The sequence below is a fragment of the Escherichia sp. MOD1-EC7003 genome (genome assembly GCF_002965065.1).
Taxonomy (GTDB): Bacteria; Pseudomonadota; Gammaproteobacteria; order Enterobacterales; family Enterobacteriaceae; genus Escherichia.
In genome coordinates this window covers 1-42,728 of sequence record NZ_PTRE01000018.1, presented here as the reverse complement: position 1 = coordinate 42,728, position 42,728 = coordinate 1, and the positions used below count along the sequence as shown (strand labels likewise).

Below are 42,728 nucleotides of genomic sequence, written 5' to 3'. Positions count from 1 at the left end.
ACTGTGGCTTATTGGCTATCATGCTGAAAACAAAGGATTACATCTGAGATATCAGGCCAACAGCATTAAAGCACGGCGGGTAATCTCGTATCTGACGTTAGCGAAGAATGTCTTACGACACTCCCCGCTAATTTTAAGACGAACAGTGCTAAGCACAGTTCTTAATCATCTCGCCAAAACCTACCAGAATATGGTGTTGGTTTATTAGCGCTGATTTATGGGGATCCCTCAGCGCTTTATGCGGGTTTTTTTACAAAGCTGATAACAAGCGGGCGATTAAGCCAGTTTGTTGATCTGTGCAGTCAGGTTAGCCTTATGACGTGCCGCTTTGTTTTTGTGGATCAGACCTTTAGCAGCCTGACGGTCCACGATCGGTTGCATTTCGTTAAATGCTTTCTGTGCAGCAGCTTTGTCGCCAGCTTCGATAGCTGCGTATACTTTCTTGATGAAAGTACGCATCATAGAGCGACGGCTTGCGTTGTGCTTACGAGCCTTTTCAGACTGAATGGCGCGCTTCTTAGCTGATTTGATATTAGCCAAGGTCCAACTCCCAAATGTGTTCTATATGGACAATTCAAAGGCCGAGGAATATGCCCTTTTAGCCTTCTTTTGTCAATGGATTTGTGCAAATAAGCGCCGTTAATGTGCCGGCACTCGTTACGTAGTGATGGCGCAGGATTCTACCAGCTTGCGGGGTGTGAATACAGCTTTTCCGCGATAAAAATTGCAGCACGCGGTCAGTTTCTTCCCATGATTTGCGCCATGGCAATGAAAAGCCACTTCTTTCTGATTTCGGTACTCAATCGCCGGTTAACCTTGACCGCTGTACAAGGTATACTCGGACGATTTTCACTGTTTTGAGCCAAACATGAAGCTGATACGCGGCATACATAATCTCAGCCAGGCCCCGCAAGAAGGGTGTGTGCTGACTATTGGTAATTTCGACGGCGTGCACCGCGGTCATCGCGCACTATTACAGGGCTTGCAGGAAGAAGGGCGCAAGCGCAACTTACCGGTGATGGTGATGCTTTTTGAACCTCAACCACTGGAACTGTTTGCTACCGATAAAGTCCCGGCACGACTGACCCGGCTGCGGGAAAAACTGCGTTACCTTGCAGAGTGTGGCGTTGATTACGTGCTGTGTGTGCGTTTTGACAGGCGTTTCGCGGCGTTAACCGCGCAAAATTTCATCAGCGATCTTCTGGTGAGGCATTTGCGGGTAAAATTTCTTGCCGTAGGTGATGATTTCCGCTTTGGCGCTGGTCGTGAAGGCGATTTCTTGTTATTACAGAAAGCGGGTATGGAATACGGCTTTGACATTACCAGTACGCAAACTTTTTGTGAAGGTGGCGTGCGTATCAGCAGTACTGCTGTGCGTCAGGCGCTGGCAGATGACAATCTGGCTCTGGCAGAGAGTTTACTGGGGCACCCCTTTGCCATCTCCGGGCGTGTGGTCCACGGTGATGAATTAGGGCGCACTATAGGTTTCCCGACGGCGAATGTACCGCTACGCCGTCAGGTTTCCCCGGTGAAAGGGGTTTATGCGGTGGAAGTGCTGGGCCTCGGTGAAACGCCGTTACCCGGCGTTGCAAACATCGGAACACGCCCAACGGTTGCTGGTATTCGCCAGCAGCTGGAAGTGCATTTGTTAGATGTTGCAATGGACCTGTACGGTCGCCATATACAAGTAGTGCTGCGTAAAAAAATACGCAATGAGCAGCGATTTGCGTCGCTGGACGAACTGAAAGCGCAGATTGCGCGTGATGAATTAACCGCCCGCGAATTTTTTGGGCTAACAAAACCGGCTTAAGCCTGTTATGTAATCAAACCGAAATACGGAACTGAGAATCTGATGAGTGACTATAAATCAACCCTGAATTTGCCGGAAACAGGGTTCCCGATGCGTGGCGATCTCGCCAAGCGTGAACCGGGAATGCTGGCGCGTTGGACTGATGATGATCTGTACGGCATCATCCGTGCGGCTAAAAAAGGTAAAAAAACCTTCATTCTGCATGATGGCCCTCCTTATGCGAATGGCAGCATTCATATTGGTCACTCGGTTAACAAGATTCTGAAAGATATAATCGTGAAGTCCAAAGGGCTTTCCGGTTATGACTCGCCGTATGTGCCTGGTTGGGACTGCCACGGTCTGCCGATCGAGCTGAAAGTAGAGCAGGAATTTGGCAAGCCGGGTGAGAAATTCACTGCCGCCGAGTTCCGTGCCAAGTGCCGCGAATACGCTGCGACCCAGGTTGACGGTCAGCGCAAAGACTTTATCCGTCTGGGCGTGCTGGGCGACTGGTCGCACCCGTATCTGACCATGGATTTCAAAACTGAAGCCAATATCATCCGCGCACTGGGCAAAATTATCGGCAACGGCCACCTGCACAAAGGCGCGAAGCCAGTTCACTGGTGCGTTGACTGCCGTTCTGCTCTGGCAGAAGCGGAAGTTGAATATTACGACAAAACCTCTCCGTCCATCGACGTTGCTTTCCAGGCGGTCGATCAGGATGCGCTGAAAGCAAAATTTGGCGTAAGCAACGTTAACGGCCCAATCTCGCTGGTGATCTGGACCACTACGCCGTGGACTCTGCCTGCCAACCGCGCAATCTCTCTGGCGCCGGATTTCGACTATGCGCTGGTGCAGATCGACGGTCAGGCCGTGATTCTGGCGAAAGATCTGGTGGAAAGCGTAATGCAGCGTATCGGCGTGACCGATTACACCATTCTCGGCACGGTAAAAGGTGCGGAGCTTGAGCTGCTGCGCTTTACCCATCCGTTTATGGGCTTCGACGTTCCGGCAATCCTCGGCGATCACGTTACCCTGGATGCCGGTACCGGTGCCGTTCACACTGCGCCTGGCCACGGCCCGGACGACTATGTGATCGGTCAGAAATACGGTCTGGAAACCGCTAACCCGGTTGGCCCGGACGGCACTTATCTGCCGGGCACTTACCCGTCGCTGGATGGCGTGAACGTCTTCAAAGCGAACGACATCGTCGTTGCGCTGCTACAGGAAAAAGGCGCGCTGCTGCACGTTGAGAAAATGCAGCACAGCTATCCGTGCTGCTGGCGTCACAAAACGCCGATCATCTTCCGCGCAACGCCGCAGTGGTTCGTCAGCATGGATCAGAAAGGTCTGCGTGCACAGTCGCTGAAAGAGATCAAAGGTGTGCAGTGGATCCCTGACTGGGGCCAGGCGCGTATCGAGTCGATGGTCGCTAACCGTCCTGACTGGTGTATCTCCCGTCAGCGCACCTGGGGCGTACCGATGTCACTGTTCGTGCACAAAGACACTGAAGAGCTGCATCCGCGTACCCTCGAACTGATGGAAGAAGTGGCCAAACGTGTTGAAGTTGATGGCATCCAGGCGTGGTGGGATCTCGATGCGCGTGACATCCTCGGCGATGAAGCAGATCAGTACGTGAAAGTGCCGGATACGCTCGACGTATGGTTTGACTCCGGTTCTACCCATTCCTCCGTCGTTGACGTGCGTCCGGAATTTGCCGGTCACGCTGCAGACATGTATCTGGAAGGTTCTGACCAACACCGCGGCTGGTTCATGTCTTCTTTGATGATCTCTACCGCGATGAAGGGCAAAGCACCGTATCGTCAGGTGCTGACTCACGGCTTTACCGTGGATGGTCAGGGCCGCAAGATGTCCAAATCTATCGGCAACACCGTTTCGCCGCAGGACGTGATGAACAAACTGGGCGCGGATATTCTGCGTCTGTGGGTGGCATCGACCGATTACACTGGTGAAATGGCCGTTTCTGACGAGATCCTGAAACGTGCTGCCGACAGCTATCGTCGTATCCGTAACACTGCACGCTTCCTGCTGGCAAACCTGAACGGTTTTGATCCGGCAAAAGATATGGTGAAACCGGAAGAGATGGTCGTGCTGGATCGCTGGGCCGTAGGTTGTGCGAAAGCGGCACAGGAAGACATCCTTAAGGCGTACGAAGCATACGATTTCCACGAAGTGGTACAGCGTCTGATGCGTTTCTGCTCCGTTGAGATGGGGTCCTTCTACCTCGACATCATCAAAGACCGTCAGTACACCGCCAAAGCGGACAGTGTGGCGCGTCGTAGCTGCCAGACTGCGCTGTATCACATCGCAGAAGCGCTGGTTCGCTGGATGGCACCAATCCTCTCCTTCACCGCTGATGAAGTGTGGGGCTACCTGCCGGGCGAACGTGAAAAATACGTCTTCACCGGTGAGTGGTACGAAGACCTGTTTGGTCTGGCAGACAGCGAAGCGATGAATGATGCGTTCTGGGATGAGCTGTTGAAAGTGCGTGGCGAAGTGAACAAAGTCATTGAGCAAGCACGTGCCGACAAGAAAGTGGGTGGCTCGCTGGAAGCAGCAGTGACGCTGTATGCAGAACCGGAACTGGCGGCGAAACTGACCGCGCTGGGCGATGAATTACGATTTGTCCTGTTGACCTCCGGCGCTACCGTTGCAGACTATAACGACGCACCTGCTGATGCTCAGCAGAGCGAAGTGCTCAAAGGGCTGAAAGTCGCGTTGAGTAAAGCCGAAGGTGAGAAGTGCCCGCGCTGCTGGCACTACACCCAGGATGTCGGCAAGGTGGTGGAACACGCAGAAATCTGCGGCCGCTGTGTCAGCAACGTCGCCGGTGACGGTGAAAAACGTAAGTTTGCCTGATGAGTCAATCGATCTGTTCAACAGGGCTACGCTGGCTGTGGCTGCTGGTAGTCGTGCTGATTATCGATCTGGGCAGCAAATACCTGATCCTCCAGAACTTTGCTCTGGGGGATACGGTCCCGCTGTTCCCGTCGCTTAATCTGCATTATGCGCGTAACTATGGCGCAGCGTTTAGTTTCCTTGCCGATAGCGGCGGCTGGCAGCGTTGGTTCTTTGCCGGTATTGCGATTGGTATTAGCGTAATCCTGGCGGTGATGATGTATCGCTCGAAGGCCACGCAGAAGCTAAACAATATCGCTTACGCGCTGATTATTGGCGGCGCGCTGGGTAACCTGTTCGACCGCCTGTGGCACGGCTTCGTTGTCGATATGATCGACTTCTACGTCGGCGACTGGCACTTCGCCACCTTCAACCTTGCCGATACAGCTATCTGTGTCGGTGCGGCACTGATTGTGCTGGAAGGTTTTTTGCCTTCTAAAGCGAAAAAACAATAATAAACCCTGCCGGATGCGATGCCGTCGCATCTTATCCGGCCTACCGATTGCTGTAACATCGTAGGCCGGATAAGGCGTTTACGCCGCATCCGGCAAAAAATCCTCAAAATATAAGAGCAAACCTGCATGTCTGAATCTGTACAGAGCAATAGCGCCGTCCTGGTGCACTTCACGCTAAAACTCGACGATGGCACTACCGCCGAGTCTACCCGCAACAACGGTAAACCGGCGCTATTTCGCCTGGGCGATGCTTCTCTTTCCGAAGGGCTGGAGCAACACCTGCTGGGGCTGAAAGTGGGCGATAAAACCACCTTCTCGCTGGAACCAGAGGCGGCGTTTGGCGTGCCGTCACCGGACCTGATTCAGTACTTCTCCCGCCGTGAGTTTATGGATGCAGGCGAGCCAGAAATTGGCGCAATAATGCTTTTTACCGTAATGGATGGCAGTGAGATGCCTGGCGTGATCCGCGAAATTAACGGCGACTCTATTACCGTGGATTTCAACCATCCGCTGGCCGGGCAGACCGTTCATTTTGATATTGAAGTGCTGGAAATCGATCCGGCACTGGAGGCGTAACATGCAGATCCTGTTGGCCAACCCGCGTGGTTTTTGTGCCGGGGTAGACCGCGCTATCAGCATTGTTGAGAACGCGCTGGCCATTTACGGCGCACCGATTTATGTCCGTCACGAAGTGGTGCATAACCGCTACGTGGTCGATAGCCTGCGTGAGCGTGGGGCTATCTTTATTGAGCAGATTAGCGAAGTGCCGGACGGCGCGATCCTGATCTTCTCCGCACACGGTGTTTCTCAGGCGGTACGTAACGAAGCGAAAAGCCGTGATTTGACGGTGTTCGACGCGACCTGTCCACTGGTGACCAAAGTGCATATGGAAGTCGCCCGCGCCAGCCGTCGTGGCGAAGAGTCTATTCTTATCGGTCACGCCGGGCACCCGGAAGTGGAAGGTACGATGGGCCAGTACAGCAACCCGCAAGGGGGAATGTATCTGGTCGAATCGCCGGATGATGTGTGGAAGCTGACGGTTAAAAACGACGGGAAACTCTCCTTTATGACCCAAACTACGCTGTCGGTGGATGACACGTCTGATGTGATCGACGCGCTGCGTAAACGCTTCCCGAAAATTGTTGGGCCGCGCAAAGATGATATCTGCTACGCCACCACCAATCGTCAGGAAGCAGTACGCGCCCTGGCAGAGCAGGCAGAAGTGGTGCTGGTGGTCGGTTCGAAAAACTCCTCCAACTCCAACCGTCTGGCGGAGCTGGCCCAGCGTATGGGCAAACGCGCGTTTTTGATTGACGATGCGAAAGACATCCAGGAAGAGTGGGTGAAAGACGTGAACTGCGTCGGCGTGACTGCGGGCGCCTCGGCTCCGGATATTCTGGTGCAGAATGTAGTTGCTCGTTTGCAACAGCTTGGTGGTGGCGAAGCCATCCCGCTGGAAGGCCGCGAAGAAAATATTGTTTTCGAAGTGCCGAAAGAGCTGCGTGTGGATATTCGTGAGGTCGATTAAGTCATTAGCAGCCTAAGTTATGCGAAAATGCCGGTCTTGTTACCGGCATTTTTTATGGAGAAAACATGCGCTTACCGATCTTCCTCGATACAGACCCCGGCATTGACGATGCCGTTGCCATTGCCGCTGCGATTTTTGCCCCCGAACTCGACCTGCAACTGATGACCACCGTCGCAGGTAATGTCTCGGTAGAGAAAACCACCCGCAACGCCCTGCAACTGCTGCATTTCTGGAATGCCGATATTCCGCTTGCTCAGGGAGCTGCTGTACCACTGGTTCGCGCACCGCGTAATGCGGCATCTGTGCACGGTGAATCGGGAATGGCAGGGTACGACTTTGTCGAGCACAACAGAAGCCCACTGGATAAACCGGCATTTCTGGCTATTCGGGATGCTCTGATGCGTGCGCCAGAGCCCGTTACTCTGGTAGCCATCGGCCCGTTAACCAATATTGCGTTATTACTTTCACAATGTCCGGAATGCAAGCCGCATATTCGCCGTCTGGTGATCATGGGCGGTTCTGCCGGGCGCGGCAACTGCACGCCAAACGCCGAGTTTAATATCGCTGCCGATCCAGAAGCGGCAGCATGTGTTTTCCGCAGCGGCATCGAAATCGTCATGTGCGGTCTGGATGTCACCAATCAGGCGGTGTTAACTCCTGATTATCTTGCCACGTTGCCGGAGTTGAATCGTACCGGAAAAATGCTGCACGCCTTGTTTAGCCACTACCGCAGCGGCAGTATGCAAAGTGGATTGCGTATGCACGATCTTTGCGCTATCGCCTGGCTGGTGCGACCGGACTTGTTCACTCTCAAACCGTGTTTTGTCGCGGTGGAAACTCAGGGCGAATTTACCTCAGGTGCTACGGTAGTCGATATTGATGGTTGCCTGGGTAAACCCGCCAATGTACAGGTGGCATTGGATCTGGATGTAAAAGGCTTCCAGCAGTGGGTGGCTGAGGTGCTGGCCCTGGCGTTCTAATAATAAAACAAGGAAGTGTTCAATGACGTATGGAGAAGCGTATCTGGAAGGGTGGAAAAACATCTTTAATTATGAAGGTGTTTCCAACCGTTTAGAGTTCTGGTCGTTTATTAGCGGAAGTGCAGTTATCTGCCTGCTACCGCTTATATGCTGGTGGTTGGCGACAACAATTAACAATGACTATGGTGCTTTCATTTTTTTTGCGCTGCCCGCATCATTTATTTTAACGTTGATTTTTGCCGTACCGGGAATGGCGTTAGGCTTCAGAAGGATGCAGGATATCGGGTGTCCTGGGTGGTGGTTTGCTATCGGCGTTTTGATCCCCTATGGGGGCATAATTCTGTTAATACTGTGCTGCCTGCCATCAAAATCACAAAAGCAGGCATAATGACAGACGGCGTGACGTGGCTGTTTGCACCTCATGCCTTTCACTGATATCCCTCCCTGTTTATCATTAATTTCTAATTATTAGCGTTTTTGGCTGGCAGCGTCGCGATACGCTGGGTACTCTGAAACGGTTTACGCAAAATTAACAAGAGAGAATAGCTATGCATAATGCAAACATTCGCGTGGCCATCGCGGGAGCGGGTGGTCGCATGGGGCGGCAGTTGATTCAGGCGGCGCTGGCGCTGGAAGGCGTAGAGCTTGGCGCGGCGCTGGAGCGCGAGGGATCTTCTTTACTGGGCAGCGACGCCGGTGAACTGGCCGGAGTCGGAAAAACGGGCGTTACCGTGCAAAGCAGTCTCGATGCGATAAAAGATGATTTTGACGTATTTATCGATTTTACTCGTCCGGAAGGCACGCTGAATCATCTGGCATTTTGTCGCCAGCATGGCAAAGGGATGGTGATTGGCACTACGGGGTTTGACGAAGCAGGCAAACAAGCTATTCGTGATGCCGCCGAGGATATTGCGATTGTCTTTGCCGCTAACTTTAGCGTCGGTGTCAATGTCATGCTTAAGCTGCTGGAGAAAGCCGCTCAGGTAATGGGTGACTACACTGACATCGAAATTATCGAAGCACATCATCGACATAAAGTTGATGCACCGTCAGGCACAGCGCTGGCGATGGGCGAAGCAATTGCTCATGCTCTGGACAAAGATCTGAAAGATTGTGCGGTCTACAGTCGTGAAGGCCATACCGGTGAACGTGTGCCCGGCACCATTGGTTTTGCCACAGTACGTGCGGGTGACATCGTTGGCGAACATACCGCTATGTTTGCCGATATCGGCGAACGGCTGGAGATCACCCATAAGGCGTCCAGCCGCATGACATTTGCTAACGGTGCAGTAAGGTCGGCACTGTGGCTGAATGGCAAGCATAATGGTTTTTTTGATATGCGAGATGTGCTAAATCTCACTAATTTGTAGCAATTAAACATTGCTATTGATGCAAAAATAATCAATTTAATTTTATGATTTTACAGGCCTTTATTTTTAAGGCCTTTTATTTTGATTGTCTTAATCATATTTTAATGAGAGATGGTGGAAAATTGATGTTTTTGTCGTTTGTTTTTGTTGTTTTAATGTAAATTTTGACCATTTGGTCCACTTTTTATCGTGCCGCATCTGTTGAATGCATTCTTCTCACTGCGCAAGCGTTTTCCAGACAGAGTTAGCTGATCTTTTTGTCGCTTAATGCCTGCAAAACATGCATGAGCCACAAAATAATATAAAAATCCTGCCATTAAGTTGACATTTAGCTCCCATATCTCCAGAATGCCGCCGTTTGCCAGAAATTCGTCGGTAAGCAGATTTGCATTGATTTACGTCATCATTGTGAATTAATATGCAAATAAAGTGAGTGAATATTCTCTGGAGGGTGTTTTGATTAAGTCAGCGCTATTGGTTCTGGAAGACGGAACCCAGTTTTACGGTCGGGCCATAGGGGCAACAGGTTCGGCGGTTGGGGAAGTCGTTTTCAATACTTCAATGACCGGTTATCAAGAAATCCTCACTGATCCTTCCTATTCTCGTCAAATCGTTACTCTTACTTATCCTCATATTGGCAATGTCGGCACGAATGACGCCGATGAAGAATCTTCTCAGGTACATGCACAAGGTCTGGTGATTCGCGACCTGCCGCTGATTGCCAGCAACTTCCGTAATACCGAAGACCTCTCTTCTTACCTGAAACGCCATAACATCGTGGCGATTGCCGATATCGATACCCGTAAGCTGACGCGTTTACTGCGCGAGAAAGGCGCACAGAATGGCTGCATTATTGCAGGCGATAACCCGGATGCGGCGCTGGCGTTAGAAAAAGCCCGCGCGTTCCCAGGTCTGAACGGCATGGATCTGGCAAAAGAAGTGACTACTGCGGAAGCCTATAGCTGGACACAAGGGAGCTGGACGTTGACCGGCGGCCTGCCAGAAGCGAAGAAAGAAGACGAGCTGCCGTTCCACGTCGTGGCTTATGATTTTGGCGCCAAGCGCAACATCCTGCGTATGCTGGTGGACAGAGGCTGCCGCCTGACCATCGTTCCGGCGCAAACCTCTGCTGAAGATGTGCTGAAAATGAACCCGGACGGCATCTTCCTCTCCAACGGTCCTGGCGACCCGGCCCCGTGCGATTACGCCATTACCGCCATCCAGAAATTCCTCGAAACCGACATCCCGGTATTTGGCATTTGCCTCGGTCATCAACTGCTGGCGCTGGCGAGTGGTGCGAAGACTGTCAAAATGAAATTTGGTCACCACGGCGGCAACCATCCGGTGAAGGATGTTGAGAAAAACGTGGTGATGATCACTGCCCAGAACCATGGTTTTGCGGTGGACGAAGCAACATTACCTGCAAACCTGCGTGTTACGCATAAATCCCTGTTCGACGGTACGTTACAGGGGATTCATCGCACCGATAAACCGGCGTTCAGCTTCCAGGGACACCCTGAAGCCAGCCCCGGTCCGCACGATGCCGCACCGTTGTTCGACCACTTTATCGAGTTAATTGAGCAGTACCGTAAAACCGCTAAGTAATCAGGAGTAAAAGAGCCATGCCAAAACGTACAGATATAAAAAGTATCCTGATTCTGGGGGCGGGTCCGATTGTTATCGGTCAGGCGTGTGAGTTTGACTACTCTGGTGCGCAAGCATGTAAAGCCCTGCGCGAAGAGGGTTACCGCGTCATTCTGGTGAATTCCAACCCGGCGACCATCATGACAGACCCGGAAATGGCTGATGCGACCTACATCGAGCCGATTCACTGGGAAGTTGTACGCAAGATTATTGAAAAAGAGCGTCCGGATGCGGTGCTGCCAACCATGGGCGGCCAGACGGCGCTGAACTGTGCGCTGGAACTTGAGCGTCAGGGGGTGCTGGAAGAGTTCGGGGTCACCATGATTGGTGCTACCGCTGATGCGATTGATAAAGCTGAGGACCGCCGCCGTTTCGACGTAGCGATGAAGAAAATCGGTCTGGAAACTGCGCGTTCCGGTATCGCACATACCATGGAAGAAGCGCTGGCGGTTGCCGCTGACGTGGGCTTCCCATGCATTATTCGCCCATCCTTTACCATGGGCGGTAGCGGCGGTGGTATCGCTTATAACCGGGAAGAGTTTGAAGAAATTTGCGCCCGCGGTCTGGATCTCTCTCCGACCAAAGAACTGCTGATTGATGAGTCGCTGATCGGCTGGAAAGAGTACGAGATGGAAGTGGTGCGTGATAAAAACGACAACTGCATCATCGTCTGCTCTATCGAAAACTTTGATGCGATGGGCATCCACACCGGTGACTCCATCACTGTCGCACCAGCACAAACGCTGACCGACAAAGAATATCAAATCATGCGTAACGCCTCGATGGCAGTGCTGCGTGAGATCGGTGTTGAAACCGGCGGTTCCAACGTCCAGTTTGCGGTTAACCCGAAAACCGGTCGCCTGATTGTTATCGAAATGAACCCGCGCGTGTCTCGCTCCTCCGCACTGGCGTCGAAAGCCACCGGCTTCCCGATTGCCAAAGTAGCGGCGAAACTGGCGGTGGGTTACACCCTCGACGAACTGATGAACGACATCACTGGCGGGCGTACTCCGGCCTCCTTCGAGCCGTCCATCGACTACGTGGTCACCAAAATCCCGCGCTTTAACTTTGAGAAATTCGTCGGTGCTAACGACCGTCTGACTACTCAGATGAAATCGGTTGGTGAAGTGATGGCGATTGGTCGCACGCAGCAGGAATCCCTGCAAAAAGCGCTGCGCGGCCTGGAAGTCGGTGCGACCGGCTTCGACCCGAAAGTCAGCCTCGACGATCCGGAAGCGCTGACCAAAATCCGTCGCGAGCTGAAAGACGCAGGTGCAGAGCGTATCTGGTATATCGCCGATGCCTTCCGTGCGGGCCTGTCTGTAGACGGTGTGTTTAACCTGACCAACATTGACCGCTGGTTTCTGGTACAGATTGAAGAGCTGGTGCGTCTGGAAGAGAAAGTGGCAGAAGTGGGCATCACTGGCCTGAACGCTGACTTCCTGCGCCAACTGAAACGCAAAGGCTTTGCCGATGCGCGTCTGGCAAAACTGGCGGGCGTACGCGAAGCGGAAATCCGTAAGCTGCGTGACCAGTATGACCTGCATCCGGTTTACAAACGCGTGGATACCTGTGCGGCAGAGTTCGCCACCGACACCGCTTACATGTACTCCACTTATGAAGAAGAGTGCGAAGCGAATCCGTCCACCGACCGTGAAAAAATCATGGTGCTCGGCGGCGGCCCGAACCGTATCGGTCAGGGTATCGAATTCGACTATTGCTGCGTACACGCCTCACTGGCGCTGCGTGAAGACGGTTTTGAGACCATTATGGTTAACTGTAACCCGGAAACCGTCTCCACCGACTACGACACTTCCGACCGCCTCTACTTCGAGCCGGTAACGCTGGAAGATGTGCTGGAAATCGTGCGTATTGAGAAGCCGAAAGGTGTTATCGTTCAGTACGGCGGTCAGACCCCGCTAAAACTGGCACGTGCGCTGGAAGCCGCTGGCGTGCCGGTTATCGGCACCAGCCCGGATGCTATCGACCGTGCGGAAGACCGTGAACGCTTCCAGCACGCGGTTGATCGTCTGAAACTGAAACAACCGGCGAACGCCACCGTTACCACCATCGAAATGGCGGTTGAGAAGGCGAAAGAGATTGGCTACCCGCTGGTGGTGCGCCCGTCTTACGTTCTCGGCGGTCGGGCGATGGAAATCGTCTATGACGAAGCTGACCTGCGTCGCTACTTCCAGACGGCGGTCAGCGTGTCTAACGATGCGCCAGTGTTGCTGGATCACTTCCTTGATGACGCGGTAGAAGTTGACGTGGACGCCATCTGCGACGGCGAAATGGTGCTGATTGGCGGCATCATGGAGCACATTGAGCAGGCGGGCGTGCACTCCGGTGACTCCGCATGTTCTCTGCCAGCTTACACTTTAAGTCAGGACATTCAGGATGTGATGCGCCAGCAGGTGCAGAAACTGGCCTTCGAATTGCAGGTACGCGGCCTGATGAACGTGCAGTTTGCAGTGAAAAACAACGAAGTCTACCTGATTGAAGTTAACCCGCGTGCGGCGCGTACCGTTCCGTTCGTCTCCAAAGCCACTGGCGTACCGCTGGCAAAAGTGGCGGCGCGCGTCATGGCTGGTAAAACGCTGGCTGAGCAGGGCGTAACCAAAGAAGTTATCCCGCCGTATTACTCAGTGAAAGAAGTGGTGCTGCCGTTCAATAAATTCCCGGGCGTTGACCCGCTGTTAGGGCCAGAAATGCGCTCTACCGGGGAAGTGATGGGCGTGGGCCGCACCTTCGCTGAAGCGTTTGCCAAAGCGCAGCTGGGCAGCAACTCCACCATGAAGAAACACGGTCGTGCGTTGCTCTCCGTGCGCGAAGGCGACAAAGAACGCGTGGTGGACCTGGCGGCAAAACTGCTGAAACAGGGCTTCGAGCTGGATGCGACCCACGGCACGGCGATTGTGCTGGGCGAAGCGGGCATTAATCCGCGTCTGGTGAACAAGGTGCATGAAGGTCGTCCGCACATTCAGGACCGTATCAAGAATGGCGAATATACCTACATCATCAATACCACCTCAGGTCGTCGTGCGATTGAGGACTCCCGTGTGATCCGTCGCAGTGCGCTGCAATATAAAGTGCATTATGACACCACGCTTAACGGCGGGTTTGCCACCGCGATGGCGCTGAATGCCGATGCGACCGAAAAAGTAATTTCGGTGCAGGAAATGCACGCACAGATCAAATAATAGCGTGTCATGGTGGATATTTTTCATCCACTAATTTGATCGAATAACTAATACGGTTCTCTGATGAGGACCGTTTTTTTTGCCTATAAAGTAAATCTTTTGGGGAATCGATATTTTTGATGGTATAAGCAGGATTTAGCTCACACTTATCGACGGTGAAGTTGCATACTATCGATATATCCACAATTTTAATATGGCCTTGTTTAATTGCTTCAAAACGAGTCATAGCCAGACTTTTAATTTGTGAAACTGGAGTTCATATGTGTGAAGGATATGTTGAAAAACCACTCTACTTGTTAATAGCTGAATGGATGATGGCTGAAAATCGGTGGGTGATAGCAAGAGAGGTCTCTATTCATTTCGATATTGAACACAGCAAGGCGATTAATACCCTGACTTATATTCTGTCGGAAGTCGCAGAAATAAGCTGCGAAGTTAAGATGATCCCTAATAAGCTGGAAGGGCGGGGATGCCAGTGTCAGCGACTGGTTAAAGTGGTCGATATCGATGAGCAAATTTACGCGCGCCTGCGCAATAATAGTCGGGAAAAATTAATCGGTGTCAAAAAGACGCCGCGTATTCCTGCCGTTCCGCTCACGGAACTTAACCGCGAACAGAAGTGGCAGATGATGTTGTCGAAGAGTATGCGTCGTTAATTGGCGTTTATTAATATCGTGCAGCCTGGTTGCCGGATGCGATGCTGTGCATCTTATCCGGCCTACGGGTGTCATCCGGCGAGATTATCGCTTTGGCGTCACATTTGTCGTCCCCTGCAAACGGGGGCGATTTTCCTCCATCTGCCTCAACGGCTGCGTTTCATGTAACGATGCGCGGCAGCGCCCGACCAGATCCTGATACTCTTTGGTATTCAATCGTTTCCAGTGTAACTCGTCGTCACTAATGCTCCGTACAGCGCGGGCTGGCGTGCCCATCAACAACTGGCGTTTCTCGCCGCTAAAGCCCGCTTTAACAAAGCTCATGGCGGCCACAATGCTCTCTTCACCAATGACCGCGCGATCCATAATCACGCTGTTCATCCCGACCAGTGCATCGCGACCAATCACACAACCATGGAGGATCGCGCCGTGCCCGATATGGCCGTTTTCCCCTACAATGGTGTCAGTATCACAGTAGCCGTGCATGATGCAGCCATCCTGAATATTGGCTCCCGCTTGCACGATCAATCTCCCGTAATCACCACGCAGTGAGGCGAGGGGGCCGACGTAGACACCGGCTCCCACAATCACATCGCCAATCAATACTGCACTGGGATGGACAAACGCCGTCGGGTGAACCACCGGAATTAACCCCTCAAAGGCGTAATAGCTCACGGCTGTTAACGTCCTTTCCACACTGGGCTGCGCTTCTCGGCAAACGCCAGAGGCCCTTCAATGGCATCTTCCGAATGTAGAACCGATGGATAGTGTTTCAACACGCCGCTGCGAATATAGCGATACGCTTCTTCTACCGGCATTTCGCTGGTGGTGCGGTAGATCTCTTTCAGCGCCGCGATCGCCAGCGGGGCGCTGTCAACCAGTTGCTGCGCCAGTTCGCGGGCGTTATCCATCAGTTCTGCCTGGCTAACCACGCGGTTGACGATCCCCCAACGCTGCGCCTCTTCTGCGCCCATTCTTCTGCCAGTCATTACCATTTCATTGACGATAGCAGGCGGCAGGATCTTTGGCAGACGCAGTACGCCGCCACTGTCAGGGACGATGCCCAGTTTAGCTTCCGGCAGAGCGAAGCTGGCGTTATCGGCACAGACAATAAAATCTGCCGCCAGCGCCAGTTCAAAGCCCCCGCCAAAGGCGTAGCCGTTCACGGCTGCGATAACCGGTTTATCGAGATTGAAAATTTCGGTTAATCCCGCAAAACCACCCGGACCAAAGTCAGCATCCGGTGCTTCGCCTTCAGCTGCCGCTTTTAAATCCCAGCCTGCGGAAAAGAATTTCTCTCCGGCACCAGTAATAATAGCGACGCGTAATTGCGGATCGTCACGGAAATTTAGAAAAACTTCGCCCATCTCAAAGCTGGTTTTCGCATCAATAGCATTCGCTTTTGGGCGATCAAGGGTAATTTCCAGAATTGATCCATTGCGGGTCAGATGTAATGATTCACTCATTCCTTTTCTCCATTTTTACTTTTTCAGGGACGACAATATCCCTGCAAAAAATGCATATTGTTTTAGAGCGTGATTATTAGTTGGCAGGGGAGTTCCCTGCCGTTTCATTTATTTCAGATTCTTTCTGATTATTTTCCCTGAGCAATTACGTGGCAGATCTTTTCTGATCTCCAGATAAGACGGCACTTTAAATTTCGCCATATTCTGTTCGCAGAAGTGGAAGAATTCCTCTTCGCTCAATGTTTCACCTTCATTCAGCACCACAAATGCTTTGATAGCTTCATCACGAATCGAATCTTTAATACCAACAACCACGATGTCCTGAATTTTCGGATGGGCAGAGATAATATTTTCCAGCTCCACGCAGGAGACATTCTCGCCACCGCGTTTAATCATGTTGCAGCGGCGATCGACAAAATAAAAAAATCCCTCTTCGTCGCGGTATCCGGTATCGCCAGTATGCAGCCAGCCATCGGCTTCCAGGATTCTGGCAGTGGCTTGTGGGTTGAGAAAGTACTCTTTGAAGATGGTTTTCCCCGGTTCGCCTTTAATGCAAATTTCGCCGATCTCTCCTGCCGGGAGCGGACGGTTGTGATCGTCGCGGATTTCCGCTTCGTAGCAAAACCCCGCCCGGCCAATCGACGGCCAGCGTCGTTTATCTCCGGGGCGATCGCCGATAATGCCAACAATGGTTTCCGTCATCCCATAAGATGTCAGCAAGCGAACGCCGAAGCGTTCACAAAATGCGTCTTTTTCCTGCTCCGACAGGTTGAGATAAAACATCACTTCTCGCAGGCGGTGTTGTCGATCGTTCACAGAAGGTGGCTGTACCATCAAGGTACGGATCATCATCGGAATACATTCGGTAACGGTGGCATGGTACTTCTGTACCTGTCCCCAGAAGGCGCGGGCGCTGTATTTCTCGAGCAGCACAAAGGTGGCTCCGGCAGAAAAGGCTGCCATCGCCGCAGTACACTGGCAATCGATATGAAACGCAGGCATTACCGTCAGGTAGACGTCATCGTCACGCAGTGCGCACTGCCAGGCAGAGTAATATCCAGCGAAGCGCAGGTTGTAATGGGTAATCACCACCCCTTTCGGTCGGGAAGTTGTACCGGAGGTAAAAAGAATTTCCACCGTATCGGCGGTCGACAGCGGTGGTGCATAGCACAAGGTGGCAGATTGTTGATTTTTCAGTTGAGTAAACGAACTCACGCCATCCTCTGCGGGAAGCGCCACATCTGTCAGGCAAATGTGCCGCAGCTGCGTGGCATCTTCCTGCTGAATTTGTTGATACATAGGATAGAACTGCGCACTGGTTACCAGCAGGCACGCCTGGCTATTTTGCAGGATCCACGCGCTTTCCTCGCGCAACAGGCGGGCGTTAATCGGCACTATAATCGCACCAATTTTTGCCAGCCCGAACCAGCAAAAGATAAATTCCGGGCAGTTGTCCAGATGCAGCGCAACCTTATCGCCTTTGCGAATCCCCAGTGCATAAAACAGGTTTGCCGTGCGGTTAATTTCCTGATTTAACTCAAGATAACTATACCGGTTAACGACTCCACCGCTGGATTCACAAATCAGCGCCGTTTTATGACCGTAAACGTCTGCCAGATCGTCCCACATTTGACGTAAATGTTGTCCGCCAATGATATCCATTGCACCTCTATCCATTCTGTTCGTTTGTTATTGGGCGGGCGCTAGTCAGGCAAGCCGACTGGCGCCACGCGTTTAGTCCTCAACTTTGGCCAGACCTTTGCTGACCAACTCCTGAATGTCGTTTTCGCTGTAGCCGATATTTTTCAAAATGGCAGCGGTGTCCATGCCATGTGATGGCATTCCGCGCCAGATTTGGCCGGGGTTATTTTTGAATTTCGGCATCACGTTCGGTCCTTTGCAGGTGCGACCATCCATCGTTTGCCACTGGGTGATTGATTCGCGGGCCACATACTGTGGATTACTTTCCAGTTCCGGTACGGTCAGTACTTTGGCGCAGGCGATATTCAGTTCGGCAAAGCGCTCTTTTACCTCTGCGATGGTATGTGCCGCCAGCCAGGCATCGAGTTTCTCTTCTACCAGTGGGCCGTAAGGGCATTCGATACGGTGAATAAGCTGAGTGCCTTCCGGGATTTCTGGTGTACCGAGCAGATGCGCGAGACCAATATCTTTAAAGCATTCTGCAATCTGAGTAATGCCCACCAGTTCCATCACGATGTAGCCGTCGGCGCATTTGTACAGACCGCAACCGGCGTAGTAGGGATCTTTACCTTTGGTCATGCGCGGACACATTTCGCCGCCGTTGAAGTAATCCATCATGAAGTACTGGCCCATACGCAGCATCACTTCATACATGGCGATGTCGATACTTTCACCTTTACCGGTTTCGCGTACTTTATGCAGTGCCGCCAGTGCCGCAGTGGTGGCGGTCAGGCCGGAGAAGTAGTCGGCGGTATACGGGAAAGCAGGCATTGGCTGGTCAACATCACCGTTCTGAATCAGATAACCACTGAAGGCCTGGGCGATGGTGTTATAGGCCGGAAGATTGGTGTACTCCTCGGTGCCGTACTGACCAAAACCGGACAGGTGAGCGATAACCAGTTTCGGGTTGTGCTGCCAAAGCACTTCATCGGTAATGCCACGACGGGCAAAGGCCGGACCCTTACTGGCTTCGATGAAGATATCGGTGGTTTCCATTAATTTCAGAAACGCTTCGCGGCCTTCATCTTTGAAAATATTTAACGACAGTGCGTGCAAATTGCGGCGGGAGAGCTGCGGGTAGTTCGGCTGTACACGAATGGTGTCGGCCCAGGCGACGTTCTCGATCCAGATAACTTCCGCACCCCATTCTGCGAACATTTGCCCGGCGAACGGCCCGGCGATTTCGATACCGGAGAAGACAACGCGCAATCCGGCCAGCGGCCCGAATTTCGGCATGGGTAGATGATCCATTATTAGCTCCTGAAAAATTTATGTAGCGCATGACTGCCGGATGCGGCGTAAACGCCTTATCCGGCCTACATTCGTGCTCCCGTAGGCCTGATAAGACGCGTCAGCGTCGCATCAGGCAGCGCACGGACTTAACGGTATTGCTTCAGCACCGCACGTCCCAGCGTCAGGATCTGCATTTCGTCAGATCCCCCGGAGACGCGGTCTACACGCAGGTCACGCCAGAAGCGGCTGATGCGGTGGTTGCCCGCAATCCCGACACCGCCCAGCACCTGCATTGCGCTATCCACCACTTCAAATGCCGCATTGGCGCAGAAGTATTTGCACATCGCCGCATCGCCGGAGGTGATGGTGCCGTTGTCTGCTTTCCATGCTGCCTCATAAAGCATATTTTTCATGGAGTTAAGTTTGATCGCCATGTGAGCGAATTTTTCCTGAATCAACTGGAAACGACCAATAGCCTCGCCAAACTGCACGCGCTGGTTGGCGTAGTGCGCCGCATCTTCAAAGGCACACATCGCCGTACCATAGTTGGTGAGGGCTACCAGGAAACGTTCATGGTCGAACTCTTCTTTGACGCGGTTAAAGCCGTTACCTTCCCGACCGAACATGTCTTTCTCGTCCAGTTCCACATCGTCAAAGGTGATTTCACAGCAGCTATCCATACGCAGACCGAGCTTCTCAAGTTTGGTCACTTTGATGCCCGGTTTGCTCATATCAACAAACCATTCGGTGTAGACAGGTTTGTCCGGAGAAGCCCCATCGCGCGCCATCACCACGATGTACGGGGTGTAGGCGCTGCTGGTAATAAAACACTTACTACCATTAAGATAAATCTTACCATTTCTACGGGTATAAGTCGTTTTCAGGCTACCCACGTCGGAGCCTGCGCCCGGTTCGGTAATCGCTGAGTTCCACATCTGCTTACCAGTGCCGCGGAAAGCCATAATCTTGTCGATCTGCTCTTGTGTGCCTTCGCGCAGGAAAGTGTTGAATCCACCTGGCAACTGGTACAGCACGTAGGTTGGTGCCCCCAAACGACCCAGTTCCATCCACACGGCGGCGAGGGTAACAAACCCCGCGTCCAGACCACCGTGCTCTTCAGGGATCAGCAGGCTGTCGATCCCCATATCTGCCAGTGCTTTGACAAAACGTTCCGGGTAGACGCTGTCACGGTCGCACTCGGCAAAATAGGCCTCCCAGTTTTCGCTGGCCATCAGTTCGCGGATACCGGCGACAAACAGTTCCTGCTCATCATTTAAATTAAAATCCATCTTTCAACCTCTTGATATTTTGGGGGTTAATTAATCTTTCCAGTTCTGTTTCGCGTCTTTAATAAAGGAGAGCGTCACCATAATGTTGACGAAGAACAGCGGGCATCCTCCGGCGATAATGGCGGTTTGAATCGGTTTCAGGCCGCCGAGCGCCAGCAGAACAATGCCGATAATGCCAACCAGAACTGACCAGCCGATACGTACCAACAGTGGTGGTTCTTCGCCGTCGCGGACTTCGCGGCAGGTGGACATTGCCAGGGTGTACGAACAGGCGTTAATCAGTGTCACGGTGGCAATAAAGCAGAGAATGAAGAATCCCCACATGGTGGCGGTGCTGAGCGGCAGAGCGGCCCAGGTTTCGATAATGGCGCGTGGCACTCCGTGTTCGGCGATCAGTTTCGGAATGTTGAGGATGTTTTTGTCCATCAGCAGCATCGTGTTACTGCCCAGCACGGTCCACAAAATCCAGGTGGATGCGGTCAGACCAGTGACCATACCCAGACACAGCTCGCGTACGGTACGACCACGGGAAATACGGGCGAGGAATATACACATTTGAATGGCGTAAACGACCCACCACGCCCAATAGAAGACAGTCCAACCCTGCGGGAAACCGCCTTTGCCTACGGCATCCGTGTAGAACAGCATGCGTGGCAAATGCATCAACAGAATCCCGACTGAGTCGGTGAAGTAGTTCATGACAAAGCTGGCGCCGCTGACGATAAATACCCAACCCAACATAAGGAAACTTAAGTAGCTGCGTACGTCACTGGCGATCTTGACTCCTTTTTGCAGGCCGCAGGCGACACAAATAGCGTTCAGGATGATCCAACAGGTGATGATGATAGCGTCCAGTTGCAGGGTATGCGGAATGCCAAACAACCATTGCATACACTCGGTCACCAGCGGCGTGGCAAGGCCCAGACTGGTGCCCATCGCCAAGATCAAGGCGACGAGATAGAAGTTGTCGACGATGGTACCGAACAATCCTTTGGCGTGTTTTTCACCTACCAGTGGCACCAGGGTGGAACTGGGGCGAATGACGTCCATCTTGCGAACAAAGAAGAAGTAAGCAAATGCCACGGAGAGGAAGCTGTAAGTTGCCCACGGTAATGGCCCCCAGTGGAATAAGCTATAAGCCAGACCAATCTCTTTCGCTCCGATCGAGTTAGGCGTAAGCGCGAACGGTGGGGTAGAGATGTAGTAGTAGATTTCGATGGAACCCCAGAACAGTACGGCGGCTGACGTACAGGAGGCGAACATCATAAAAATCCAGCTTGCGGTGCTGAATTCTGGTTGTTCGTTACCTAATTTCTTTTTGGCGTAAGGACCAAACACCAGCCAGAACCAGCCAAACAGCATCACCACCATATACCATTCAAACGCCCATCCCCATACATTGGTGACGTAACTGAATACAGCATTAATAACGACATTCGCTGCATCCAGATCTCTGACTGTAAGCCAACAAAGGATGCCAACAATTATTAATGGCGGAAAAAATACCTTCGGTTCTATTCCCGTCTTTCTCTTTTCATTTTTCATGAGTTAATTCCAATGTGAAAACGAATATTTATTTTGCGTTCCCGTTTGTTTTATTTTTTTTAACATTCAATATGATTATCATTAACCTCGTGGACGCGTTAATGGCTAACTCATAATGGGTATTCGCTATGCTGCATTCTGTGATAATCATCACATTTTTATATCGGGTGAAAATGAGGGTTTTTTATGTAAATACTTCTTTTTAATCAATTGAATATGCTTTGTTTTGAGTGAAAAATCAGCATCTGGCTTTCAATATTGGTGATCCATAAAACAATATTGAAAATTTCTTTTTTCTACGTCATGTTTTCAATATTGGTGAGGGGCTTAACAATATTGAAAGTTGGATTTATCTGCGTGTGACATTTTCAATATTGGTGATTAAAGTTTTATTTCCGAATTAAAGGGCGTGATATCTGTAATTAACACCACCGATATGAACGACGTTTCCTTCATGATTTCTGGAGATGCAATGAAGATTATTACTTGCTATAAGTGCGTGCCTGATGAACAGGATATTGCGGTCAATAATGCTGATGGTTCGTTAGACTTCAGTAAAGCCGATGCCAAAATAAGCCAATACGATCTCAACGCTATTGAAGCGGCTTGCCAGTTAAAACAGCAGGCGGCAGAGGCGCTGGTGACGGCCTTAAGTGTAGGCGGTAAAGCCCTGACCAACGCCAAAGGGCGTAAAGATGTACTATCGCGCGGTCCGGATGAACTGATTGTGGTGATTGATGACCAGTTCGAGCAGGCACTGCCGCAACAAACGGCCAGCGCACTGGCTGCAGCCGCCCAGAAAGCAGGTTTTGATCTGATCTTGTGCGGCGATGGTTCTTCCGACCTTTATGCCCAGCAGGTTGGTTTGCTGGTGGGTGAAATCCTCGATATTCCGGCAGTTAACGGCGTCAGCAAAATTATCTCCCTGACGGCAGATACCCTCACCGTTGAACGCGAGCTGGAAGATGAAACAGAAACGTTAAGCATTCCGTTGCCTGCGGTTGTTGCTGTTTCCACTGATATCAACTCCCCACAAATCCCTTCGATGAAAGCCATTCTCGGTGCAGCGAAAAAGCCAGTTCAGGTGTGGTCGGCTGCAGATATTGGCTTTAGTGCCGTGGAAGCCTGGTCTGAACAACAGGTTGCCGCGCCGAAACAGCGCGAGCGTCAACGCGTCGTGATTGAAGGCGACGGCGAAGAACAGATCGCCGCATTTGCTGAAAATCTTCGCAAAGTCATTTAATTACAGGGAATGCTATGAACACGTTTTCTCAAGTCTGGGTATTCAGCGATACCCCTTCTCGTCTGCCGGAACTGATGAACGGTGCGCAGGCTTTAGCTAATCAAATTAACACATTTGTCCTCAATGATGCCGACGGCGCACAGGCAATCCAGCTTGGTGCTAATCATGTCTGGAAATTAAGCGGCAAACCGGACGATCGGATAATCGAAGATTACGCCGGTGTCATGGCTGACACTATTCGCCAGCACGGCGCAGACGGCCTGGTGCTGCTGCCGAACACCCGTCGCGGCAAATTACTGGCGGCAAAACTGGGTTATCGCCTTAAAGCGGCGGTCTCTAACGATGCCAGCACCGTCAGCGTACAGGACGGTAAAGCGACAGTGAAACACATGGTTTACGGCGGTCTGGCGATTGGCGAAGAACGCATTGTCACGCCGTATGCGGTACTGACCATCAGCAGCGGCACGTTCGATGCGGCTCAGCCAGACGCTTCGCGCACTGGCGAAACGCACACTGTGGAGTGGCAGGCTCCGGCTGTGGCGATTACCCGCACGGCAACGCAGGCGCGCCAGAGTAACAGTGTCGATCTCGATAAAGCCCGTCTGGTGGTCAGTGTCGGTCGCGGCATTGGCAGCAAAGAGAACATTGCGCTGGCAGAGCAGCTTTGCCAGGCGATAGGTGCGGAGTTGGCCTGTTCTCGTCCGGTGGCAGAAAACGAAAAATGGATGGAGCACGAACGCTATGTCGGTATCTCCAACCTGATGCTCAAACCTGAACTGTACCTGGCGGTGGGGATCTCCGGGCAGATCCAGCACATGGTTGGCGCGAATGCATCGCAAACCATTTTCGCCATCAACAAAGATAAAAATGCGCCGATCTTCCAGTACGCGGATTACGGCATTGTTGGCGACGCCGTGAAGATCCTTCCGGCGCTGACCGCAGCTTTAGCGCGTTGATCCACTCTGGCAGGGCTGCATTACGGCCCTGCCGCTGACAGGGAGCTCTTATGTCCGAAGATATCTTTGACGCCATCATCGTCGGTGCAGGGCTTGCCGGTTCGGTTGCCGCACTGGTGCTCGCCCGCGAAGGGGCGCAAGTGTTAGTTATCGAGCGTGGCAATTCCTCAGGTGCCAAGAACGTCACCGGCGGGCGTCTCTATGCCCACAGCCTGGAACACATTATTCCTGGTTTCGCCGAATCCGCCCCCGTAGAACGCCTGATCACCCATGAAAAACTCGCGTTTATGACGGAAAAGTCAGCTATGACCATGGACTACTGCAATGGCGACGAAACCTCGCCATCCCAGCGTTCTTACTCCGTTTTGCGCAGTAAATTTGATGCCTGGTTGATGGAGCAGGCCGAAGAAGCGGGCGCGCAGTTAATTACCGGGATCCGCGTCGATAACCTGGTACAGCGCGATGGCAAAGTTGTCGGCGTAGAAGCCGATGGCGATGTGATTGAAGCGAAAACGGTGATCCTTGCTGACGGGGTGAACTCCATTCTTGCCGAAAAGCTGGGGATGGCTAAACGTGTTAAACCGACGGATGTGGCGGTTGGCGTGAAGGAACTGATCGAGTTACCGAAGTCGGTAATCGAAGACCGTTTTCAGTTGCAGGGTAATCAGGGCGCAGCCTGCCTGTTTGCGGGGGCCCCCACTGATGGCCTGATGGGCGGCGGCTTCCTTTATACCAATGAAAATACCCTGTCGCTGGGGCTGGTTTGTGGTCTGCATCATTTGCATGACGCGAAAAAATCGGTGCCGCAAATGCTGGAAGATTTCAAACAACATCCGGCAGTTGCACCGCTGATCGCGGGTGGCAAGCTGGTGGAATATTCCGCTCATGTAGTGCCGGAAGCAGGCATCAACATGCTGCCGGAGCTGGCCGGTGACGGCGTATTGATTGCCGGTGATGCTGCCGGAATGTGTATGAACCTCGGTTTTACCATTCGTGGTATGGATCTGGCGATTGCAGCCGGGGAAGCAGCAGCAAAAACTGTGCTTTCAGCGATGAAAAGCGACGATTTCAGTAAGCAGAAACTGACGGAATATCGTCAGCATCTGGAGAGTGGCCCGCTGCGCGATATGCGGATGTACCAGAAACTACCGGCGTTCCTTGATAACCCGCGCATGTTTAGCGGCTACCCGGAACTGGCGGTAGGTGTGGCGCGTGACCTGTTCACCATTGACGGTAGTGCGCCGGAACTGATGCGCAAGAAAATCCTCCGCCACGGCAAGAAAGTGGGCTTCATCAATCTGATCAAGGATGGCATGAAAGGAGTGACCGTTTTATGACTTCTCCCGTCAATGTGGACGTCAAACTGGGCGTCAATAAATTCAATGTCGATGAAGAGCATCCGCACATTGTTGTGAAGGCCGATGCCGATAAACAGGCACTGGAGCTGCTGGTGAAAGCGTGCCCTGCCGGTCTGTACAAGAAGCAAGATGACGGCAGTGTGCGCTTCGATTACGCCGGATGTCTGGAGTGCGGCACCTGTCGCATTCTGGGGCTGGGGTCGGCGCTGGAACAGTGGGAATACCCGCGCGGCACCTTTGGTGTGGAGTTTCGTTACGGCTGATGTTGGTTTTTATGGCGCGTAACGGTAGGCCGGATGAAGCGTTTACGCCGCATCCGGCGGTCGTTGCCTGAATTAACGCTGTACCGATTCTCATTGCAAAAAAACAGGAATAACCCATGCAACCGTCCAGAAACTTTGACGATCTCAAATTCTCCTCTATTCACCGCCGCATTTTGTTGTGGGGAAGCGGTGGCCCGTTTCTGGATGGCTATGTATTGGTGATGATTGGTGTGGCGCTGGAACAACTGACTCCAGCGTTGAAGCTGGACGCAGACTGGATTGGTCTGCTGGGGGCGGGAACTCTCGCCGGGTTGTTTGTCGGCACGTCGTTGTTTGGCTATATCTCCGATAAAGTCGGGCGGCGCAAAATGTTCCTGATAGATATCATTGCCATCGGCGTAATATCTGTGGCGACGATGTTTGTCTCATCCCCCGTCGAACTGTTGGTGATGCGCGTACTTATTGGTATTGTCATCGGCGCGGATTACCCCATCGCCACCTCAATGATTACCGAGTTCTCCAGCACCCGCCAGCGAGCATTCTCGATCAGCTTTATTGCCGCAATGTGGTATGTCGGGGCGACCTGTGCCGATCTGGTCGGTTACTGGTTGTATGATATGGAAGGCGGCTGGCGCTGGATGCTGGGTAGTGCGGCGATCCCATGTTTGTTAATTTTGATTGGTCGATTCGAACTGCCTGAATCTCCCCGCTGGTTGTTACGCAAAGGGCGAGTAAAAGAGTGTGAAGAGATGATGATCAAACTATTTGGCGAACCGGTGGTTTTCGACGAAGAGCAACCGCAGCAAACCCGTTTTCGCGATCTGTTTAATCGACGCCACTTTCCATTTGTCCTGTTTGTCGCCGCCATCTGGACCTGCCAGGTAATCCCAATGTTCGCCATTTACACCTTTGGTCCACAAATCGTCGGCTTACTGGGGCTTGGTGTCGGTAAAAATGCGGCGCTGGGGAACGTGGTGATTAGCCTGTTCTTTATGCTCGGCTGTATTCCACCGATGCTGTGGCTTAACACTGCCGGACGGCGCCCATTGTTGATTGGTAGCTTTGCCATGATGACGCTGGCGCTGGCGGTTTTGGGGCTGATCCCGGATATGGGGATCTGGCTGGTGGTAATGGCCTTTGCGGTATATGCCTTTTTCTCTGGCGGGCCGGGTAATTTGCAGTGGCTCTATCCTAATGAACTCTTCCCGACGGATATCCGTGCCTCTGCCGTGGGCGTGATTATGTCCTTAAGCCGTATTGGCACTATTGTTTCGACCTGGGCGCTGCCAATCTTTATCAATAATTACGGTATTAGTAACACGATGCTGATGGGGGCGGGGATCTCGCTGTTTGGCCTGCTGATTTCCGTAGCGTTTGCCCCGGAAACACGCGGGATGTCACTGGCGCAAACCAGCAATATGACGATCCGCGGGCAGAGAATGGGGTAATTTGTTCAGATTTCTCTCTTTTCTGAATCAATATTATTGACTATAAGCCGCGTGAATATATGACTACACTTTGTGGGAAAACAAAGGCGTAAACACGCGGGCTTATAACTATGATCCTCATAATTTATGCGCATCCGTGTCCGCATCATTTCCATGCGAATAACCGGATGTTTGAACAAGCAAGGACGCTGGAAATCGTTGAAATCCGCTCTCTTTATCAACGCTATCCTGACTTCAATATCGATATTGCCATGCAGACGATGGTCGAGACCAGGGAGAGAACGTGGACTCGTCAGCAGAATATAAAATTTTCCTCAACATCATCCTCGCACCAGTCGACGACGGTTTACGCTTTACGTATAGTGGCGACAATTTTTTTTATCGGGAAATCTCAATGATCAGTCTGATTGCGGCGTTAGCGGTAGATCGCGTTATCGGCATGGAAAACGCCATGCCGTGGAACCTGCCTGCCGATCTCGCCTGGTTTAAACGCAACACCTTAAATAAACCCGTGATTATGGGCCGCCATACCTGGGAATCCATCGGCCGTCCGCTACCAGGGCGCAAGAATATTATCCTCAGCAGCCAGCCGGGTACAGATGAGCGCGTAACGTGGGTGAAATCGGTTGATGAGGCGATCGCGGCGTGTGGTGACGTACCAGAAATTATGGTGATTGGCGGTGGTCGCGTTTATGAGCAGTTCCTGCCCAAAGCGCAAAAACTGTATCTGACGCATATCGACGCGGAAGTGGAAGGCGACACCCATTTCCCGGATTACGAACCGGATGACTGGGAATCGGTATTCAGCGAATTCCACGACGCTGATGCGCAAAACTCCCATAGCTATTGCTTTGAGATTCTGGAACGGCGGTAAGTTCAGCAATTTGCGCGTAAGACCTCGCCCAATCGGGCTGTCTCTTGATCAGGAGATCTGATCAAGAGACAGCCCTGAAGGACGGGGTTTTACGGCGCATTGGATAATTTCAAATTTAAAAAGCAAATTTTTTGTCTCAGGAATTTTTCATTCCCAAAGCCTTTCTCGCAGCTACACTAACAGGGTAAATTTTTTCTGACGGCAGGAAGGATTTCGCCTGTGTGGTTTTACCATTTATCAAAAGGTTATGACACTTTCGCACCAGTGGCGTCAGATCATCAATGGCAACAATGGCGTCTTCGTTAAATTGACTGATTAAGTTACGAGAAATACCAAGCTGTAATGACCGGTGTTCCAGTTTCTTGCCATTTATGCTGCGTTCTGGGTCCCACTGAACATACACATTTGCTTGCGTAAATAACTCTTCCCATATTCCCGCATGTGGATAGACATGTGCTTCCGGAGTTGTTAACACCGCTTGTTCGAGTAGAGCATCAAAGAAGGTGCGTTTGATTCGGACAGCGAGAATTCGTTGTTGATCTTTTTTCAGTCCCCAGTTGCTACGTTCCATCATCCACATAAAAGAAGGTTTAATCCAGGTCATGCGATTAAATGAAAACGGTGCGCCAAATCGCCCGTCACGTACAGCGACGTTAGCGATTGTGTCATTGTAGGCCTGATAAACTGTGATGGTGTGCTGATTGTAATTAGCACGTATTTCAAAATAGTCAGCCATTATTCCTCCCTGAATGGTAATTAGTTAAGACGCGACCGCCTCTCCTTCGCCCAAATCCTTATGCCGGTTCGACGGCTGGACAAAATACTGTTTATCTTCCCAGCGCAGGCAGGTTAATGAGCCGCCCCAGCAACAGCCGGTATCCAGCGCGTAAATACCTTCCGGCGTACCTTTGCCTTCCAGCGATGCCCAGTGACCAAAGGCGATGCTGTACTCTTCAGCGACGGGGCCAGGAATCGCAAACCACGGTTTCAATGGAGCAGGGGCTTCTTCTGGCGATTCTTTGCTGTACATATCCAGCTGACCATTCGGGAAGCAAAAGCGCATCCGGGTAAAGGCGTTGGTGATAAAACGCAGTCTTCCCAGTCCCCGCAATTCCGGTAACCAGTTATTTGGCATATCGCCGTACATGGCGTCGAGGAAGAAGGGGTAGGAGTCGCTCGACAGCACCGCTTCTACATCGCGCGCGCACTCTTTGGCGGTTTGCAGATCCCACTGCGGCGTGATCCCTGCGTGGGCCATCACCAGCTTTTTCTCTTCGTCGATTTGCAGCAAAGGCTGGCGACGCAGCCAGTTAAGCAGTTCGTCGGCATCTGGCGCTTCCAGCAGCGGTGTCAGGCGATCTTTCGGTTTATTTCGGCTGATCCCGGCGAATACCGCCAGCAGATGTAGATCGTGATTGCCCAGCACCAGACGTACGTTGTCGCCTAATGACTTCACGTAGCGCAGAACATCCAGCGAACCAGGGCCGCGTGCGACCAGATCGCCCGTCAGCCAGAGGGTATCTTTCCCCGGGGTAAATTCTACTTTATGCAGCAATGCGATCAGTTCATCGTAACAACCATGAACGTCGCCAATAAGGTATGTCGCCATATTCTTTTAATGAATGAGTGTGGGAACGGCGAGTCGGAATACGGGAATGTCGATACTAAAAGGAACGCCATTTTCATCGATCATTTCGTAGTGACCCTGCATGGTGCCCAGCGGCGTTTCAATGATTGCACCGCTGGTGTACTGATACTCTTCGCCAGGCGCGATAAGTGGCTGAACGCCCACCACACCTTCGCCCTGGACTTCGGTTTCACGGCCATTGCCATTGGTGATCAGCCAGTAACGCCCCAACAACTGCACTGGCGCTCGCCCCAGATTGCGTATGGTTACGGTATAAGCAAAAACGTAACGTTCATTATCAGGTGAAGATTGTGCCTCAATGTAGACGCTTTGAACCTGAATACACACTCGGGGCGAATTGATCATCGTTAACTCTCCTGCAAAGGCGCGTTCTCTGCCAGATAGTTCGCCATCTGGCAATATTGCGCGACAGAGATATTTTCCGCTCGCATCGCCGGGTCGATCCTCATTTCCGTTAACACCTCGACGCTAAACAGGTTGCCGAGGCTGTTACGAATGGTTTTACGACGCTGGTTAAAGGCTTCGGTGGTGATGCGGCTCAACACGCGAACATCTTTAACCGGGTGAGGCATCGTTGCATGAGGAACTAGGCGCACGACGGCGGAATCCACTTTGGGTGGTGGTGTAAAGGCTGACGGCGGTACTTCCAGCACCGGGATCACGTTGCAATAGTATTGCGCCATGACGCTTAAACGACCATACGCCTTACTGTTCGGTCCTGCAACCAGACGATTCACCACCTCTTTTTGCAACATAAAGTGCATGTCGGCAATGGCATCAGTATAGCTAAACAGATGGAACATCAACGGAGTGGAGATGTTATACGGCAGGTTACCGAAAACACGCAGCGGCTGACCCATTTTCTCGGCCAGTTCACCAAAGTTAAAGGTCATTGCATCCTGCTGATAAATCGTCAGTTTCGGGCCTAAGAATGGATGCGTTTGCAGACGTGCCGCCAGATCGCGGTCAAGTTCGATGACCGTCAGTTGATCCAGACGTTCACCGACCGGTTCGGTCAATGCTGCCAGACCGGGGCCGATTTCGACCATCGCCTGGCCCTTCTGCGGGTTAATGGCAGAAACAATGCTGTCGATCACGAACTGATCGTTGAGAAAGTTTTGCCCGAAGCGTTTACGGGCTAAGTGGCCCTGGTGGACTCGATTATTCATTGGGTGTTAACAATCATTTTGATGGCGAGATTAAGCGCCGTAATAAAACTGCCGACATCGGCTTCGCCACGTCCCGCCAGTTCAAGCGCGGTGCCGTGGTCCACTGATGTGCGAATAAAGGGCAGGCCCAGCGTAATGTTCACACCGCGCCCGAAGCCCTGGTATTTTAGCACGGGAAGACCCTGATCGTGGTACATCGCCAGCACCGCGTCGGCGTTATCGAGATATTTTGGCTGAAACAGGGTATCGGCAGGCAGCGGCCCGTTGAGTTTCATCCCCTGCGCCCGCAGTTCGTCGAGGACGGGAATGATGGTGTCTATCTCTTCCGTACCCATATGACCGCCTTCGCCCGCGTGCGGATTCAGCCCGCAGACCAGAATGCGCGGTTCGGCAATACCAAATTTGGTCCGCAAATCGTGATGCAAAATAGCAATCACTTCGTGCAAAAGCACAGGGGTGATGGCATCTGCGATATCGCGTAGCGGTAAATGTGTCGTTGCCAGCGCCACGCGAAGTTCTTCGGTTGCCAGCATCATCACCACTTTTTTCGCCTGCGAGCGCTCTTCGAAAAACTCGGTATGACCGGTAAACGGAATGCCTGCGTCGTTAATGACGCCTTTATGCACGGGGCCTGTGATCAGCGCGGCAAATTCACCGTTCAGACAGCCATCGCACGCTCGCGCCAGCGTCTCCACCACGTAATGCCCATTTTCAACCGTTAATTGTCCCGCAATCACAGGTGCACGTAAGGCGACTGGAAGTAACGTTAATGTGCCCGCAGTTTGCGGTTGTGCAGGGGAGTTTGGGGAATAAGGGCAGAGAGTCAGTGGCAAACCGAGCATTGCTGCCCGGTCGGTAAGGAGAGTGGCGTCGGCACAAACAACCAGTTCGACCGGCCACTCACGCTGTGCAAGCTGGACAACTAAGTCCGGGCCAATCCCGGCGGGTTCGCCGGGAGTGATCACAACACGTTGGGTTTTAACCATTAGTTGCTCAGGATTTTAACGTAGGCGCTGGCACGTTGTTCCTGCATCCAGCTTGCTGCTTCTTCCGAGAACTTCCGGTTCATCAGCATGCGGTACGCACGATCTTTCTGTGCAGCGTCGGTTTTATCGACATTACGGGTATCCAGCAGTTCGATTAAATGCCAGCCGAATGAAGAGTGAACCGGTGCGCTCATTTGACCTTTGTTCAGGCGGGTCAGCGCGTCACGGAAGGCCGGATCGAAAATATCTGGCGTAGCCCAACCGAGATCTCCACCCTGGTTAGCAGAGCCTGGGTCCTGAGAAAACTCTTTCGCGGCAGCGGCAAACGTCGTTTTACCACTCTTGATATCGGCAGCAATTTGCTCCAGTTTCACGCGGGCCTGTTCGTCGGTCATGATCGGCGACGGTTTCAGCAGAATATGGCGAGCATGAACTTCGGTCACCGAGATGTTTTTGCTTTCACCACGCAGGTCGTTAACTTTCAGAATATGGAAGCCAACGCCGGAACGAATCGGGCCAACAATGTCGCCTTTCTTCGCGGTGCTTAATGCCTGGGCGAAGATCCCCGGCAACTCCTGAATACGGCCCCAGCCCATCTGGCCGCCGTTCAGCGCCTGCTGGTCGGCAGAATGAGCAATCGCCAGCTTACCGAAATCAGCGCCGTTACGGGCCTGATCGACAATGGCGCGTGCCTGGCTTTCCGCTTCGTTCACCTGATCAGAGGTCGGGTTTTCCGGCAGTGGAATCAGGATGTGGCTCAGGTTCAGCTCAGTGCTGGCGTCGTTTTGGTTACCTACCTGCTGTGCCAGGGATTCGACTTCCTGCGGCAGGATGGTGATGCGACGACGCACCTCGTTGTTACGTACTTCAGAGATAATCATCTCTTTGCGGATCTGGTTACGATAGGTGTTGTAGTTCAGACCATCGTAGGCCAGACGGCTGCGCATCTGATCCAGCGTCATGTTGTTTTGTTTCGCGATGTTAGCAATCGCCTGATCCAACTGCTCATCGGAGATTTTCACTCCCATTCTCTGCCCCATCTGCAGGATGATTTGATCCATGATCAAACGCTCCATGATCTGGTGGCGCAGCGTCGCGTCATCAGGAAGTTGCTGCCTTGCCTGAGCAGCGTTCAGTTTTACCGACTGCATTAATCCATCAACGTCGCTTTCCAGCACGACGCCGTTATTGACGACGGCTGCGACTTTATCGACTACCTGGGGGGCAGCGAAACTGGTATTCGCGATCATGGCGATACCGAGAAGCAGCGTTTTCCAGTTCTTCATACTTTTTCCATTTCAATTAACCGCACTGCGGATTACGTGGTAAATCAACAAATCACAAAGTGTTTTGATACGGCAGAATGTTCGAACGCAGCATCTCTTGCGTACCCAGGCCGTAGTTGGAGCTCAGGCCGCGAAGTTCGATGTTAAAGCCGATTGCGTTGTCATATACCGCATGTTGTTTATCGTTATCCCAACCGTTCAGCTTCCGCTCGTAACCGACGCGAATCGCGTAACAGCAGGAGCTGTATTGCACACCTAACATAGAGTCGGCTTGCTTGTTCGCATTGGTGTCGTAGTAGTAGGCCCCGACAATTGACCAACGATCGGCAATTGGCCAGCTGGCGACGGCACCCACCTGCGAAATACCATTCTTATATTGCTCAGCAGTGGAATAGTTCTTAGGCAGCGTAGCCTGAATATATTCCGGGCTGGCGTAACGGTAATTCAACTGTACCAGACGGTCTTCATCCCGACGGTATTCAATGCTGGAGTTACTGGTCGCTACGTTATCCAGACGCGTATCGTACTGAATCCCGCCACGCAATCCCCAACGCTCTGAGATACGCCAGTAGGTGTCGCCTGCCCACACCAGTGAGCCTGTTTTGTCGTCATTCTCCCATGTTATGTTGTCATCGCCAGTGCGAGACTCCGTGAAATAGTAGATTTGACCAACGGAAATATTAAAACGTTCAACGGCTGCATCATCATATATACGAGATGTGACGCCGGTCGTAACCTGGTTAGCGGAGGCAATACGGTCAAGACCGCCGTAAGTCCGGTCCCGGAACAGGCCAGAGTAGTCAGATTGCAGCAGAGACGAGTCATAGTTATAGATATCGCTCTGATCGCGATACGGCACGTACAAATACTGCGCGCGCGGTTCCAGAGTTTGGGTATAACTCGGCGCCAGCATTTCCATATCGCGTTCAAAGACCATTTTGCCGTCAACTTTAAATTGCGGCATTACACGGTTAACAGAATCTGCCAACTTATTGTTTTGTGGATTGCTGTTATAGCCGTCAAGATTAGTTTGCTGATAATGGGTTGCCAGCAACTTCGCTTCAGTATTAATACTGCCCCAGTTATTGGATAAGGGCAGATTGATCGTCGGCTCCAGGTGAACACGGGTTGCTTCAGGCATGTCGTCTCTGGTGTTAACAAAGTGCACTGCCTGGCCGTAAATACGCGTATCAAACGGACCAACATCATTCTGGTAGTAGTTAACATCTAACTGCGGTTCTGCCGAGTAGCTACTGGTATTTTGTTCGCTGAAGACCTGGAACTGCTTGGTTGAAACGGTGGCATTGAAGTTTTGCACCGCATAGCCAACGCTGAATTTTTGCGTTGCGTAGCCGTCAGTACTGGAACCGTACTTGTTATCAAAATCATTGAAGTAGCTAGGATCGCTGACTTTAGTGTAATCGACATTGAAGCGCCACACCTGATCCATGACCCCGGAGTGTTGCCAGTAGAACAACCAACGACGTGAACTGTCATCGTTCGGGTGTTCATCTTCATAGACTTTATCTGAAGGCAGATAGTCCAGTTCCATCAGGCCAGCGCCCGCCTGGGAGAGGTAGCGGAATTCGTTCTCCCACATGATGTTGCCACGACGATGCATATAATGCGGCGTGATGGTGGCATCCATATTTGGCGCGATGTTCCAGTAATATGGGAGATAGAACTCAAAGTAGTTGGTGGTGGTGTACTTGGCGTTCGGGATCAAGAAACCAGAACGACGTTTGTCACCCACCGGCAACTGCAAATACGGGCTATAAAAGATCGGTACCGGACCTACTTTAAAGCGGGCGTTCCAGATCTCCGCAACTTGTTCTTCGCGGTCATGAATAATTTCGCTACCTACCACGCTCCAGGTGTCAGAACCCGGCAGACAGGAGGTAAAGCTGCCGTTATCCAGAATGGTATAGCGGTTTTCGCCGCGTTGTTTCATCAGGTCCGCTTTGCCGCGCCCCTGGCGACCCACCATCTGATAATCACCTTCCCAGACGTTGGTATCTTTGGTGTTCAGATTCGCCCAGCCTTTCGGACCTTTGAGGATCACCTGGTTATCGTCGTAATGGACATTACCGAGCGCATCAACGGTACGTACGGGCTCCGGTTGCCCTGGTGCCTCTTTTTGATGGAGCTGCACTTCGTCGGCCTGCAGACGGCTGTTACCCTGCATGATATCCACGCTGCCAGTAAATACGGCATTATCCGGGTAGTCCCCTTTCGCGTGGTCAGCATTGATAGTCACGGGTAAGTCATTAGTATCGCCCTGTACCAGAGGACGGTCATAGCTTGGCACGCCCAACATGCACTGTGAGGCGAGGTCGGCTGCCAGTCCCTGTTGACTATAAAGGGCGGTGGCAATCATGGTGGCCAGGAGAGTGGGGATACGTTTTTTCATACGTTGATTTTATTGTTCCATCATCGGTAACGTTGCGCGTGACAAACGGTCAGAGACTAACGTACTCGTCATCTCTGCGCTAGTGTTAATCCTGTCCGAATAGCGTCAGTGGTGTTAGGCACGGCATTGAATGACAGGTATGATAATGCAAATTATAGGCGATGTCCCACAATTGACCGCAGCCGGAAAACGGTAAAAGCACCTTTATATTGTGGGAGATAGCCCTGATATCCGTGTGTCGATTTGGGGAATATATGCAGTATTGGGGAAAAATCATTGGCGTGGCCGTGGCCTTACTGATGGGCGGCGGCTTTTGGGGCGTAGTGTTAGGCCTGTTAATTGGCCATATGTTTGATAAAGCTCGTAGCCGTAAAATGGCGTGGTTCGCCAACCAGCGTGAGCGTCAGGCGCTGTTTTTTGCCACCACTTTTGAAGTGATGGGGCATTTAACCAAATCCAAAGGTCGCGTCACGGAGGCTGATATTCATATCGCCAGCCTGTTGATGGACCGAATGAATCTTCATGGCGCTTCCCGTACTGCGGCGCAAAATGCGTTCCGGGTGGGAAAATCAGACAATTACCCACTGCGAGAAAAGATGCGCCAGTTTCGCAGTGTCTGCTTTGGTCGTTTTGACTTAATTCGTATGTTTCTGGAGATCCAAATCCAGGCGGCGTTTGCTGATGGGTCACTGCACCCGAATGAACGGGCGGTGCTGTATGTCATTGCAGAGGAATTAGGGATCTCTCGCGCCCAGTTTGACCAGTTCTTGCGTATGATGCAGGGCGGTGCCCAGTTTGGCGGCGGTTATCAACAGCAGTCTGGTGGTGGTAACTGGCAGCAGGCGCAGCGTGGTCCGACGCTGGAAGATGCCTGTAACGTGCTGGGCGTGAAGCCGACGGATGACGCAACCACCATCAAACGTGCCTACCGTAAGCTGATGAGCGAACACCATCCGGATAAGCTGGTGGCGAAAGGTTTGCCGCCTGAGATGATGGAGATGGCGAAGCAAAAAGCGCAGGAAATTCAGCAGGCGTATGAGCTGATTAAGCAACAGAAAGGATTTAAATAAGTTTCAAATTGTAGGCCTGATAAGACGCGGCTCGCGTCGTATCAGGCAATCGGCGCAAAATTGCCGGATGCGGCATTAACGCCTTCTCCGGCCTACCGAACTTCGCCAGCGTGACGATTAAAAATCCGCTGGCGCTTTAAACGTCATGCTATTGCCATACGCCGGATGGGTAATCGTCAACATTTCTGCATGCAACAATAATCGTGATGCCATTGCTCTCGCTTCTGGTGAGGCATAAAAACGATCGCCGAGAATCGGATGACCCAGCGCCAGCATATGCACACGCAGCTGATGCGAACGCCCGGTAATCGGCTTTAACACCACTCTTGCGGTGTTATCCGCTGCATACTCCACCACTTCATATTCCGTCTGCGCAGGTTTTCCCGTTTCGTAACAAACTTTCTGTTTCGGGCGGTTTGGCCAGTCGCAAATCAGTGGCAGATCCACCAGACCTTCAGCGGGGGATGGATGCCCCCAGACGCGGGCCACATACTGCTTTTTCGGCTCACGTTCGCGGAACTGGCGTTTTAATTCCCGCTCCGCGGCTTTGGTCAGCGCCACTACAATCACGCCGCTGGTAGCCATATCCAGACGATGCACCGATTCTGCCTGCGGATAATCACGCTGAATGCGCGTCATTACGCTGTCTTTGTGCTCTTCCAGACGTCCCGGCACAGACAACAAACCGCTCGGCTTGTTGACCACCATAATGTGGTCATCCTGATACAGGATAACCAGCCAGGGTTCCTGCGGTGGATTGTAGTTTTCCATCCCCATTTTTGGCTCCGTTACTGATGCGTCACAACGATCAAACGCAGGGCATCCAGACGCCAGCCAGCCTGATCCAGGCTTTCTATTACCTGCTGACGGTTGCTCTCAATGGCGGTCAGTTCGTCGTCACGAATGTTCGGGTTCACTGCGCGCAGAGCCTCCAGACGTGAGAGTTCCGCAGACAGTTTATCGTCAGCTTCGTTACGCGCCGCGTCAATCAATGCACGGGCAGATTTCTCGATCTGCGCTTCACTCAGCTGAAGGATAGCGTGAACATCCTGCTGCACGGCATTAACCAGCTTGCTGCCAGTGTGGCGGTTTACCGCGTTAAGCTGACGGTTAAAGGTTTCAAACTCCACCTGTGCTGCAAGGTTGTTGCCGTTTTTATCCAGCAGCATACGTACCGGCGTTGGCGGCAGGAAGCGGTTGAGCTGCAACTGCTTCGGTGCCTGGGCTTCGACCACGTAAATCAGTTCCACCAACAGCGTCCCTACCGGCAACGCTTTGTTTTTCAACAGTGAAATCGTGCTGCTACCGGTATCGCCAGAAAGGATCAGATCCAGACCGTTGCGGATCAGCGGATGTTCCCAGGTAATAAACTGTGCATCTTCACGCGCCAGCGCCACTTCACGGTCGAAGGTGATGGTGATGCCATCTTCCGACAGGCCAGGGAAGTCCGGCACCAGCATATGATCGGACGGCGTCAGCACGATCATGTTGTCTCCGCGATCGTCCTGATTGATACCGATAATATCGAACAGGTTCATGGCGAAAGCGATCAGGTTGGTATCGTCATCCTGCTCTTCAATGCTTTCTGCCAGGGCCTGGGCTTTTTCGCCGCCATTGGAATGGATTTCCAGCAGACGGTCACGGCCCTGTTCCAGCTGTGCTTTCAGCGCTTCATGTTGATCGCGGCAGTTTTTGATCAGATCGTCAAAGCCTTCGGTTTGATCCGGTGAAGCCAGGTAGTTAATCAGATCGTTATACACGCTATCGTAAATCGTACGTCCGGTCGGGCAGGTGTGCTCGAATGCATCCAGACCTTCGTGATACCAGCGCACCAGCACCGACTGAGCCGTTTTTTCCAGATAAGGCACATGGATCTGAATATCGTGCGCCTGACCGATACGATCGAGACGACCAATACGCTGCTCCAGCAGATCCGGGTTGAACGGCAGATCGAACATCACCATGTGGCTGGCGAACTGGAAGTTACGCCCTTCAGAACCGATTTCCGAGCACAGCAGTACCTGTGCGCCGGTGTCTTCTTCGGCAAACCAGGCGGCAGCGCGGTCACGTTCGATAATCGACATGCCTTCGTGGAACACCGCAGCGCGAATACCTTCACGTTCGCGCAGTACCTGCTCCAGTTGCAGCGCGGTAGCGGCTTTGGCGCAGATCACCAACACTTTCTGTGCGCGATGGCTGGTCAGGTAGCCCATCAGCCATTCTACGCGCGGGTCGAAGTTCCACCAGGTGGCGTTATCGCCTTCAAATTCCTGATAAATACGCTCCGGGTAGAGCATGTCGCGAGCGCGGTCTTCCGCACTTTTACGTGCGCCCATAATGCCGGATACTTTAATAGCCGTCTGATACTGCGTCGGCAGCGGCAGTTTAATGGTGTGCAGCTCGCGTTTCGGGAAGCCTTTCACACCATTACGCGTGTTACGGAACAGCACGCGGCTGGTGCCGTGGCGATCCATAAGCATGGAAACCAGCTCCTGACGGGCGCTCTGGGCATCTTCACTGTCGCTGTTTGCTGCTTGCAACAGCGGCTCAATATCCTGCTCACCAATCATTTCGCCGAGCATGTTCAGTTCGTCATTGCTCAGTTTGTTACCTGCCAGCAGCATGGCAACGGCGTCCGCAACAGGACGATAATTTTTCTGTTCTTCAACGAATTGCGCGAAATCGTGGAAACGGTTCGGGTCGAGCAAGCGCAGACGGGCGAAGTGGCTTTCCATTCCCAGTTGTTCCGGGGTTGCGGTCAGCAGCAGAACGCCTGGTACATGCTCTGCCAGTTGTTCAATAGCCTGATATTCACGGCTCGGCGCATCTTCGCTCCACACCAGGTGATGCGCTTCATCGACCACTAGTAGATCCCACTCGGCTTCACAGAGATGTTCCAGACGCTGTTTGCTACGACGGGCAAAATCCAGCGAGCAAATCACCAGCTGTTCGGTGTCGAACGGGTTGTAGGCATCGTGCTGAGCTTCGGCATAACGCTCATCATCAAACAGGGCAAAGCGCAGGTTGAAACGGCGCAGCATTTCTACCAGCCACTGATGCTGTAAAGTCTCCGGGACGATAATTAACACACGCTCAGCAGCGCCAGAGAGCAGCTGTTGATGCAGGATCATCCCGGCCTCAATGGTTTTCCCTAAACCCACTTCGTCAGCCAGCAGGACGCGCGGCGCGTGGCGGCGACCAACATCATGAGCGATGTTGAGCTGATGGGGGATCAGGCTGGTACGCTGACCGCGCAGGCCGCTGTACGGCATACGGAATTGTTCGCTGGAATACTTACGCGCGCGATAACGCAGGGCAAAGCGGTCCATACGGTCAATCTGCCCGGCAAACAGACGGTCCTGCGGTTTGCTGAACACCAGTTTGCTATCAAGGAAAACTTCACGCAGGGCCACGCCGGACTCTTCATTATCCAGGCGAGTACCGATATAGGTCAGCAAGCCATTTTCTTCTTTTACTTCTTCGACTTGCATCTGCCAGCCATCGTGGCTGGTAATGGTATCACCAGGGTTGAACATCACGCGGGTCACGGGGGAATCACTGCGTGCGTACAGACGGTTTTCACCAGTAGATGGGAAAAGTAAAGTGACAGTTCGCGCATCCACCGCGACAACGGTTCCAAGTCCCAATTCGCTTTCTGTATCGCTGATCCAGCGTTGACCAAGTGTAAAAGGCATATGTGTTCGGCTCTATATCTTTAATTGCAGGCAATAACCACCCGCTACCGTGCTTATGAGGTAGTGGTGTTATTCAGGTCCAGGAATGGAAAGGGCGCTATGGTACTGGATGGCAAAGCATTCGTCACGCATCAAAATGGTATCTGGCGAACTCTTTTTTTGCTCAAAATAGCCCAAGTTGCCCGGTCATAAGTGTAGCAAAATTATCCTCAATAAAAGGGAGTATTCCCTCAGCTACGGGTTGCAGCTGGCGGGTCAGGTAATGTTCGTAATCCAGCGGTGAACGTTGGTAGTCCAGTGGCTCCGGGCCGTGGGTGGTCCATACGTACTTAATGGTGCCGCGGTTCTGATATTGCAAGGGACGACCGCGCTTTTGATTTTCTTCATCGGCAAGGCGAGCGGCGCGTACATGAGGCGGCACATTACGCTGATATTCACTCAGCGGACGGCGAAGGCGTTTACGGTAAACCAGCCGCGCATCCAGTTCACCCGCCATCAGTTGGTCGATAGTTTCGCGTACGTACTCCTGATATGGCTCGTTGCGGAAGATACGCAGGTATAGCTCCTGCTGAAACTGCTGGGCCAGCGGCGTCCAGTCGGTGCGCACGGTTTCCAGCCCTTTAAACACCATCCGCTGTTTATCGCCTTCCTGAATCAGCCCGGCGTAGCGCTTCTTGCTGCTGGTATCGGCTCCACGAATGGTTGGCATCAGAAAACGGCAGAAATGGGTTTCATACTCCAGTTCTAATGCGCTGGTCAGCCGTTGCTGCTGCAACGTTTCTGCCCACCAGGCGTTAACGTGCTGCACCAGTGCACGACCGATTTTTGCCGCCTCTTCTTCCGAATGTGCGCCTTTCAGCCAGACAAACGTTGAGTCAGTATCGCCATAGATCACGTCATAGCCCTGCGCTTCAATCAACACTTTGGTTTGCCGCATGATCTGATGACCTCGCATAGTGATCGACGACGCCAGGCGTGGGTCGAAGAAGCGACAAGCGGTCGTACCGAGCACGCCATAAAAGGCGTTCATAATGATCTTCAGCGCCTGCGACAATGGCTTATTGCCCTGACGTTTGGCTTCATCGCGCCCGTGCCAGATATTATTGACAATTTCCGGAAGACAATGTTTTTCCCGTGAGAACCAGGCATCAAGAAAACCTTCTGTGCTGTGTTCTGGATCAGGCTGTGCCATGCCTTCCACCAGGCCGACGGGATCAATCAGAAAGGTGCGGATGATCGACGGGTACAGGCTTTTGTAGTCCAGCACCAGCACCGAATCATAAAGCCCTGGGCGCGAATCCATCACGTAGCCGCCAGGACTGGCGTGCGGCGGCACTTCGCCGAGATTGGGCGCGACATAACCAGCGCGATGCATCCGGGGAAAATAGAGATGACCAAACGCCGCCACCGAACCCCCGTGCCGATCCACCGGCAGGCCATTCACCGTTGCGCGTTCGAGTAAAAATGGCATGATTTCAGTTTTATGGAAAATCTGCGTCACCAGCTCGCAATCTTTCAGGTTATAAGTCGCCAGCGCGGGTTTATCTTCAGCGAAACGGCGGTCAATTTCGTCCATTCGATCCCATGGGTTATCGATAGATTTCCCTTCGCCCAACAATTCCTGGGCGACGGTTTCCAGCGAGAACGAAGAGAAATTCCAGAATGCGGATTTCAGTGCCTCGATACCGTCGATAATCAGCCGCCCTTTGGCCTGGGCGAAAAAAATGCCGTTTTTAAAGCCGTGCTCGCGCCACTCCAGCTCGCTGTTTTCACGCCCGAGACTCAGTGGAATACGGTAACGCTCGGCATGCTTTTGCAGCATTCGCAGATCAAACTGCACCACGTTCCAGCCGATGATTACATCGGGATCGTGCTCGGCGACCCAGGCGTTGAGTTTTTCCAGCAGCTGCGGGCGGCTGGCAACGTATTCCAGGTCAAAATCGAGTGATGAGGCATCGCCATTTTCAGGACCGAGCATATAGACAACACGCTGCCCGCAACCTTCCAGGCCGATGCAGTACAGCTCACCGTGGCGAGTGGTTTCAATATCAATAGAAGCCCACTTGAGCGGTGGGCGATAATCGGGATTAGATTTCAGACGGGCATTGACGATAGCGCCATTGCGCATATCGCCCTCGACCCACACAGGCGAGGTAATAAACCGTTCCATTAAATAGCGTTCTGGCGGGCGTACATCGGCCTCGTAAACGGTAACGCCACCTTCACGCAGGCGCTTTTCGTAATTCATCAACTGGCGATGGGCGCGACAGTAAAGACCATATACCGGCTGGCGGTGAAAATCTTTTAACGCCAGCGGCGTCAGGCGAAAGCCTTGTTCACCCTGCAAAATATGCTGAGCGCGGGGAACCTGATCGGCGGGAATAAACGCCACGGACTCTTGCGGCGCAAGGGTAACCTGCAACGGCCCGTTGTCCGTCGCCAGCCAGAAGGAGACTTCTGTCCCTTGCGGGGTATCCCGCCAGTGTCCTGAGGAATCCCCAGTAATGGGCGGGTAAAAAAAGACAGGCATAGAGTTTTGTGATCTAC

Annotated in this window: 36 protein-coding genes and 2 pseudogenes; 21 read left to right on the top strand and 17 right to left on the bottom strand. The window is 52.4% G+C overall.

The window, feature by feature from the left end; genetic code table 11:
• Nucleotides 1-208, top strand: a pseudogene (locus tag A7090_RS02680) (IS4 family transposase); the annotation flags it as partial.
• Nucleotides 209-276: 68 nt separating this feature from the next.
• Here the strand turns inward: A7090_RS02680 and rpsT are convergent.
• Nucleotides 277-540 carry a 30S ribosomal protein S20 gene (gene rpsT / locus A7090_RS02675; RefSeq protein WP_001274021.1) on the bottom strand — a complete coding sequence of 88 codons (264 nt, stop codon included), beginning with the start codon at nt 538-540 and terminating at the stop codon, nt 277-279.
• A 102-nt stretch (nt 541-642) separates the two neighbouring features.
• Here rpsT and A7090_RS02670 point away from each other — a divergent pair, with 102 nt between their 5' ends.
• The 12 genes from A7090_RS02670 to caiF all read left to right on the top strand — a co-directional run bounded on the left by A7090_RS02670 (nt 643) and on the right by caiF (nt 14,541).
• Nucleotides 643-861, top strand: a complete 219-nt coding sequence (locus A7090_RS02670) for a DUF2575 family protein (protein WP_105272930.1) — start codon at nt 643-645, stop codon at nt 859-861.
• 7 nt (nt 862-868) lie between these two features.
• Nucleotides 869-1,810 carry a bifunctional riboflavin kinase/FAD synthetase gene (ribF, locus tag A7090_RS02665; protein WP_105272929.1) on the top strand — a complete coding sequence of 314 codons (942 nt, stop codon included), beginning with the start codon at nt 869-871 and terminating at the stop codon, nt 1,808-1,810.
• 42 nt (nt 1,811-1,852) lie between these two features.
• Entirely contained in the window at nt 1,853-4,669 is a 2,817-nt protein-coding gene (ileS, locus tag A7090_RS02660) for an isoleucine--tRNA ligase (RefSeq protein WP_105272928.1), read from the top strand.
• A complete protein-coding gene (gene lspA, locus A7090_RS02655) occupies nt 4,669-5,163 on the top strand; it encodes a signal peptidase II (protein WP_105272927.1) in 495 nt (164 codons plus the stop codon). The genes ileS and lspA overlap by 1 nt, the downstream gene beginning before the upstream one ends.
• A 126-nt stretch (nt 5,164-5,289) precedes the next feature.
• Nucleotides 5,290-5,739 carry an FKBP-type peptidyl-prolyl cis-trans isomerase gene (fkpB, locus tag A7090_RS02650; RefSeq protein ID WP_105272926.1) on the top strand — a complete coding sequence of 150 codons (450 nt, stop codon included), beginning with the start codon at nt 5,290-5,292 and terminating at the stop codon, nt 5,737-5,739.
• A gap of 1 nt (nt 5,740) precedes the next feature.
• Nucleotides 5,741-6,691, top strand: a complete 951-nt coding sequence (gene ispH / locus A7090_RS02645) for a 4-hydroxy-3-methylbut-2-enyl diphosphate reductase (protein ID WP_105272925.1) — start codon at nt 5,741-5,743, stop codon at nt 6,689-6,691.
• A 65-nt stretch (nt 6,692-6,756) separates the two neighbouring features.
• Nucleotides 6,757-7,671, top strand: a complete 915-nt coding sequence (rihC, locus tag A7090_RS02640; RefSeq protein ID WP_105272924.1) for a ribonucleoside hydrolase RihC — start codon at nt 6,757-6,759, stop codon at nt 7,669-7,671.
• Between the two features lie 22 nt (nt 7,672-7,693).
• A complete protein-coding gene (locus tag A7090_RS02635) occupies nt 7,694-8,059 on the top strand; it encodes a DUF805 domain-containing protein (RefSeq protein WP_105272923.1) in 366 nt (121 codons plus the stop codon).
• 160 nt (nt 8,060-8,219) lie between these two features.
• The gene (dapB, locus tag A7090_RS02630) at nt 8,220-9,041 is read left to right on the top strand and encodes a 4-hydroxy-tetrahydrodipicolinate reductase (protein ID WP_105272922.1); all 822 of its coding nucleotides are present in this window, start codon (nt 8,220-8,222) and stop codon (nt 9,039-9,041) included.
• 456 nt (nt 9,042-9,497) lie between these two features.
• Nucleotides 9,498-10,646 carry a glutamine-hydrolyzing carbamoyl-phosphate synthase small subunit gene (gene carA / locus A7090_RS02625; protein ID WP_105272921.1) on the top strand — a complete coding sequence of 383 codons (1,149 nt, stop codon included), beginning with the start codon at nt 9,498-9,500 and terminating at the stop codon, nt 10,644-10,646.
• 17 nt (nt 10,647-10,663) lie between these two features.
• On the top strand, nt 10,664-13,885 hold the full coding sequence (gene carB / locus A7090_RS02620; protein WP_105272920.1) for a carbamoyl-phosphate synthase large subunit: 3,222 nt from the start codon (nt 10,664-10,666) through the stop codon (nt 13,883-13,885).
• Nucleotides 13,886-14,145: 260 nt separating this feature from the next.
• Nucleotides 14,146-14,541 (top strand): carnitine metabolism transcriptional regulator CaiF, encoded by a 396-nt coding sequence (gene caiF, locus A7090_RS02610; protein WP_105272918.1) that lies wholly within the window; start codon nt 14,146-14,148, stop codon nt 14,539-14,541.
• Between the two features lie 84 nt (nt 14,542-14,625).
• On the opposite strand, the gene caiE is transcribed toward caiF, so the two are convergent.
• The 6 genes from caiE to caiT form a co-directional block, all read right to left on the bottom strand.
• Nucleotides 14,626-15,216 (bottom strand): carnitine operon protein CaiE, encoded by a 591-nt coding sequence (gene caiE / locus A7090_RS02605; protein WP_105272917.1) that lies wholly within the window; start codon nt 15,214-15,216, stop codon nt 14,626-14,628.
• Nucleotides 15,217-15,221: 5 nt separating this feature from the next.
• Nucleotides 15,222-16,007, bottom strand: a complete 786-nt coding sequence (gene caiD / locus A7090_RS02600; protein WP_105272916.1) for a crotonobetainyl-CoA hydratase — start codon at nt 16,005-16,007, stop codon at nt 15,222-15,224.
• A gap of 108 nt (nt 16,008-16,115) precedes the next feature.
• The gene (gene caiC, locus A7090_RS02595) at nt 16,116-17,669 is read right to left on the bottom strand and encodes a crotonobetaine/carnitine-CoA ligase (protein WP_105272915.1); all 1,554 of its coding nucleotides are present in this window, start codon (nt 17,667-17,669) and stop codon (nt 16,116-16,118) included.
• A gap of 72 nt (nt 17,670-17,741) precedes the next feature.
• The gene (caiB, locus tag A7090_RS02590) at nt 17,742-18,959 is read right to left on the bottom strand and encodes an L-carnitine CoA-transferase (protein ID WP_000349943.1); all 1,218 of its coding nucleotides are present in this window, start codon (nt 18,957-18,959) and stop codon (nt 17,742-17,744) included.
• Nucleotides 18,960-19,087: 128 nt separating this feature from the next.
• Nucleotides 19,088-20,230, bottom strand: coding sequence for a crotonobetainyl-CoA dehydrogenase (gene caiA, locus A7090_RS02585; protein ID WP_087534716.1), 1,143 nt, complete (start codon nt 20,228-20,230; stop codon nt 19,088-19,090).
• A gap of 30 nt (nt 20,231-20,260) precedes the next feature.
• A complete protein-coding gene (gene caiT, locus A7090_RS02580; RefSeq protein ID WP_105272914.1) occupies nt 20,261-21,775 on the bottom strand; it encodes an L-carnitine/gamma-butyrobetaine antiporter in 1,515 nt (504 codons plus the stop codon).
• A 472-nt stretch (nt 21,776-22,247) separates the two neighbouring features.
• Here caiT and A7090_RS02575 point away from each other — a divergent pair, with 472 nt between their 5' ends.
• From A7090_RS02575 to folA, 7 genes and pseudogenes are all read left to right on the top strand, one after another.
• Nucleotides 22,248-23,018, top strand: a complete 771-nt coding sequence (locus A7090_RS02575) for an electron transfer flavoprotein FixA (RefSeq protein ID WP_105272913.1) — start codon at nt 22,248-22,250, stop codon at nt 23,016-23,018.
• A 14-nt stretch (nt 23,019-23,032) separates the two neighbouring features.
• Nucleotides 23,033-23,974, top strand: a complete 942-nt coding sequence (locus A7090_RS02570) for an electron transfer flavoprotein subunit alpha/FixB family protein (protein WP_105272912.1) — start codon at nt 23,033-23,035, stop codon at nt 23,972-23,974.
• A 50-nt stretch (nt 23,975-24,024) separates the two neighbouring features.
• A complete protein-coding gene (locus tag A7090_RS02565) occupies nt 24,025-25,311 on the top strand; it encodes an FAD-dependent oxidoreductase (RefSeq protein ID WP_105272911.1) in 1,287 nt (428 codons plus the stop codon).
• Nucleotides 25,308-25,595, top strand: a complete 288-nt coding sequence (fixX, locus tag A7090_RS02560) for a ferredoxin-like protein FixX (protein WP_000203741.1) — start codon at nt 25,308-25,310, stop codon at nt 25,593-25,595. The genes A7090_RS02565 and fixX overlap by 4 nt, the downstream gene beginning before the upstream one ends.
• A 116-nt stretch (nt 25,596-25,711) precedes the next feature.
• Nucleotides 25,712-27,043 (top strand): MFS transporter, encoded by a 1,332-nt coding sequence (locus A7090_RS02555; protein WP_105272910.1) that lies wholly within the window; start codon nt 25,712-25,714, stop codon nt 27,041-27,043.
• Between the two features lie 110 nt (nt 27,044-27,153).
• A pseudogene (locus tag A7090_RS02550) lies at nt 27,154-27,300 on the top strand (glutathione-regulated potassium-efflux system oxidoreductase KefF); the annotation flags it as partial.
• Between the two features lie 137 nt (nt 27,301-27,437).
• Entirely contained in the window at nt 27,438-27,917 is a 480-nt protein-coding gene (folA, locus tag A7090_RS02545; RefSeq protein ID WP_105272909.1) for a type 3 dihydrofolate reductase, read from the top strand.
• A 136-nt stretch (nt 27,918-28,053) separates the two neighbouring features.
• Here folA and A7090_RS02540 read toward each other — a convergent pair whose 3' ends face one another.
• From A7090_RS02540 to lptD, 7 genes are read right to left on the bottom strand one after another with little or no spacing between them, the layout of a single operon-like run.
• The gene (locus A7090_RS02540) at nt 28,054-28,653 is read right to left on the bottom strand and encodes a DUF4291 domain-containing protein (protein WP_105272908.1); all 600 of its coding nucleotides are present in this window, start codon (nt 28,651-28,653) and stop codon (nt 28,054-28,056) included.
• Nucleotides 28,654-28,677: 24 nt separating this feature from the next.
• Nucleotides 28,678-29,526 carry a bis(5'-nucleosyl)-tetraphosphatase (symmetrical) ApaH gene (gene apaH, locus A7090_RS02535; protein WP_105272907.1) on the bottom strand — a complete coding sequence of 283 codons (849 nt, stop codon included), beginning with the start codon at nt 29,524-29,526 and terminating at the stop codon, nt 28,678-28,680.
• Nucleotides 29,527-29,532: 6 nt separating this feature from the next.
• The gene (gene apaG, locus A7090_RS02530; RefSeq protein ID WP_000610901.1) at nt 29,533-29,910 is read right to left on the bottom strand and encodes a Co2+/Mg2+ efflux protein ApaG; all 378 of its coding nucleotides are present in this window, start codon (nt 29,908-29,910) and stop codon (nt 29,533-29,535) included.
• 2 nt (nt 29,911-29,912) lie between these two features.
• Nucleotides 29,913-30,734 (bottom strand): 16S rRNA (adenine(1518)-N(6)/adenine(1519)-N(6))-dimethyltransferase RsmA, encoded by an 822-nt coding sequence (gene rsmA, locus A7090_RS02525; RefSeq protein WP_105272906.1) that lies wholly within the window; start codon nt 30,732-30,734, stop codon nt 29,913-29,915.
• The gene (gene pdxA, locus A7090_RS02520; protein ID WP_105272905.1) at nt 30,731-31,720 is read right to left on the bottom strand and encodes a 4-hydroxythreonine-4-phosphate dehydrogenase PdxA; all 990 of its coding nucleotides are present in this window, start codon (nt 31,718-31,720) and stop codon (nt 30,731-30,733) included. The genes rsmA and pdxA overlap by 4 nt, the downstream gene beginning before the upstream one ends.
• The gene (gene surA, locus A7090_RS02515) at nt 31,720-33,006 is read right to left on the bottom strand and encodes a peptidylprolyl isomerase SurA (RefSeq protein ID WP_105272904.1); all 1,287 of its coding nucleotides are present in this window, start codon (nt 33,004-33,006) and stop codon (nt 31,720-31,722) included. The genes pdxA and surA overlap by 1 nt, the downstream gene beginning before the upstream one ends.
• A 52-nt stretch (nt 33,007-33,058) precedes the next feature.
• Nucleotides 33,059-35,416 (bottom strand): LPS assembly protein LptD, encoded by a 2,358-nt coding sequence (gene lptD / locus A7090_RS02510; RefSeq protein WP_105272903.1) that lies wholly within the window; start codon nt 35,414-35,416, stop codon nt 33,059-33,061.
• Between the two features lie 254 nt (nt 35,417-35,670).
• Here lptD and djlA point away from each other — a divergent pair, with 254 nt between their 5' ends.
• Complete coding sequence (gene djlA / locus A7090_RS02505; RefSeq protein WP_105272902.1) at nt 35,671-36,486, top strand: co-chaperone DjlA; 816 nt, start codon at nt 35,671-35,673, stop codon at nt 36,484-36,486.
• Nucleotides 36,487-36,603: 117 nt separating this feature from the next.
• Here the strand turns inward: djlA and rluA are convergent, their stop codons facing one another.
• The 3 genes from rluA to polB form a co-directional block, all read right to left on the bottom strand.
• Nucleotides 36,604-37,263 carry a bifunctional tRNA pseudouridine(32) synthase/23S rRNA pseudouridine(746) synthase RluA gene (gene rluA, locus A7090_RS02500; RefSeq protein WP_105272901.1) on the bottom strand — a complete coding sequence of 220 codons (660 nt, stop codon included), beginning with the start codon at nt 37,261-37,263 and terminating at the stop codon, nt 36,604-36,606.
• An 11-nt stretch (nt 37,264-37,274) separates the two neighbouring features.
• Entirely contained in the window at nt 37,275-40,181 is a 2,907-nt protein-coding gene (rapA, locus tag A7090_RS02495; RefSeq protein WP_105272900.1) for an RNA polymerase-associated protein RapA, read from the bottom strand.
• A 163-nt stretch (nt 40,182-40,344) separates the two neighbouring features.
• On the bottom strand, nt 40,345-42,711 hold the full coding sequence (polB, locus tag A7090_RS02490) for a DNA polymerase II (RefSeq protein ID WP_105272899.1): 2,367 nt from the start codon (nt 42,709-42,711) through the stop codon (nt 40,345-40,347).
• Nucleotides 42,712-42,728: the final 17 nt, after the last annotated feature.

What these genes read in the sequence shown, in the direction of transcription:
- A7090_RS02570 (WP_105272912.1), top strand. Translation starts at nt 23,033, where the DNA reads ATGAACACGTTTTCTCAAGTCTGGGTATTCAGCGATACCCCTTCTCGT.
- ispH (WP_105272925.1), top strand. Translation starts at nt 5,741, where the DNA reads ATGCAGATCCTGTTGGCCAACCCGCGTGGTTTTTGTGCCGGGGTAGAC.
- lptD (WP_105272903.1), bottom strand. Translation starts at nt 35,416, where the DNA reads ATGAAAAAACGTATCCCCACTCTCCTGGCCACCATGATTGCCACCGCC.
- polB (WP_105272899.1), bottom strand. Translation starts at nt 42,711, where the DNA reads ATGCCTGTCTTTTTTTACCCGCCCATTACTGGGGATTCCTCAGGACAC.
- pdxA (WP_105272905.1), bottom strand. Translation starts at nt 31,720, where the DNA reads ATGGTTAAAACCCAACGTGTTGTGATCACTCCCGGCGAACCCGCCGGG.
- carB (WP_105272920.1), top strand. Translation starts at nt 10,664, where the DNA reads ATGCCAAAACGTACAGATATAAAAAGTATCCTGATTCTGGGGGCGGGT.
- A7090_RS02635 (WP_105272923.1), top strand. Translation starts at nt 7,694, where the DNA reads ATGACGTATGGAGAAGCGTATCTGGAAGGGTGGAAAAACATCTTTAAT.
- rapA (WP_105272900.1), bottom strand. Translation starts at nt 40,181, where the DNA reads ATGCCTTTTACACTTGGTCAACGCTGGATCAGCGATACAGAAAGCGAA.
- rsmA (WP_105272906.1), bottom strand. Translation starts at nt 30,734, where the DNA reads ATGAATAATCGAGTCCACCAGGGCCACTTAGCCCGTAAACGCTTCGGG.
- dapB (WP_105272922.1), top strand. Translation starts at nt 8,220, where the DNA reads ATGCATAATGCAAACATTCGCGTGGCCATCGCGGGAGCGGGTGGTCGC.
- apaG (WP_000610901.1), bottom strand. Translation starts at nt 29,910, where the DNA reads ATGATCAATTCGCCCCGAGTGTGTATTCAGGTTCAAAGCGTCTACATT.
- folA (WP_105272909.1), top strand. Translation starts at nt 27,438, where the DNA reads ATGATCAGTCTGATTGCGGCGTTAGCGGTAGATCGCGTTATCGGCATG.
- ribF (WP_105272929.1), top strand. Translation starts at nt 869, where the DNA reads ATGAAGCTGATACGCGGCATACATAATCTCAGCCAGGCCCCGCAAGAA.
- fkpB (WP_105272926.1), top strand. Translation starts at nt 5,290, where the DNA reads ATGTCTGAATCTGTACAGAGCAATAGCGCCGTCCTGGTGCACTTCACG.
- caiT (WP_105272914.1), bottom strand. Translation starts at nt 21,775, where the DNA reads ATGAAAAATGAAAAGAGAAAGACGGGAATAGAACCGAAGGTATTTTTT.
- caiD (WP_105272916.1), bottom strand. Translation starts at nt 16,007, where the DNA reads ATGAGTGAATCATTACATCTGACCCGCAATGGATCAATTCTGGAAATT.
- djlA (WP_105272902.1), top strand. Translation starts at nt 35,671, where the DNA reads ATGCAGTATTGGGGAAAAATCATTGGCGTGGCCGTGGCCTTACTGATG.
- caiC (WP_105272915.1), bottom strand. Translation starts at nt 17,669, where the DNA reads ATGGATATCATTGGCGGACAACATTTACGTCAAATGTGGGACGATCTG.
- caiA (WP_087534716.1), bottom strand. Translation starts at nt 20,230, where the DNA reads ATGGATTTTAATTTAAATGATGAGCAGGAACTGTTTGTCGCCGGTATC.
- caiB (WP_000349943.1), bottom strand. Translation starts at nt 18,959, where the DNA reads ATGGATCATCTACCCATGCCGAAATTCGGGCCGCTGGCCGGATTGCGC.
- fixX (WP_000203741.1), top strand. Translation starts at nt 25,308, where the DNA reads ATGACTTCTCCCGTCAATGTGGACGTCAAACTGGGCGTCAATAAATTC.
- A7090_RS02670 (WP_105272930.1), top strand. Translation starts at nt 643, where the DNA reads ATGTGCCGGCACTCGTTACGTAGTGATGGCGCAGGATTCTACCAGCTT.
- rluA (WP_105272901.1), bottom strand. Translation starts at nt 37,263, where the DNA reads ATGGGGATGGAAAACTACAATCCACCGCAGGAACCCTGGCTGGTTATC.
- A7090_RS02540 (WP_105272908.1), bottom strand. Translation starts at nt 28,653, where the DNA reads ATGGCTGACTATTTTGAAATACGTGCTAATTACAATCAGCACACCATC.
- A7090_RS02575 (WP_105272913.1), top strand. Translation starts at nt 22,248, where the DNA reads ATGAAGATTATTACTTGCTATAAGTGCGTGCCTGATGAACAGGATATT.
- lspA (WP_105272927.1), top strand. Translation starts at nt 4,669, where the DNA reads ATGAGTCAATCGATCTGTTCAACAGGGCTACGCTGGCTGTGGCTGCTG.
- caiF (WP_105272918.1), top strand. Translation starts at nt 14,146, where the DNA reads ATGTGTGAAGGATATGTTGAAAAACCACTCTACTTGTTAATAGCTGAA.
- ileS (WP_105272928.1), top strand. Translation starts at nt 1,853, where the DNA reads ATGAGTGACTATAAATCAACCCTGAATTTGCCGGAAACAGGGTTCCCG.
- rihC (WP_105272924.1), top strand. Translation starts at nt 6,757, where the DNA reads ATGCGCTTACCGATCTTCCTCGATACAGACCCCGGCATTGACGATGCC.
- A7090_RS02565 (WP_105272911.1), top strand. Translation starts at nt 24,025, where the DNA reads ATGTCCGAAGATATCTTTGACGCCATCATCGTCGGTGCAGGGCTTGCC.
- apaH (WP_105272907.1), bottom strand. Translation starts at nt 29,526, where the DNA reads ATGGCGACATACCTTATTGGCGACGTTCATGGTTGTTACGATGAACTG.
- A7090_RS02555 (WP_105272910.1), top strand. Translation starts at nt 25,712, where the DNA reads ATGCAACCGTCCAGAAACTTTGACGATCTCAAATTCTCCTCTATTCAC.
- surA (WP_105272904.1), bottom strand. Translation starts at nt 33,006, where the DNA reads ATGAAGAACTGGAAAACGCTGCTTCTCGGTATCGCCATGATCGCGAAT.